The organism is Paraburkholderia sp. SOS3 (genome assembly GCF_001922345.1).
GTDB lineage: Bacteria > Pseudomonadota > Gammaproteobacteria > Burkholderiales > Burkholderiaceae > Paraburkholderia.
Window position 1 is genome coordinate 4,422,253 of the sequence record NZ_CP018811.1, and the last position, 56,751, is coordinate 4,479,003.

Annotated in this window: 54 protein-coding genes, 1 pseudogene and 1 riboswitch (2 of these 56 cut by a window edge); of the genes and pseudogenes, 22 read left to right on the forward strand and 33 right to left on the reverse strand. The window is 65.6% G+C overall.

Annotation, left to right across the window (positions count from 1 at the left end; genetic code table 11):
* The 6 genes from BTO02_RS19740 to BTO02_RS19765 form a co-directional block, all read right to left on the reverse strand.
* On the reverse strand, positions 1-546 hold the start of the coding sequence (locus BTO02_RS19740; protein ID WP_075158442.1) for an ABC transporter substrate-binding protein. Its footprint begins 1,086 nt before the window's first position; 546 of the gene's 1,632 nt are visible here — the first part of the coding sequence; it begins with the start codon at positions 544-546; its stop codon lies off the left edge, out of view.
* Positions 547-837: 291 nt separating this feature from the next.
* The gene (gene metF, locus BTO02_RS19745; protein ID WP_075159027.1) at positions 838-1,668 is read right to left on the reverse strand and encodes a methylenetetrahydrofolate reductase [NAD(P)H]; all 831 of its coding nucleotides are present in this window, start codon (positions 1,666-1,668) and stop codon (positions 838-840) included.
* 75 nt (positions 1,669-1,743) lie between these two features.
* Positions 1,744-2,097, reverse strand: a complete 354-nt coding sequence (locus BTO02_RS19750; RefSeq protein ID WP_075158443.1) for a phage holin family protein — start codon at positions 2,095-2,097, stop codon at positions 1,744-1,746.
* A gap of 103 nt (positions 2,098-2,200) precedes the next feature.
* On the reverse strand, positions 2,201-3,622 hold the full coding sequence (ahcY, locus tag BTO02_RS19755; RefSeq protein WP_075158444.1) for an adenosylhomocysteinase: 1,422 nt from the start codon (positions 3,620-3,622) through the stop codon (positions 2,201-2,203).
* A 30-nt stretch (positions 3,623-3,652) separates the two neighbouring features.
* Positions 3,653-3,763: riboswitch (S-adenosyl-L-homocysteine riboswitch) on the reverse strand.
* A 229-nt stretch (positions 3,764-3,992) separates the two neighbouring features.
* On the reverse strand, positions 3,993-4,745 hold the full coding sequence (locus tag BTO02_RS19760) for an LrgB family protein (RefSeq protein WP_075158445.1): 753 nt from the start codon (positions 4,743-4,745) through the stop codon (positions 3,993-3,995).
* 46 nt (positions 4,746-4,791) lie between these two features.
* Positions 4,792-5,268, reverse strand: a complete 477-nt coding sequence (locus BTO02_RS19765) for a CidA/LrgA family protein (RefSeq protein WP_075158446.1) — start codon at positions 5,266-5,268, stop codon at positions 4,792-4,794.
* Positions 5,269-5,471: 203 nt separating this feature from the next.
* Here BTO02_RS19765 and BTO02_RS19770 point away from each other — a divergent pair, with 203 nt between their 5' ends.
* The 5 genes from BTO02_RS19770 (at position 5,472) to BTO02_RS19790 (ending at position 10,774) form a co-directional block, all read left to right on the forward strand.
* Entirely contained in the window at positions 5,472-6,464 is a 993-nt protein-coding gene (locus BTO02_RS19770) for a LysR family transcriptional regulator (protein WP_075158447.1), read from the forward strand.
* Between the two features lie 269 nt (positions 6,465-6,733).
* Entirely contained in the window at positions 6,734-7,777 is a 1,044-nt protein-coding gene (locus BTO02_RS19775; RefSeq protein ID WP_232243550.1) for a TRAP transporter substrate-binding protein, read from the forward strand.
* Positions 7,778-7,810: 33 nt separating this feature from the next.
* On the forward strand, positions 7,811-8,446 hold the full coding sequence (locus BTO02_RS19780) for a TRAP transporter small permease subunit (RefSeq protein WP_075158449.1): 636 nt from the start codon (positions 7,811-7,813) through the stop codon (positions 8,444-8,446).
* Complete coding sequence (locus BTO02_RS19785; protein ID WP_075158450.1) at positions 8,443-10,362, forward strand: TRAP transporter large permease; 1,920 nt, start codon at positions 8,443-8,445, stop codon at positions 10,360-10,362. Before BTO02_RS19780 ends, BTO02_RS19785 begins: the two co-directional genes overlap by 4 nt.
* A 79-nt stretch (positions 10,363-10,441) precedes the next feature.
* Positions 10,442-10,774, forward strand: coding sequence for a hypothetical protein (locus BTO02_RS19790; RefSeq protein WP_075158451.1), 333 nt, complete (start codon positions 10,442-10,444; stop codon positions 10,772-10,774).
* A 54-nt stretch (positions 10,775-10,828) separates the two neighbouring features.
* On the opposite strand, the gene BTO02_RS19795 is transcribed toward BTO02_RS19790, so the two are convergent.
* Positions 10,829-12,667, reverse strand: a complete 1,839-nt coding sequence (locus BTO02_RS19795; protein WP_083615272.1) for an ABC transporter ATP-binding protein — start codon at positions 12,665-12,667, stop codon at positions 10,829-10,831.
* A gap of 225 nt (positions 12,668-12,892) precedes the next feature.
* Between BTO02_RS19795 and BTO02_RS19800 the strand changes: the two genes are divergently transcribed.
* Positions 12,893-14,587, forward strand: a complete 1,695-nt coding sequence (locus BTO02_RS19800; RefSeq protein ID WP_075158452.1) for an isovaleryl-CoA dehydrogenase — start codon at positions 12,893-12,895, stop codon at positions 14,585-14,587.
* A 13-nt stretch (positions 14,588-14,600) separates the two neighbouring features.
* Here BTO02_RS19800 and BTO02_RS19805 read toward each other — a convergent pair whose 3' ends face one another.
* The 5 genes from BTO02_RS19805 to fliE form a co-directional block, all read right to left on the reverse strand.
* Positions 14,601-15,026: an EscU/YscU/HrcU family type III secretion system export apparatus switch protein gene (locus BTO02_RS19805; protein WP_075158453.1), complete on the reverse strand. Its 426-nt coding sequence runs from the start codon at positions 15,024-15,026 to the stop codon at positions 14,601-14,603.
* Complete coding sequence (gene fliK / locus BTO02_RS19810) at positions 15,023-16,555, reverse strand: flagellar hook-length control protein FliK (protein ID WP_075158454.1); 1,533 nt, start codon at positions 16,553-16,555, stop codon at positions 15,023-15,025. The genes BTO02_RS19805 and fliK overlap by 4 nt, the downstream gene beginning before the upstream one ends.
* 200 nt (positions 16,556-16,755) lie before the next feature.
* Positions 16,756-17,082, reverse strand: coding sequence for a flagellar protein FliT (locus BTO02_RS19815; RefSeq protein WP_075158455.1), 327 nt, complete (start codon positions 17,080-17,082; stop codon positions 16,756-16,758).
* Entirely contained in the window at positions 17,079-17,513 is a 435-nt protein-coding gene (gene fliS, locus BTO02_RS19820; RefSeq protein WP_075158456.1) for a flagellar export chaperone FliS, read from the reverse strand. The genes BTO02_RS19815 and fliS overlap by 4 nt, the downstream gene beginning before the upstream one ends.
* A gap of 175 nt (positions 17,514-17,688) precedes the next feature.
* The gene (fliE, locus tag BTO02_RS19825; RefSeq protein WP_075159029.1) at positions 17,689-18,021 is read right to left on the reverse strand and encodes a flagellar hook-basal body complex protein FliE; all 333 of its coding nucleotides are present in this window, start codon (positions 18,019-18,021) and stop codon (positions 17,689-17,691) included.
* Positions 18,022-18,272: 251 nt separating this feature from the next.
* On the opposite strand from fliE, the gene fliF reads away from it, so the two are divergent.
* The 6 genes from fliF to BTO02_RS19855 all read left to right on the forward strand — a co-directional run bounded on the left by fliF (position 18,273) and on the right by BTO02_RS19855 (position 25,401).
* Complete coding sequence (gene fliF / locus BTO02_RS19830) at positions 18,273-20,075, forward strand: flagellar basal-body MS-ring/collar protein FliF (protein ID WP_075158457.1); 1,803 nt, start codon at positions 18,273-18,275, stop codon at positions 20,073-20,075.
* A complete protein-coding gene (gene fliG / locus BTO02_RS19835; protein WP_075158458.1) occupies positions 20,065-21,060 on the forward strand; it encodes a flagellar motor switch protein FliG in 996 nt (331 codons plus the stop codon). Before fliF ends, fliG begins: the two co-directional genes overlap by 11 nt.
* Entirely contained in the window at positions 21,053-21,724 is a 672-nt protein-coding gene (fliH, locus tag BTO02_RS19840; protein WP_075158459.1) for a flagellar assembly protein FliH, read from the forward strand. The genes fliG and fliH overlap by 8 nt, the downstream gene beginning before the upstream one ends.
* Complete coding sequence (fliI, locus tag BTO02_RS19845) at positions 21,718-23,217, forward strand: flagellar protein export ATPase FliI (RefSeq protein WP_075158460.1); 1,500 nt, start codon at positions 21,718-21,720, stop codon at positions 23,215-23,217. The genes fliH and fliI overlap by 7 nt, the downstream gene beginning before the upstream one ends.
* Before the next feature lie 2 nt (positions 23,218-23,219).
* Entirely contained in the window at positions 23,220-23,669 is a 450-nt protein-coding gene (gene fliJ, locus BTO02_RS19850; RefSeq protein WP_075158461.1) for a flagellar export protein FliJ, read from the forward strand.
* A 127-nt stretch (positions 23,670-23,796) separates the two neighbouring features.
* Positions 23,797-25,401 (forward strand): flagellar hook-length control protein FliK, encoded by a 1,605-nt coding sequence (locus tag BTO02_RS19855; RefSeq protein ID WP_075158462.1) that lies wholly within the window; start codon positions 23,797-23,799, stop codon positions 25,399-25,401.
* A 54-nt stretch (positions 25,402-25,455) separates the two neighbouring features.
* Here BTO02_RS19855 and BTO02_RS19860 read toward each other — a convergent pair whose 3' ends face one another.
* Entirely contained in the window at positions 25,456-26,481 is a 1,026-nt protein-coding gene (locus BTO02_RS19860; protein ID WP_083615185.1) for a fimbrial protein, read from the reverse strand.
* A 279-nt stretch (positions 26,482-26,760) separates the two neighbouring features.
* Between BTO02_RS19860 and fliL the strand changes: the two genes are divergently transcribed.
* The 7 genes from fliL (at position 26,761) to fliR (ending at position 31,503) form a co-directional block, all read left to right on the forward strand.
* Positions 26,761-27,273 carry a flagellar basal body-associated protein FliL gene (gene fliL / locus BTO02_RS19865; RefSeq protein ID WP_075158464.1) on the forward strand — a complete coding sequence of 171 codons (513 nt, stop codon included), beginning with the start codon at positions 26,761-26,763 and terminating at the stop codon, positions 27,271-27,273.
* 60 nt (positions 27,274-27,333) lie between these two features.
* A complete protein-coding gene (gene fliM / locus BTO02_RS19870) occupies positions 27,334-28,332 on the forward strand; it encodes a flagellar motor switch protein FliM (protein WP_075158465.1) in 999 nt (332 codons plus the stop codon).
* On the forward strand, positions 28,325-28,819 hold the full coding sequence (fliN, locus tag BTO02_RS19875; protein WP_075158466.1) for a flagellar motor switch protein FliN: 495 nt from the start codon (positions 28,325-28,327) through the stop codon (positions 28,817-28,819). Before fliM ends, fliN begins: the two co-directional genes overlap by 8 nt.
* A gap of 17 nt (positions 28,820-28,836) precedes the next feature.
* Entirely contained in the window at positions 28,837-29,436 is a 600-nt protein-coding gene (fliO, locus tag BTO02_RS19880) for a flagellar biosynthetic protein FliO (protein WP_075159030.1), read from the forward strand.
* A complete protein-coding gene (fliP, locus tag BTO02_RS19885) occupies positions 29,437-30,267 on the forward strand; it encodes a flagellar type III secretion system pore protein FliP (protein ID WP_075158467.1) in 831 nt (276 codons plus the stop codon). It begins immediately after the preceding gene.
* Between the two features lie 115 nt (positions 30,268-30,382).
* Complete coding sequence (gene fliQ / locus BTO02_RS19890) at positions 30,383-30,652, forward strand: flagellar biosynthesis protein FliQ (RefSeq protein WP_075158468.1); 270 nt, start codon at positions 30,383-30,385, stop codon at positions 30,650-30,652.
* 59 nt (positions 30,653-30,711) lie between these two features.
* Positions 30,712-31,503 (forward strand): flagellar biosynthetic protein FliR, encoded by a 792-nt coding sequence (gene fliR, locus BTO02_RS19895; protein WP_075158469.1) that lies wholly within the window; start codon positions 30,712-30,714, stop codon positions 31,501-31,503.
* A gap of 19 nt (positions 31,504-31,522) precedes the next feature.
* Here fliR and flgL read toward each other — a convergent pair whose 3' ends face one another.
* The 12 genes from flgL to flgB all read right to left on the reverse strand — a co-directional run bounded on the left by flgL (position 31,523) and on the right by flgB (position 43,941).
* A complete protein-coding gene (gene flgL / locus BTO02_RS19900; RefSeq protein ID WP_075158470.1) occupies positions 31,523-32,767 on the reverse strand; it encodes a flagellar hook-associated protein FlgL in 1,245 nt (414 codons plus the stop codon).
* Between the two features lie 12 nt (positions 32,768-32,779).
* On the reverse strand, positions 32,780-34,774 hold the full coding sequence (gene flgK, locus BTO02_RS19905) for a flagellar hook-associated protein FlgK (RefSeq protein ID WP_075158471.1): 1,995 nt from the start codon (positions 34,772-34,774) through the stop codon (positions 32,780-32,782).
* A gap of 375 nt (positions 34,775-35,149) precedes the next feature.
* Entirely contained in the window at positions 35,150-35,905 is a 756-nt protein-coding gene (locus BTO02_RS19910; RefSeq protein ID WP_075158472.1) for a flagellar brake protein, read from the reverse strand.
* Positions 35,906-36,159: 254 nt separating this feature from the next.
* Positions 36,160-37,164, reverse strand: coding sequence for a flagellar assembly peptidoglycan hydrolase FlgJ (gene flgJ / locus BTO02_RS19915; protein WP_075158473.1), 1,005 nt, complete (start codon positions 37,162-37,164; stop codon positions 36,160-36,162).
* 16 nt (positions 37,165-37,180) lie between these two features.
* The gene (locus tag BTO02_RS19920) at positions 37,181-38,431 is read right to left on the reverse strand and encodes a flagellar basal body P-ring protein FlgI (RefSeq protein ID WP_083615274.1); all 1,251 of its coding nucleotides are present in this window, start codon (positions 38,429-38,431) and stop codon (positions 37,181-37,183) included.
* Between the two features lie 5 nt (positions 38,432-38,436).
* Positions 38,437-39,126: a flagellar basal body L-ring protein FlgH gene (gene flgH, locus BTO02_RS19925; protein ID WP_075159031.1), complete on the reverse strand. Its 690-nt coding sequence runs from the start codon at positions 39,124-39,126 to the stop codon at positions 38,437-38,439.
* 71 nt (positions 39,127-39,197) lie between these two features.
* Complete coding sequence (flgG, locus tag BTO02_RS19930; RefSeq protein ID WP_075158474.1) at positions 39,198-39,986, reverse strand: flagellar basal-body rod protein FlgG; 789 nt, start codon at positions 39,984-39,986, stop codon at positions 39,198-39,200.
* Between the two features lie 66 nt (positions 39,987-40,052).
* Positions 40,053-40,811 carry a flagellar basal-body rod protein FlgF gene (gene flgF, locus BTO02_RS19935; RefSeq protein ID WP_075158475.1) on the reverse strand — a complete coding sequence of 253 codons (759 nt, stop codon included), beginning with the start codon at positions 40,809-40,811 and terminating at the stop codon, positions 40,053-40,055.
* Positions 40,812-40,891: 80 nt separating this feature from the next.
* On the reverse strand, positions 40,892-42,154 hold the full coding sequence (gene flgE / locus BTO02_RS19940; RefSeq protein ID WP_075158476.1) for a flagellar hook protein FlgE: 1,263 nt from the start codon (positions 42,152-42,154) through the stop codon (positions 40,892-40,894).
* 24 nt (positions 42,155-42,178) lie between these two features.
* Entirely contained in the window at positions 42,179-42,904 is a 726-nt protein-coding gene (locus BTO02_RS19945; RefSeq protein WP_075155279.1) for a flagellar hook assembly protein FlgD, read from the reverse strand.
* A gap of 22 nt (positions 42,905-42,926) precedes the next feature.
* Entirely contained in the window at positions 42,927-43,349 is a 423-nt protein-coding gene (gene flgC / locus BTO02_RS19950; RefSeq protein WP_232243400.1) for a flagellar basal body rod protein FlgC, read from the reverse strand.
* Positions 43,350-43,455: 106 nt separating this feature from the next.
* Positions 43,456-43,941, reverse strand: a complete 486-nt coding sequence (gene flgB, locus BTO02_RS19955; RefSeq protein WP_075158477.1) for a flagellar basal body rod protein FlgB — start codon at positions 43,939-43,941, stop codon at positions 43,456-43,458.
* Positions 43,942-44,224: 283 nt separating this feature from the next.
* On the opposite strand from flgB, the gene flgA reads away from it, so the two are divergent.
* From flgA to BTO02_RS19970, 3 genes are all read left to right on the forward strand, one after another.
* Positions 44,225-45,865, forward strand: coding sequence for a flagellar basal body P-ring formation chaperone FlgA (flgA, locus tag BTO02_RS19960; RefSeq protein ID WP_232243401.1), 1,641 nt, complete (start codon positions 44,225-44,227; stop codon positions 45,863-45,865).
* 135 nt (positions 45,866-46,000) lie between these two features.
* Positions 46,001-46,345 (forward strand): flagellar biosynthesis anti-sigma factor FlgM, encoded by a 345-nt coding sequence (gene flgM, locus BTO02_RS19965; RefSeq protein WP_075158478.1) that lies wholly within the window; start codon positions 46,001-46,003, stop codon positions 46,343-46,345.
* A gap of 98 nt (positions 46,346-46,443) precedes the next feature.
* A complete protein-coding gene (locus tag BTO02_RS19970; RefSeq protein WP_075158479.1) occupies positions 46,444-46,890 on the forward strand; it encodes a flagella synthesis protein FlgN in 447 nt (148 codons plus the stop codon).
* Between the two features lie 19 nt (positions 46,891-46,909).
* Here the strand turns inward: BTO02_RS19970 and BTO02_RS19975 are convergent, their stop codons facing one another.
* The 8 genes and pseudogenes from BTO02_RS19975 to BTO02_RS20010 all read right to left on the reverse strand — a co-directional run.
* A complete protein-coding gene (locus BTO02_RS19975; RefSeq protein WP_075158480.1) occupies positions 46,910-47,947 on the reverse strand; it encodes a GSU2403 family nucleotidyltransferase fold protein in 1,038 nt (345 codons plus the stop codon).
* 128 nt (positions 47,948-48,075) lie between these two features.
* Positions 48,076-48,807: an RNA polymerase sigma factor FliA gene (locus BTO02_RS19980; RefSeq protein WP_075155282.1), complete on the reverse strand. Its 732-nt coding sequence runs from the start codon at positions 48,805-48,807 to the stop codon at positions 48,076-48,078.
* Positions 48,808-48,831: 24 nt separating this feature from the next.
* A complete protein-coding gene (locus BTO02_RS19985; protein ID WP_075155283.1) occupies positions 48,832-49,701 on the reverse strand; it encodes a nucleotide-binding protein in 870 nt (289 codons plus the stop codon).
* Positions 49,694-51,550 (reverse strand): flagellar biosynthesis protein FlhF, encoded by a 1,857-nt coding sequence (gene flhF, locus BTO02_RS19990; protein ID WP_075155284.1) that lies wholly within the window; start codon positions 51,548-51,550, stop codon positions 49,694-49,696. Before flhF ends, BTO02_RS19985 begins: the two co-directional genes overlap by 8 nt.
* Positions 51,547-53,655: a flagellar biosynthesis protein FlhA gene (gene flhA / locus BTO02_RS19995; RefSeq protein ID WP_075155285.1), complete on the reverse strand. Its 2,109-nt coding sequence runs from the start codon at positions 53,653-53,655 to the stop codon at positions 51,547-51,549. The genes flhF and flhA overlap by 4 nt, the downstream gene beginning before the upstream one ends.
* A pseudogene (flhB, locus tag BTO02_RS20000) lies at positions 53,652-54,913 on the reverse strand (flagellar biosynthesis protein FlhB). The gene flhA and the pseudogene flhB overlap by 4 nt, the downstream one beginning before the upstream one ends.
* A 194-nt stretch (positions 54,914-55,107) precedes the next feature.
* A complete protein-coding gene (locus tag BTO02_RS20005) occupies positions 55,108-56,322 on the reverse strand; it encodes a DUF3443 family protein (RefSeq protein WP_232243402.1) in 1,215 nt (404 codons plus the stop codon).
* Between the two features lie 79 nt (positions 56,323-56,401).
* Positions 56,402-56,751, reverse strand: the 3' portion of a protein-coding gene (locus tag BTO02_RS20010) for a DUF2844 domain-containing protein (protein WP_075158481.1). Its footprint extends 262 nt past the window's final position; the window shows 350 of its 612 coding nt (coding positions 263-612); its start codon lies off the right edge, out of view; it ends in the stop codon at positions 56,402-56,404.

Genomic DNA, 56,751 nt, shown 5'->3' on the forward strand with positions numbered 1-56,751 from the left:
GAACGGCGCGTTCACTTCGGCGAGCGTGAATTTCACCGTGTATGGGTCGACCTTTTCGACCTTCGTGATCAGCTTGTCGAGGCCCATGTCGCTGAAGTACGGGAACTGCACCGGGTAGGCCTTGCGGAACGGCTGATTCGGATCGAGCATGCGCTCGAACGTGAAGATCACGTCGTCCGCGTTGAACTCGCGCGTCGGCTTGAAAAACGAAGTGGTCTGGAATTTGACGCCGTGACGCAGATGGAACGTATACGTTTTGCCGTCCGGCGACACGTCCCACTTTTCGGCGAGGCCCGGTTCGACCTTCGTGCCGCCGCGTTCGAATTCGACAAGACGGTTATAAACCGTGAACGTATTCGCGGTGAAGTCCACGCCCGTCGTGTATTGCGCTGGATCGAAACCCGCGGGGCTGCCTTCTGAGCAGTAGACGAGGGTTTTATTCGGGATGTCGGCGGCATTCGCCAGTTGCGTGCCCGCCATCGTCACCGCTGCGGCCGCGCTCAGCATCGTGAGCCGGAGCGCGCGCAACAGTCTGTTTTGGTTCATGTTTCCTCCAGATTTGTAACCGGTCAAAACCAGCGTAGCGCGATATTACTGAGCTTTACCGGCCCTCACAAGCGGACAAAATCCGGTGGCGCAAACGTTCAAACATGTATATGGGAATCGGGCGCGGGCGCCCTCGATTGGCCTGATCAACCGCTTTGTGCCGCAAAACGTCTTGCGCAAGATCGCGCAAGACGTTTCGATCGCAGTATGAGCTATGCGCGGCGGGTTATAACCGGCGTGCAGGTCGTGACCGTGCGTCCCGACCGTGTGCGTGCGGGCCGTGTGTCCGGCCTACAGACCGAGCCGCTCGCAGATCGTTCTGGTCGACGCAGCGGCGTTGAGCGTATAGAAATGCAGGCCCGGCACACCCGCATCGACGAGCCGCTGGCACAGCCCGGTCACCACATCGAGTCCGAACGCGCGAATCGCGTCGCGGTCGTCGCCGAAACTCTCGAGCCGCCGCGCGATCCAGCGCGGCACTTCGGCGCCGCACATTTCGGAAAAGCGCATCAGCTGCGAGTAGTTCGTGATCGGCATGATGCCAGGCACGATCGGCACATCGACACCGAGCTTGCGCGCATCGTCGACGAACTGGAAGTACGCGTCCGCATTGAAGAAGTACTGCGTGATCGCGGAGTTCGCGCCGGCCTTCACCTTGCGCGCGAAATTCTCGAGATCGTGCCGCGGCGTGCGCGACTGCGGATGGTATTCCGGATACGCGGCGACTTCGATATGAAACCAGTCGCCGGACTCGGCGCGGATAAAGCTGACGAGTTCCGACGCATAGCGCAGTTCGCCGACCGCGCCCATGCCCGACGGCAGATCGCCGCGCAACGCGACGATATGGCGAATGCCATGCGAGCGGTACTCGCCGAGAATGCGCCGCAGGTCGTCTTTCGACGAGCCGATGCACGACAGATGCGGCGCCGCTTCGAGGCCGCCCTTCGACATGTCGAGGACGGTATCGAGCGTGCCTTGCTGCGTCGAGCCGCCCGCGCCGAATGTGACCGACACAAACTTCGGCTTGAGCGCAAGCAGCTGCTCGCGTGTCGCGCGCAGCTTCTCGACGCCTTCCGGCGTTTTAGGCGGGAAGAATTCGAATGAAAGTTCGATAGGGTTCATGGTCCGGATCAGAATCCGATAGGCCATCGCAGAATGCCCGCCGCGCGCCGCAAATTGCGCCTCGCGTGGCGACAGCTAGCCGAAACTGCGATTGCCGAAAATAAGCGCGGACAGCAGCCACGAAACGATGCTGTACAGAATCGAGCCGAAGAACGCCGACCAGAAACCCGACACTTCGAAGCCCTTCAGCAGCGACGCGCACAGCCAGAAACACAGTGCGTTGACGACGAGAATGAAGAGTCCGAGCGTGAGTATCGTGACCGGCAACGTCAGCAGGATCAGCACGGGCCGCAACACCGTGTTGATGAGCCCGAGCACGAGCGCGACGATCAGCGCCGTACCGAAGCTGCGGATGTGGATCGACGGCACGAGGTACGTGATGATCAACAATGCGAGCGCATTGATCAGCCAGGTCAACAGCACGGTCATCGAAGGCTCCTTATGTTCACATTGTGCTCACGGTCCGCATTGAACACGAATGCGCGCGGTGCGTGCCATGCATCTGGCGCATCACGCGCAATCGGCAACGTGCCTAGTAGCGGTAGTGGTTCGGCTTGAACGGACCGTTCCTGTCGACGCCGATATAGCTCGCCTGATCCGTCGACAGCACGGTCAGGTTCGCACCGATGCGCGCGAGGTGCAGGCGCGCGACCTTCTCGTCGAGCTGCTTCGGCAGTACATAGACCTTGTTCTCGTACTGGTTGCCTTGCGTGAACAGTTCGATCTGCGCGAGCGTCTGGTTCGTGAACGAGTTCGACATCACGAACGACGGGTGGCCCGTGGCGCAGCCGAGGTTCACGAGGCGGCCTTCGGCCAGCAGGATCACGCGCTTGCCGTCCGGGAAAATGATGTGGTCGACTTGCGGCTTGATGTTTTCCCACTGGTACTGGCGCGTCGAAGCGACGTCGATTTCCGAATCGAAGTGGCCGATGTTGCAGACGATCGCGTTGTGGCGCATCGCCTTCATGTGATCGTGGTTGATCACATGGTAGTTGCCGGTGGCCGTCACGAAAATGTCGGCCTTGTCGGCCGCGTATTCCATCGTCACGACGCGGTAGCCTTCCATCGCCGCCTGCAGCGCGCAGATCGGATCGATTTCGGTCACCCACACGGTCGCGCCGAGGCCGCGCAGCGATTGCGCGCAACCCTTGCCCACGTCGCCGTAACCGGCCACCACGGCGATCTTGCCGGCGATCATCACGTCGGTGGCGCGCTTGATGCCGTCGACGAGCGACTCGCGGCAGCCGTACAGGTTGTCGAATTTCGACTTCGTCACCGAGTCGTTCACGTTGATCGCGGGGAACGGCAGACGGCCTTCCTTTTCCATCTGGTACAGACGGTGCACGCCGGTCGTGGTTTCTTCGGTCACGCCCTTGATGTGCGCGAGGCGCTTCGAATACCAGGTCGCGTCCACGTCGAGATGCTGTGCGATCGACTTGAACAGCGCGGTTTCTTCTTCGTTGGTCGGCTTGGCGATCACCGAGCGGTCCTTCTCGGCCTTCGAGCCGAGAATGAGCAGCAGCGTTGCATCGCCGCCGTCATCGAGGATCATGTTCGCGAACTGACCGTTCGGCCATTCGAAGATGCGGTGCGTGAATTGCCAGTATTCGTCGAGCGATTCGCCCTTGAATGCGAACACCGGCGTGCCGCCTTCGGCGATCGCGGCAGCGGCGTGGTCCTGCGTCGAGAAGATGTTGCACGATGCCCAGCGCACGTCGGCGCCGAGCGCCTTCAGCGTCTCGATCAGCACGCCGGTCTGGATCGTCATGTGCAGCGAGCCCGCGATGCGCGCGCCTTTCAACGGCTGCTGCGTCTTGTACTCGTCGCGGATCTGCACGAGGCCCGGCATCTCCGTTTCGGCGATGTTCAGTTCCTTGCGGCCCCAGCCTGCGAGCGCGAGGTCTGCGACGACGAAATCTTTCGAGTCTTTGGAATCGTAAACTGCGGCGTTCATCACGCCCTCCTTTCTAAGAAAATTAGAAGATTGACGTGAGCGCCGTTCGATACGAAGAGCAAACGCTTGATGCACTGACTCTTCGAATTGACCACCTTCGAGCCTGGCGGGCGGGAACCCGTCGCAACGCTCCTCGAAGGCGAGCGCAGATTGTAGCAAATCAGGATGGCGCGTGCGACCCGCATTTACCGTGATAGGGCCCGATGAACGCGCGCTGCAACGCGCCTCGCGGCCGCATGTTCGAAGCGTTCGCGCCGCGCGCTGTGTCACGCGCTGTGTCACGCGTTACCGCTCACGCATCGCCCGCACGCATCGCCCTCACGCATCGCCCTCACGCATCGCCCGCACGCATCGCCCTCACGCATCGCTCTTAGACGGGCAGCATGCCGAGCAACGGCGCAAGCAGCACCATCACGACGCCGGCGATCATCATCGTGAGACTCGCGACGACACCTTCCTCGCTGCCGAGCTCGCGCGCCTTCGCAGTGCCGACGCCGTGCGCGGCCGCACCGAACAGCGCGCCGCGCGCGAGGCGCGAGCGCAGCGGCAGCAGCGCAAGCACGAGTTCGCCGAAGATCATGCCGCACACGCCCGTTGCGATCACGAACAGCGCGGTCAGGTCTTTCGGCGCGTGAATCCTGTCGCTGACGGCAAGCGCGAACGGCGTCGAGATGGAACGCGTCATCAGACTGCGCTGCAATTCGGGCGACAGGTGCAGCAGTTTCGCGAGCGCAAGCGAGCCGCCCACCGCGACGACGATGCCGACCACCACCCCCACTGCGAGCGAAATCCAGTGCCGCTTCATCAGGTCGCGATACTCGTAGATCGGCACGGCGAACGCGACGGTCGCGGGGCCGAGCAGCCACATGAGCCAGCGCGTGTCCTGGAAGTAAACGCGATACGGAATATGCGCGAACGCGACGATCGCCACGAGCACGATCGGCACCGCGACAAGCGGCGTGAACCACATCGTCTTCACGCGCGCGTAGAGCATCTTCGACGCGAAGTAGAGCGCGACTGTCAGCACGAGACACGCGGCGGCAATCGCGCGCGACGCGTCGTCGGCGCGAAGGAACGTGAAAAACGGGGACGCTAAAAGCGTGGACGCGGACAGTGCGGTCATGGCGAGGCCGTAGCGTTAGCGTTTGACTCGACGCGCGAAGCGGCCTTCAGCCGCGACCGGCGCGGCCCGATCCAGCCGCTTCGACCGGCACGCGACGCAGCGCGAGCCGGCGCTCGAAACGCGATGCCTGCTCGACCGCAAAGGCCACCGCAACCATCACCATCAGCGTGCCGCCCGCGACCACGAGCGCGAGCCGCCAACCGTCCTCGCGGAACAGCCCGCCGTACTGAACCGCCGCCACGGCGGCCGGAATAAAGAACAGCAGCAGTTCCGACAGCAACCAGTCCGCGCCCGCTTTCACCCAGCGCGGCGCGATGCCGCCGCACAGCAACGCGACGAGCAGCGCGAGCAGGCCGACCACGCCGCCCGGCACCGGCAGCCCGATGCGCTTCACCGCAACGTCGGCGACGAACCAGACGCCCGCGAGCGCGAGACACTGCGCGACGATCCGTGCAGCACGCATAACCGGCTCGAGCGCGCCCGATCGCGCGCTGGCGGCAAACCTCGTAACGGACACGCTCATCTGGCCACTCCCTGAAATTGCTTATGGTCAGCCGAGTATAGGGTTATCCCTGATATAAATATAATGACTTACACTCATTCAAATCATTCCATAATGGAATCTTGCGGCACTGAACGAAACTGAACGGAAGTGAACTGGCACGACGCTGCGTCAGCGCCGGACCCGCGCCAGGTCGGGGCGGCATCTACAACGGGAGCCTTATCGTGGAACTGCGCGCGCTTCGCTATTTCATCGAGGTCGTCCGGCAACAAAGCTTCACCGTCGCTGCCGGGCAGATGTACGTGACGCAGCCCACCATCAGCAAGATGGTGAAGGCGCTCGAAGACGAAATCGGCTCGCCGCTGCTGTTGCGCGACGGCCGCCAGATGGTGCTGACCGATGCCGGCCGGATCGTCTATCAACGCGGCCAGGACGTGCTCGCCGCGCAGGCGCAGCTACAGAAAGAACTCGACGACCTCGGCACACTCGGCCGCGGCACACTGACCATCGGCATTCCGCCGATGGGCGGTGCGCTGTTCACGCCGGCCATCGCCGCATTCCGCCAGCGCTATCCGAAGGTCGAACTGAAGCTGATCGAGGAAGGCTCGCGCGCCGTCGAAGCGGCGCTGATCGACGGCGAACTCGAACTCGGCGGCGTGCTGCTGCCGGTCGATCCCGAGAGGATCGACGCGCTGCCGATGACGCGTCAGCGCCTGTGGCTCGTCGCGCGCAAAGGCTCGCGCTGGGACGCGCTGAAACAGGTGCCGCTCGCCGATCTCGCCGCCGAGCCGTTCGTGTTCTACGGCGAAAGTCTCGCGCTCAACGATGTCGTGCTGCACGCGTGCCGCGCCGCCGGCTTTGCACCGGGCATCGTGAGCCGCAGCGAGCATTGGGACTTCATGGTTGCGCTGGTGCTGGCGGGCGTCGGCATCGCGCTGCTGCCGGCGCCGTACTGCCGCCGGCTCGATGCGGCGGAATTCACTTGCCGGCCCGTCGTCGAGCCGGAAATTCTGTGGGAAATCGCGATCGGCTGGCGGCGCAACGGCTACCTCTCGCACGCCGCGCGCGCATGGCTCGATGTTGCACGCGAGACGCTGCGCGGGCAGTCCGGCGACGACTTCATGCATGCGCCGGCGCTCGGGATCGTGATGAGCGGCGCGGCGGCGATGCCGGTCGGAACCGCAACCCACGAGGACGACGGCAGCGTCAGGAAATGACGCCGACACCCGTCATGTGCGCCGGGTATCGTAATGGTTAACCTTTCATTGGCGTTACAAAGCAGCCTACCTAGAATGCAGTGGCAGCTGAACGGCCGATCGGGTGGCGGGCGATAGCTCGCTGGCCGGCGGCGTCGTGCGGCGAAACAGGTTCTGGGGAGACAGCCGTGGCCACGTCCGACAGGAAAAGAAAGAGTGAACCGGCGCGCCGAAAATTTCTTCGACGCGCGTCCGCTGGGGCGGCGGCCGGCGCCACAGCGGCGGTATCGCTGGGCTTTCCGGCAATCGTGAAAGCACAAGGCCCGACCGTAATGCGCTGGCAGAGCACGTGGCCGCAAAAAGACATCTTCCACGAGTACGCCGTCGACTTCGCCGGCAAGGTCAATACGATGACCGGCGGCGACCTGAAGATCGAGGTGTTGCCGGCCGGTGCCGTCGTCAAGGCGTTCGATCTGATCGATGCGGTCAGCAAGGGCACGCTCGACGGCGGCCATGGCGTGTGCGCTTACTGGTACGGCAAGAACTCGGCGCTGGCGTTGTGGGGCTCGGGCCCGGCGTGGGGCATGGACGCGAACATGCTGCTCGCCTGGCACAAGTACGGCGGCGGCAAGGAGTTGCTCGCGGAGATCTACCGCAACCTGAATCTGAACGTCGTGTCCTATCTGTACGGACCGATGCCGACACAGCCGCTCGGCTGGTTCAAGAAGCCCATCACGAAGCCGGACGATCTCGCAGGCACAAAGTTTCGTACCGTCGGACTGTCGATCGACATCTTCACGGCGATGGGCGCGGCGGTCAACGCGCTGCCCGGCAGCGAAATCGTTCCGGCGATGGACCGCGGCCTGATCGACGCCGCCGAGTTCAACAATGCGAGTTCGGATCGCCAGCTCGGTTTTCCCGATGTATCGAAGATCTGCATGTTGCGCAGTTTTCACCAGTGCTCCGAAACGTTCGAGATTCTTTTCAACAAACCGAAATACGACGCGCTGCCGCCGCATCTGAAGGCGATCATCGGCAATGCGGTCGAAGCGGCGTCGCAGGATATGTCGTGGAAGGCGATCGACCGCTATTCGAAGGACTACATCGCGCTGCAGCAACAGGGCGTGAAGTTTTACGCGACGCCGAATGCGGTGCTGCAGGCACAGCTCAAGGTCTGGGACGAGATCGTCGCCAGAAAGGAGAAAGAGAATCCCGCGTTCAAGAAAGTCAACGATTCGATGCGCGCATTCGCCGAGCGCACGACGCGCTGGCAAAGCGACACGAACGTCGACTACCGGATGGCAGCCGCGCACTACTTCGGCAAAAAAGCATGAGGGATGTTCGCGGGCGACCGGTGTGAGCGATCCATGCAAAAGCTACTGCTGCGTGTCGACGCGATCAGCACATGGGTAGGTCAGGCGTTCGCATGGCTGATCGTCGCGCTCACGCTGATGATTTCGTACGAGGTCTTCTCGCGTTACGCATTGGGCACGCCGCACGCATGGGCGTTCGATGCGGCGAACATGCTGTACGGCACGCTGTTCATGATGGCCGGCGCCTATACGCTGTCGCGCAACGGCCATGTACGCGGCGACGTGCTGTACGGCTTCTTTCCGCCGCGCGCGCAAGCGCTCGTCGATCTCGTGCTGTACCTCGTTTTCTTCATTCCCGGCACCGTCGCGCTCGTCTGGGCCGGCATTGCATTTTTCGGCGATTCGCTTGCGCAGAACGAACACTCGTCGATTGCCGCCGACGGCCCGCCGATCTACCCGTTCAAAGCCGTGATACCGATAGCGGGCGCGTTTTTGCTGCTGCAGGGCGCCGCCGAAATCGTGCGCTGCGCGATCTGCCTGCGGCGCGGCAACTGGCCACGACGCGCGGGCGATGTCGAGGAAGTCGACGTCGAGAAGCTCAGGCAGTCGATCGACGTGCCGGAGCGGGAAGTCGCGGTATCGGCGCCACACGCGAGTGACAGCACGACCGGCACACGGAGCGCACCATGAGAAAAGAAGCGTGGTTCGGACTCTGTCTGATGGCGCTCGTGCTCGCCGCGATTGTCTCCCTGATGCCGGCGCCGTCCGCGATGACCAACGAGCATCTCGGCCTCCTGATGCTCGCGCTGATCGTGATCTGCATCATGCTCGGTTTTCCGACCGCGTTCACCTTGATGGGCATGGGCGTGCTGTTCGCGTGGCTCGCCTATCGAAGTGCGAGCCCCGAGCTGGCGGTCCGGCAGACGCTCGACCTGATGGTGCAGCGCGCCTACGGCGTGATGACCAACGACGTGCTGATCTCTATTCCGCTGTTCGTCTTTATGGGCTATCTGATCGAACGCGCCAACCTCGTCGCCCGTCTGTTCAGGAGCCTGCATCTCTCGCTCGCGCGCATTCCCGGTTCGCTCGCGGTCGCCACGCTCGCCACGTGCGCGATTTTCGCCACTGCAACCGGCATCGTCGGCGCGGTCGTGACGCTGATGGGGCTGCTCGCTTTTCCGGCGATGCTGAAGGCCGGCTACGGCACGCGGCTGTCGGCCGGCGTGATTACCGCCGGCGGCTGCCTCGGCATCCTGATCCCGCCGTCGGTTCTTCTGATCGTGTATGGCGCGACCGCGGGCGTGTCGGTCGTGCAGTTGTATGCGGGCGCGTTTTTCCCAGGACTTATGCTCGCCGGACTTTACATCGTCTACACGATCGTCATCGCGAAGCTGCGGCCGGACCTCGCGCCGCCGCTGTCCGGGGACGAGCGTCGCGTGCCGTTGCCCGACTATGCGCAACACGCCACCGGTACGCGCCGCGCCGGTGCGCTGATCGCGCTGCTGCGCCTGTGGCTCGACGGGCGCAATACCACCGCGCCGCGACGGGTGCTCAACAGGCAAATCGCAATCGCGCTGATTCCCGCGATCACCGTGGTCGGTGCCGCGCTGCTCGGCTACCGCGCGTCGGTTGCGCCACCGCCGGCTCTGACCGCGGCCGCGCCGGTGGACCTCAACGAACGACGCTTTCTCGACGAGTCATCGCCGTCGGGCCTCGACAGCCTGCAGGCGCCGCCGGGCGAGCCCGCAGCGGCCGATGCGGCCGCGCCGCGCCAGGCGGACGAAGCGGCACTCGCGGCGCCGCGCATGGAGAGTCCGGGCGCAGCGGACACCTCGAAACAACATGCGGCCGATCAACCGTCGAAGTGGTTCTGGATCAGCGTCGGGATCGCTGCGCTGCTGACGGTCGCTTTCTATCTATGGTTCGATTTTGCGCGCCTCGAAGTTTTCAAGATGCTGCTCGGCTCGTTTTTCCCGCTTGCCGCGCTGATCGTGGCCGTGCTCGGCTCGATCGTGTTCGGGTTCGCGACGCCGACCGAGGCCGCCGCCGTCGGCGCATTGGGAGGCACGGTACTCGCAGCGCTGTATCGGCAGCTGAATTTCACCGTCCTGAAGGAATCGGTGTTTCTGACCGCGAGGACCAGTGCGATGGTGTGCTGGCTTTTCGTCGGTGCGTCGATCTTTTCGGCGGCGTTCGCGCTGCTCGGCGGACAGGCGCTGATCGAGCGGTGGGTCCTGTCGATGCAATTGTCGGCGTTCGAATTCATGGTGCTGTCGCAGGTCATTATTTTTCTGCTCGGCTGGCCGCTCGAATGGACGGAGATCATCGTCATCTTCATGCCGATCTTTATCCCGCTGCTCGCGCACTTCAATATCGATCCGCTTTTCTTCGGCCTGCTGGTCGCGCTCAATCTGCAAACCGCATTCCTGTCGCCGCCGGTCGCGATGGCCGCCTTCTATCTGAAGGGCGTCGCGCCGCGGCATGTGACGTTGAATCAGATCTTCGCCGGCATGCTGCCGTTCATGGCGATTCAGATCGTCGCCGTCGTGCTGCTTTATCTGTTTCCCGCCATTGGACTGTGGCTGCCGTCGGTGCTGTATGACTGACACGCGCCGCGCCCCGGCGGCCATGCCCGCCCGGCGAGGAGCGGTCTGAGGCGCGGCCAATGGTGGAGAGGTCGATTCGATGCCTGAACAGATCACGAAGTACCCGGATATCACCCTGCGGGTGCTGAAAGGGGCGGGAGCCGTGTGCGCAGAAGGCGCGCCGCAAAAAATTCTGACGCAATGCCCTGCCACGCGGTTCTGTGCGCTTCCGACCGGCGAGCTATGTATCTATGGCATCGACGAGATCAAGTCGATGACGCAAATCAGTGCGAGCGAGATCGCCGCTGCGGTTGCGCCGGAAAGTCAATCCGATGCGTCGCCGCTGTTCGCGACATGGTGGGTAGCGGGCGCCGTTCTTGGCGCCGGCCTGATCACGGGCTTCGTGTTCGGCAACTACCGGAAAAAGCGCTAGGACACGCACGCGGGTTGCCGGTCGGCGCCTGCTTCGCTCGAGCTCGCAACACGGTCACTCCAACGCTGCGGCCCCCGCGCGCCGCTCCTGCCGCAGCAGCACATCGCGGTAGATCCCCGCGCGTTTCGCCAGCTCGCCGGGCGCGCCGTCGTCGACGAGCCGCCCATGCTGGATCACCACGATGCGATCGAAGTTGCGCAGCGTCGACAACCGGTGTGCGATCGCCACCACGGTGCGCCCCTTCATCAGCCGGTCGAGCGCCAGCTGGACGGCCGCCTCCGATTCGCTATCGAGCGCGGACGTCGCTTCGTCGAGCAGCAGGATAGGCGCATCCTTCAGGAACGCGCGCGCGATCGCAATGCGCTGCCGCTGCCCGCCGGAAAGCCGCGCGCCGCGCTCGCCGACCACCGTCTCGAGGCCATCGGGCAGCGAGCGGATCAGCTCGAGGCAGTTCGCGCGCTCGCAGGCCCGCAGCACTTCTTCTTCGCTCGCGTCGGGCTTGCCGTAGCGGATGTTTTCGAGCAGCGTCCGGTTGAACAGCGAGATGTCCTGCGGCACGACCGAGATCGCGTCGCGCACGCTTGCCAGACTCACATCGGAAAGGCGCTGGCCCGAAATCGCGACCGCGCCCGACGCCCTCGGCGGATCGAACGAACGTTGCAGCAGCGCGAGTATCGTCGTCTTTCCGGCGCCGGACGGCCCGACGAGGCCGACGCGCTGCCCCGCGTCGATATGCAGGCTGAAGTGATCGAGCACCGGCCGGCGGCCCGGATACGCGAACGTGACGTTTTCGAAGTCGATATTCGCGTCGCGGATCTGCAGCGCGGGCGCGCCGATCGCCTCCTCCATCTCGCGCGGCACGAGCAGCGTTTGGGCCGCTTCGGCAAGCCGTGCCACATGCTGGGTCAGGTCGACGAGCGCCACCGCGAGGTCGCGCGTGCCATGCAGGATCGAAAACCCGAGCGAGCTGACGAGCACGACGTCGCCGGTCGTCGCACGCCCTTGCGTCCACAGCCACAATACCCAGCCGAGCAGCCCCGCCGACAGCACCGCCGTCGCGAGCGCATGCAGCAGACGCAGCTTCTCGAGGTAGCGCAGGCTCGTTTGTCGCGACGCCATCTCGCCGGCCAGAATCGAGTCGAGCCGCGCACTTTCGCGTTCGGTGGCGACGAACATCCTCACCGTCGCCATATTGCCGATCACATCGACGAGTTCGCCATCGACCGACGCCGCATCGGACGCGAAGCGCATATGCTTGCTGTTTCCCTTGCTGGCAAGCCAGAACAGGAATGCGGCCATGCACACCGAGATCAGCAGCAGCGCAAACGCCATCCACAGATTGACCCAGCCGAGCATGGCGATGGCGCCAAGCACCGATAGCAGCGGCGGCAACGCGACCCATGCCACCGTGTTTTCGATCGAAAACACGGCGTTCGCCGTCGCCGATACGCGGCTTGCGAGCATGCCGGGCCGAACGTCGGAAAAATACGCCGAAGAATGGCCGGTCACGTAACCGAACAGCTGACGCCGCACATCGCCCGTCACCGCGACGAAGGTCCGCACGCTGATCCAGCCCGAGACGCGCCAGAACAGGTTGTCGGCGAACAGCAGCACGACGATTACGACAAACGCGGCAATCACGCCGGCCGGGTGGGCGCGCCCGTGAGGCAACGCATCGATCAGATTGCGGATCGCAAACTGCGACCCGAGCGAGCAGCCGACCGCGGCGACGATGCCGAGCAGAACGAGCGCATGCGCGACGGGGCGGCGGCCGATATATTGCAGCAGCAGCAAAACCGGCTTTCCCGCATACCGCGTAAGCGTTTTCGCGCGGCGGCCGCGCGTGCGCGACGCACGCAGGTCATCTGCCGCGTTCTGTTTCACACTGCCCATTCCGAGGCTTTCCATCATCGCTGGATGACTCCGCGTCTGGCGATTTCGCACGCGCTTGCGTACAGGTGGCGGCGCCGCCCTACCGTCCGCGTCCTCACCGTAGCAAGCCGCTCGCCTGACACCGCGCGTTCGCCATGCCGCCGCGCCGCTTCGAAAAATCACCACGGCAGCACGGGCCGCGCGACAATCGACGACGCTCGCCCACGTTGCAGACGGAGACCTCTGATGGAAACATTCGGACCCGGCAACACGCACGAAGTGACAAATCAGGTACCGCCACTCGCCGGATACAACCTGTTCGCGAGCGACGCGGCGCTCGTCGCCGCGCTCGAACGCGAGGGCGCCGGCTGGCATCGCGCCGCGCTCGAACGCGACGGCGCGGCGTTGAGTTCGCCCGACATGCTCGCACTTGCCGAGCTCGCGAACCGCCACACGCCCGAACTGATCACGCACAGCCCGCGTGGCGAACGCATCGACACGCTCGAATTCCATCCGGCATGGCACACGTTACTGGCGCAACTGCGCCGCGCAGGCGTGCACGCGCTGCCGTTCTCCGACCCGCAGCCCGGTGCGATGGTCGCGCGTTGCGCGGCCTATCTGCTGCATGCGCAGGTCGAAGCGGGCGCTTTATGCCCGATCACGATGACCTTCGCGAGCATTCCCGTGCTGCAACGCGAACCGCACCTGTTTGCCGCGCTGCGCGACAAGCTTTACACGCGCGAGCACGACGCGCGCGACGTGCCGCTCGCGCAGAAGAAATCGATGATGATCGGCATGGGCATGACCGAAAAACAGGGCGGCTCCGATGTGCGCAGCAACCGCACGCACGCGTTCGCGGCGCCGGAAGCGGGCGGCTCGGGACGCGGCGGCGAATATCGGCTCGTCGGTCACAAGTGGTTCTTTTCGGCGCCGCAGTGCGATGCGCATCTCGTGCTCGCGCGCACCGACGACCACGAAGGCGTCTCATGCTTCTTCGTGCCGCGTTTCACGCCCGACGGCGGCAAGAACGCGGTGCGCATCCAGCGTTTGAAGAACAAGCTCGGCAACCGCTCGAATGCGAGCAGCGAAGTCGAATTCTTCGACGCGTACGGCGTGATGATCGGCGACGAAGGCCGCGGCGTGCCGACAATCATCGAAATGGCGAATTACACGCGCCTCGATTGCGCGCTCGGCAGCACCGGACTGATGCGCGCGGCGCTCGTGCAGGCGATCCACCACGCGCGTCATCGCAGCGCGTTCGGCCGGCTGCTCGCCGCACAGCCGCTGATGCGCAACGTGCTCGCCGATCTGTCGCTCGAATCGGAAGCGGCGACCGTGCTCGTCATGCGCCTTGCACGCGCATTCGAAGACACGACCGGCACGCTCGAGGAACGCGCGTGGCGGCGCCTCGTCACGCCGGCGGCGAAATACTGGATCTGCAAGCGTGCACTCGAATTCACCGGCGAAGCGATGGAAGTCTGGGGCGGCAACGGCTACGTCGAAGAAGGGCCGATGGCACGCTTCTACCGCGAGGCGCCGGTCAATTCGATCTGGGAAGGATCGGGCAACGTGATGTGCCTCGACGTGCTGCGCGCGCTCGAAAAGGAACCGGAAGCAGCACAGGCGCTGCTGACCCAATGGCGCGGCGTCGCGCAACTGCACGCGGCGCGCGCGTCGGCACTGCCGGCCGCGCTCGACCGGCTGCTCGCGACGCTCGCCGCATCGCCCGACACGCGCGAAGCCGCTGCACGCCGTATCGCGCAGCAGCTGGTGCTGATCGCGCAGGCGGTGCTGCTCGTCCAGCATGCGCCGCCGCTCGTCGCCGATGCATTCATCGCGACGCGCATCGCGGACGGTTGCGGCGACAGTGGGCGTGTCTATGGGACGCTGCCGGCGTCGCTCGATCATGCGGCGATCGTCGGGCGCGCGTTTGCGGGGTAAGCGCGATCTCGCGCTACTTCAACCACCGCGTCGGCGGCACGTCGCCGCGCGGCAAACGCGCGGCCGCCGCATCGACGGCCGGGTCGGCCGCATTGGCCGCATGGGCCGGGTTAGCCGCGTCGACCGCGAGGTTGATCTCGTCGTCCTGCGCGGCCGTATCGACCGCATCGGCCGCGCCGCTTTCGAGCCGGTGCAGCCACGCGAGCAGTTCCGCGACCGCGGCGTAAAGCTGCGGCGGAATCCGCGAGTCGAGGTCGACCTGCATCAGCAGCGACACCATCTCTGGCGCCTCGTGCACATAGAGGCCCGCTTCTTTCGCGCGCTGCACGATCATGTCCGCGACGAGCCCGTAGCCCTTCGCGACCACGCGCGGCGCGGCGCCCGGCTGGTGGTCGTCGTAGGACAGCGCGGCGGCGCTTTTGCGGGTCGCGCGGCTCAAAGCGGTAAGTCTCCGTCGAAGAGATCGAACGGCGGCACGTCGCCATGGCTGCCGGCCTGCATTTCCCCCGCGGCGCCGGCGGCGTTTGCGGCGGCAGCCGCCGCGGCGCGCGCGTAGGCGGCCGCCGCAGCTTGCATCGACGGCGCGCCGGTCCAGCCCGCGGGCCGGCCAGCGACGCCTTCGTCAGGCCCGCTCGCGATCTCGCGAATCGCCAGCGCATTGAGCGCGATGCCGACCGCCGCGAGACGCTGCCGGAACGAGTGGCCCTGCGCCGCAAGACGCGCGGCGCCCGACGGGCTCGCCTGCACGCGCGCGGTCAGCTGCATGCCGACGAGCGTGAGATCCGCGTCGACCGTGCCGAGCAGCGGCAGCGACAACGTCAAGCGTGTGCGCCACGGGCGCAGCGCTTCGGAGTCGGGCGCGTCGGCATCGCCGCCGCGCGACCAGCGGTCGCCGCGCTCTTCGATCGTCCAGTCCAGACGCGCGCCCGGCCACGCCTCGCCGCTCCAGCGGAATTCGCCGGTCGCCAGCAGATCGAGCTGCTGACGCACAAGCGTAACCGTCGCCGGATGCACCGACGAAGCCATCATCTGCGTCGACAACTGACTCTGCGCCGCATTGGCCTGGACGTTCGCCTGGCCGCCGCTCATGCCGGCGTTCGCGTTGCCGCCCTGCGCGCCATCGCGTGCGGCTGGCGTCCCGACACCCAACGCGTCTTCGGCGAATCCCTGCACGGCCGCCGCGAAGCGCGCCGTCATCGGCATCGGAGCGCCTTGCGCCTCGCGCGCCGAGCCCGGGTTCGGCTGGGCCGCGCCGCCCTGCTGCGCGGAACCGCCGCGCCACCACGGCGCAACGCCGTCGGCGTCGACGCCGCCTTCGTCAGGGGACCAGTCAAGCGGCATTTGCGCGCTCTCGAGCACGAGGCGGTTCTGCGGCTCGTCGAACAGCGACGCCGGCGGGCGCTGTCCGCTTAGCCATTGCGCAAGATGCGATTCGTAGAACAGGCCGCTTTCGGTGACCGTCTGGCGCAGCGCCGCGGCAAGCGCGTCGACCGGCACGGTGACCGCCAGGGGCGTGACGCCCGCCGCGCCCTGCGCGGCACCCGCTTCGGCGTCGGTCTGCGCAGCCGCCGCAGCCGAAGAAGACGCGGCAGCGCCGCCTGCATTCGCTTGCGCCGCCGTGCCGCCCGCGGCTCCCGGTGGCGCGCCGCCGGCCGGCGCGGCGCCGCCGTCGTCGAGCGCCGGCACGACTGGCCAGATCGGCCACTGGCCGACCAGCGACGGCGTCGCATCGCCGCCCGAACGCATGATGGCGTCGAGCGTCAGCGCAATGCGCGACAGGATGGTTTGTGCGGAGGCTTGCGGCTGGTTACCGAGTAACGATACCGGCGCCCCGGCGGTCGGCGTATCGACGGCCAGTGCCGACGTACCCGTTTGCGCGGTCGACGCGTTCGCGCGTGAAGCGATCGACAACAGGCTGTCGACGCGGCTCGCGAGCAGCGCAGCTACGGCCGTGTCGATGTTGGTCATGCATCCTTCCTGTCGTCGCCGGGCAAAAAACAGAAATTAGAAACAAAAAACCGGAGTGGGATGGCGCGCAAACGAAGTGCGCCGAATCGGCGCGAAGAAACCGCGCGCGCGAACAAGGGTGCAAAACAAAGCAGAAACCAGGCAATGCACAAAAACAGGCAAACCGCCGCCGGCGTACGTGCGCCGGCGGCTGATCTGTCTCACCGCGCCCCGTAGATCTCTTTCAGTACCTTCGCCGTGCGGCCCGCGAACAGCGCGGACAGCTTCGCAAGACGCGGATTCGCGAGTTCGCGGATCGCGGCGTCGTTGGCGAGGATTTCACGAATCAGTTCGTATTTGCGGCCGCGCTCGTCGTCGTCGAGATGCACGCCCACTTCAGCTTCTCTAAGACTGTCGACCAGACTGCGATACTCGTTCTGCATGTGAGCCAGTTCGCCCCAAAGCGCATCGCGGGCGGCCGTCAACATCCGGCACGAGATTGCCGCGATCGCCTCATAGCGGGCGAAGTATTCCTGATTTGCAGTCATCTCACCGCTTCCGCGGATAACTGTGCAGCCATCCGCGCCACTTCCGGCCCAATACCCGTCCATGCTTCCTCGATCGTTGCGAGCAGTCCGTCGACTTCGATCAGCATCGCTTCGTTGCTTTTGATATTCGCTTCCAGCAGGCGCCTTGCCATATACCCGTACAGCGCGTCGAGCCGTGCGGCGATTTCGCCGCCCGCGTTGCGGTCGAGCGAGGCCTGAAGGCCGCTCTCGATGATCCGGATCGCCTTGCCGATCGTCTCGCCGCGCCGGCCGACTTCGCCTTGCCGCAGATGGAAACGCGCCTGCGCAATCGCCTGGCGCGCGCCCTGAATCAGCATCGCGATCAGTCGATGCGGACTCGCACCCATCACCCCTGTCTCGTTGCCCACGCGTGCGTAAGCGTTGGCTCCGGCATGCCCTGGGGAAAACATCGGCGCTCCTCCTGTGTGATGCGCGCTGCGCTTGGATCAGACGAACCCGCCCTGCCGCTCCCGTGGTCGCATGGCAGTGACTGTGTGTCCGTGTTATCGGACGGTCGGAACAAAGCTTTAGGGTGCCGAAGCGTGGACTGACTGACACGCGCGCAGGGAGCCGCACAGGCCGCGGTTACACCTGCATCTGCATGATGTCGTTGTAGGCGCTGACGAGCTTGTTGCGCACCTGCAGCGCGAACTGGAAGCCGATGCCGGCCTTCTGGCCGTCGATCATGACGTCGTTGAGCGACACGTTCGGCGCGCCGACTTCGAATGCCTTGGCCTCGCCTTCGGCCGCGACCTGGTCGTTGCTGACCTTGTCGAGCGAGGCCTTGAGCGCGGCGCCGAAGCTGCCGGCGTACGCGCCGCCGGCCTGTGCGGCCGAGGCGGCGGGATCGCCGGCCGCTTCCGACGCCATCGACTGGATCTGTTGCAGCGCGGAAGTGAGCGGATTCGCGACGGTCATGATGTCTCCATGAAGGAAGAAGAACCGGCTGTGCGAACCACGATCGGCCGCCATGCCAGATTGACGGGAAGCATATACGGCGGCGCCTTGCGGACAGTCCCGAAACTAGGGGGAAAACCCTCCTCTATTCGGCCAATCGCGTTGCATCCCGAGGGGGAAAATGCGCAACGTGAAAGTCTCTGTCCGCGCGCCCGCAGCCGCTGGTGCGGCCTGCGCCGACAGGACCCTGGCACCCCGGAGAACCCCGACGCATGGATTCGTCAGCCAATTCCTTGATCAACCCCGAAAGCCGCAGCATGGGCCTCGCCAATGCGCAGCCCGCCGCAGGCACGGCGGGCGCCGCTGCCGGCCAGTCGGCCGGCGCGGCCGACCTTGGCGGCCTCGGCGGCAACTTCGCGCAACGGCTGTCGTCGTTCCCGTCGTCGATTACGCAGATGCGCGGCAACCCGCGCGCGCCGCTGATCGTCGCCCTCGCGGTGCTGATCGCCGTCGTGGTCGGCCTCGTCATGTGGTCGCGCGCGCCCGACTACAAAGTGCTGTACAGCAACCTGTCGGACCGCGACGGCGGCGCGATCGTCGCTGCACTGCAGCAAGCCAATATTCCGTACAAGCTATCGGAAGGCGGCGGCGCGATCATGGTGCCGGCCGATCAGGTGCACGAAATGCGCATGCGCCTCGCCCAGCAAGGCTTGCCGAAGAGCGGTTCGGTCGGCTTCGAGCTGCTCGACAACCAGAAATTCGGCATCAGCCAGTTCGCCGAGCAGGTGAACTACCAGCGCGCGCTCGAAGGCGAGCTCGAACGCACGATCCAGTCGATTTCCACCGTGCAGTCGGCGCGCGTGCATCTGGCCATTCCGAAGCAATCGGTGTTCGTGCGCGATGCCGAGCCGCCGTCCGCGTCGGTGATGGTCGATCTGTACCCGGGCCGCGTGCTCGACGAAGGCCAGGTCAACGCGATTACGCATATGGTCGCGTCGGCGGTGCCGCAGCTGTCGCCGCGCAATGTGACGATCGTCGACCAGGACGGCAATCTGCTGACGCAGCCGAGCGCCGGCACCGGGCTCGACGCAACCCAGCTCAAATACGTGAAGCAGGTCGAGCGCGACACGCAGCAGCGCATCGACGCAATCCTCGCGCCGCTGTTCGGCGCCGGCAATGCACACTCGCAGGTCAGCGCCGACATCGATTTCTCGAAGGTCGAGCAGACCGCCGAAACCTACCAGCCGAACGGCAACCCGCAGCAGGCGGCAATCCGCAGCCAGCAGTCGAGCAGCGATGTCCAGACGCAGCAGGCCGGCGCCTCGGGCGTGCCGGGCGCGCTGTCGAACCAGCCGCCGCAGGCCACGCAGGCGCCGATCGACGCGCCGAACGGCGCGAGCGGCGCGACGCCGCCGACGCCGATCAGCGACCACAAGGATTCGACTACGAACTACGAGCTCGACAAGACCGTGCGCCATTTCCAGCAAGGCGGCGGCGGCATCAAGCGGCTGTCGGTCGCGGTGGTCGTGAACTACCTGCCGCACACCGATGCGAAGGGTCATACGACGCAACAGGCGCTGCCGGCCGACAAGCTCGCGCAAGTCGAGCAGCTCGTGAAGGACGCCATGGGCTTCGATGCGAAGCGCGGCGACTCGGTCAACGTGGTCAACAGCCCGTTCACGCTGCCGGTCGACCCGAATGCGAACCTGCCGTGGTGGCGCCAGCCGGACATGATCGCGCTCGGCAAGCAGATCGCGACGTATCTCGGCATCGCAGCGGTCGCGCTGTTCCTCTATTTCGTGATGGTGAAGCCGGCTCTGCGCCGCGCGTTCCCGCCGCCGGTCGAGGCGACGCCGGTCGCGGCGCTCGCGTCGGCATCGGACGAGCCGATTCTGCTCGACGGCGTGCCCGCTTCGGCGAAGGTCGAGGAAGGCGGCTCGGACGCGGCGCTGCTCGCATTCGAGAACGAGAAGCACCGGTTCGAGAAGAACCTCGAGTACGCGCGCCAGATCGCGCGCCAGGATCCGAAGATCGTCGCCACCGTCGTCAAGAACTGGGTATCCGATGAACGCTGAAGGCATAACCAAGAGCGCGCTGCTGCTGATGTCGATCGGCGAGGAAGAGGCCGCGCAGGTATTCAAATTCCTCGGCCCGCGCGAGGTGCAGAAGATCGGCGTGGCGATGGCCGCGCTGCGCAACGTCACGCGCGAGCAGGTCGACGAGGTGCTGCAGGAATTCGCGCGCGAAGCCGAGCAGCACACAGCCCTCTCGCTCGATTCGAGCGACTACATCCGCTCGGTGCTGACGAAGGCGCTCGGCGAAGACAAGGCCGGCGCGATCATCGACCGCATTTTGCAGGGCAGCGACACGAGCGGCATCGAGGGCCTCAAGTGGATGGACTCGGCCGCCGTCGCCGAACTGATCAAGAACGAGCACCCGCAGATCATCGCGACGATTCTCGTGCACCTCGACCGCGATCAGGCGTCCGAAATCGCCGCGTGCTTCACCGAGCGGCTGCGCAACGACGTGCTGCTGCGTATCGCGACGCTCGACGGCATCCAGCCGGCCGCGCTGCGCGAACTCGACGATGTGCTGACGGGCCTTCTTTCGGGCAGCGACAACCTCAAGCGCAGCCCGATGGGCGGCATCCGCACCGCGGCGGAAATCCTCAACTTCATGCCGAGCAACCACGAGGAATCGGTGCTCGAAAACGTGCGCCAGTACGATGCGGAGCTCGCGCAGAAGATCATCGACCAGATGTTCGTGTTCGAGAACCTGCTCGACCTCGAAGACCGCGCGATCCAGCTGCTGCTGAAGGAAGTCGAATCGGAGGCGCTGATCATCTCGCTGAAGGGCGCGCAGCCCGCGCTTCGGCAGAAGTTCCTGTCGAACATGTCGCAGCGCGCGGCCGAACTGCTCGCCGAAGACCTCGATGCGCGCGGTCCGGTGCGCGTGTCCGAAGTCGAGACGCAGCAGCGGCGCATCCTGCAGATCGTGCGCAATCTGGCCGAGAGCGGCCAGATCGTGATCGGCGGCAAGGCGGAAGACGCATATGTCTGAACGTGAGTCCGCGCGCAGCGACACATTGTCCGCGTATCAGCGGTGGGAGATGGCATCGTTCGATCCGGTGCCGGAACCCGATCCCGTTGAAGAAGAACGCGACATCGAAGCCGAGCTGCAACGGCTTCGCGACGCTGCGCATGCCGAGGGAGTCGCGTCGGGCCATGTGGCCGGACAGGCGCTCGGCTACCAGGCGGGCTACGAGCAGGGACATGCGAAGGGCGTCGAACAGGGACGCGCCGAAGCGCGCAAGGAAGCCGAACGCGTGATCGCAATCGCCGATTCGTTTATGGGCGCGCTCGGCGCCGCGCAAAGCGAAGTGGCCGAGACGCTCGTCGCGCTCGCGCTCGATATCGCCCAGCAGGTCGTGCGCCAGCATGTGCAGCACGACCCGACCGCGCTCGTCGCAGCGGCGCGCGAAGTGATCGCGGCCGAACCGGCTTTGACCGGCGCGCCGCATCTGATCGTGAGTCCGACCGATCTGCCGATCGTCGAGGCGTATCTAATGGACGAACTGCGTGCGCGCGGCTGGAACGTGCGCACCGATCCCGCGATCGAGCGCGGCGGCTGCCGCGCGCAGGCCGCCACCGGCGAAGTCGACGCGACCATCGGCTCGCGCTGGGAGCGCGTCGCGGCCGCGCTCGGCAAGGTGAGCACATGGTAAGCCCGCCGACCCTCGACGACATCCACACGAACGATCTCACGCCGCTCGAGCGCGAGATCGCGCTGGCGTCGGTCGGGTCGAATGCGCCGCATGCGCGGCCGGCCGTCGCCGCCGACAACCCCTATTTGCAGGCATGGCGCCAGCGGCTCGACGCGCTGCGCGAGCGCAACGCGATCGCGAAGCCGCTGCGCGCCTGCGGGCGGCTGACCCGCGCCGCCGGCCTCGTGCTCGAAGCGGTCGGGCTGCGGCTTTCGGTCGGTTCCGAAGTGATGATCGAATTGCCGCCCGGCAGCACGCTGCCGATGGCCGAAGCCGAAGTGGTCGGCTTCAACGGCGATCGTCTGTTTCTGATGCCGACCACCGAAGTGCACGGGCTGTTGCCCGGCGCCCGCGTCTATCCGCTCGAAACCGCGCCGGTCGAAGATCCGATGACGGGCGCGAAGCGCCTGCCGGTCGGCTGGGGGCTGCTCGGCCGCGTGCTCGACGCGTCAGGCAAGCCGCTCGACGATCTCGGCCCGCTCGCCGCCGTCGACGATGCGCCGCTGACCGCGCCGACCATCAACCCGCTGCACCGCGAGCCGATCCACAAGGTGCTCGATGTCGGCGTGCGCGCGATCAATGGACTGCTGACCGTCGGCCGCGGCCAGCGTATGGGCCTGTTCGCGGGTTCCGGCGTCGGCAAGTCGGTGCTGCTCGGCACGATGGCGCGCTACACGAGCGCCGAAGTGATCGTGATCGGCCTGATCGGCGAACGCGGCCGCGAAGTGAAGGAATTCATCGAGCAGATTCTCGGCAAGGACGGTCTCGCGCGTTCGGTCGTGGTCGCGGCGCCGGCCGACATCTCGCCGCTGCTGCGCATGCAGGCCGCCGCTTACACGACGTCGCTCGCCGAATATTTCCGCGACCAGGGCAAGCACGTGCTGATGCTGATGGATTCGCTGACGCGCTATGCGATGGCGCAGCGCGAGATCGCGCTCGCGATCGGCGAACCGCCGGCCACGAAAGGCTATCCGCCGTCGGTGTTCGCGAAGCTGCCCGCGCTCGTCGAGCGCACCGGCAATGGGCCCGAGGGCGGCGGCTCGATCACGGCGTTCTACACGGTGCTGACCGAAGGCGACGACCAGCAGGATCCGATCGCCGATTCGGCACGCGCGATTCTCGACGGCCATATCGTGCTGTCGCGCGCGCTCGCCGAAGCAGGACACTATCCGGCGATCGATATCGAAGCCTCGATCAGCCGTGCGATGACCGCGCTCATCGACGACAAGCATCTGGAAAAGACCCGCATGTTCAAGCAGATGCTGTCGCGCTACCAGCGCAACCGCGATCTGATCAACGTCGGCGCCTATTCGAGCGGGCGCGATGCGCTGCTCGACCGGGCGATCGCCCTGTATCCCCGCATCGAGGCGTTCCTGCAGCAAGGTTATCGAGAATGCGCGCCATTCGACGCGAGCCTGCAGGCGCTTGGCGCGCTGTTCAACGAAGGAGGCTGAAGATGGCGGACCCTACCCCGCTGCAGATGCTGATCGAGCTGGCTCAGGAAGAACTCGACGCCGCCGCGCAGCGCCTTGGCCGTGCGCAGCGCGAGCGCAACGATCTCGAATCGCAGCTGAACGCGCTGATCGAATACCGCAACGAGTACTACACGCGCTTTACGACATCCGCGCAGCTCGGCATGGCGGCGGGCAATATGCGCAACTTTCAGGCGTTCATCGACACGCTCGATGCGGCGATCGAACAGCAGCGCCGGCAGCTCGCTGCGGCGACGGCCCGCCTCGAGGCGGCGAAGCCCGAATGGCAGAAGCAGAAGCAGAAGCTCGGCTCGTACGAGGTGCTGCAGGCGCGCGGCGATGCCGCCGAAGCGCTCAAACTCGCGCGCCGCGAACAGAAGGATGCCGACGAGTTCGGCGCACGCGCGTTGAGGATGCGCGCCGGCAACGTGTAAAGGAAGCCGCGTGTGGAAAACGGCCGGATTGGCCGGATGATGGACTGGATTGACTGGACCTGGTTTGACTATCGCGCCCCGCTCGTTGCCGACGGCAGGATCGGGGCTTTGACCGACGGGAAACATCATGTCGAAAATTTCGATGATCGATTCGCTGCTGTCCTCGCAAGGCGCGGCCGTATCGCATTCCGCGAACGCGGGCAACTCGACGCTCTTCGCGCAGACGCTGCAGCAAAGCATCGCAGCGCAGACGAACGCAGCAAACGTGAGCGCGCCGACGCAACCGGCGCCGGGCACGCAGCCGTCTTCGTCCGCGTCGAGCGCATCGGGCTCGCAGCCGCAGCAGAACAACGGCGCGGACAACGACACCGCGTCGAGCGGTACCGGCACCGTGCATCCGGGCGACAGCACGCAGGCATCGCAACCGGCGCAGCCGGGTTCGTCGCAGGATGCGTCGACGACGAAGTCTTCGTCGTCGACGGACAACAGCGCGCAGCAGGCGGGCAACACGGGCAGCACAGGCAACGACAAGGCCGGCGACGCGAATTCGAAGTCGCAGGACACGCAGGCGTCCAATGGCGCGCAGGCGTCGGCGGCCGCAGCGGCAACCGCGGCGGCTGCGGCCGCCGCGCAGGCCCGCGCGAATGCGGCAGCCGATGCGGACAGCGACGCTGACGCAGCCGCCGACGCGGCCGCAGCGGACGCGGCCGCGGCGGCGCTCGCCGGCGACGCGAAGACCGGCGACGGCACCGGCGATCACAAAGGACTCGGCGGTGCGTCGACGGGCGGCAAGTCCATGCATCAGAAGGTCGACTCGGCGCTCGCGGCGCTGAACAGCGGGCGCACCGACCTGGTGGCCGCCTTGCCCGTGCAGAACTTCGCGGCAGGCGCAGCCAACGGCGCCAGCATCGACAAGACGAACGCCGACCTCGTGAGCGGCGGCCACGGCAATTCGAACGGCAAGGGCTTCGGCATCGGTCCGATGCTCGGCGATGCGAAGGCCGGCGCGAATGGCGCGGCGAACAGCGGCATGCAGACGGACAACGCGTCCGTCGCCGCCACGGCCGCGCAAGCGCAGCAGACCACGCAGGCGAGCGCGGGCGCCGCGGCGGCAGCATCGGCCGCGGCCAACGCCGACGCGAGCGCCGCGGCAAGCCTGCCCGCCGCGACCGGCGGTATCGATGCGCTCAACGCCGCGCTGGCCGCCTCGCAAGCGGGCGGTGCCGGCGCGAGCAGCGGCGCTGGCGCGTCGCAATCGGCGAAATCGGGCAGCGCGGCCTATGCCGACAATGCGCTCGCCCCCGAAGTGGGCAGCACGGACTGGGACGAAGCGCTGAGCCAGAAGGTCGTGTTCATGTCGAACCTGCATCAGCAAAGCGCCGAACTGACGCTGAACCCGGCCAATCTCGGGCCGCTGCAAGTCGTGCTGCAAGTCGCGGACAATCACGCGCATGCGCTGTTCGTCTCCCAGCACCAGGAAGTGCGCGCCGCGATCGAGGCCGCGCTGCCGAAGCTGCGCGAGGCGATGGAGCAGAACGGCATCGGCCTTGGCAGCACCAGCGTCAGCGACGGCTTTGCGCGGCAGAGCGGACAGCAGGCGCAGGACGGCGGCAGGAGCAGCGGCAGCCGCGGCGGCTATGACGGCGGCGCCGCAAACGACGTGGCAGCGACGACGGTGACGACGTCAGGCCCGACGCGCAGGACGGTGGGGCTCGTCGATACGTTTGCGTGAGCGCGTGAGCACGCTAGGCGCGGCTGCGCGGCTCATCGCGCCGACGGCGGCAGGCTACTGATAGAACATCGTATAGATCAGCGTCCCTTTGACCGTGCCCGGCACGACAGGACCGGTCCGGTAGTAACGGATCGCAAGGTTGACCGGCACGTCACCGCCCGTTTGCGGATCGTACGCAGGGACCATCTGCGGCGTTTGCAGTTTGATAGCGTCCTGCGCCGCATCGGTCACGGACAAGGCGACGCCCTTCGCGGTCGAATCGCGGCTCAGCGCAAACGTGCCGTTTGCCGCATCGATCGCGCCATCGGGCGGGTCGAGTTGATACTGGATCTGCTTGAGACCCTTCGGGCAGCCGGACAGCCTGATAGCGAACGGCGTCGATCCGGTCGTTGCGCCCACCGAAGGCAGCGCCGAACCCGAGACGTTCGGCAGCACGACGGTTTGCGTCGCGGCAGCCGTGCACGCGGCGGCCGTCACGGACGCCGTCGTGACGCGCAGATTGGCTACGGTCAGCGTCCCGAGACTCATGGTCGCGAACAACGTGCCGTTGATCGTTCCGGCCTCGGGCTTGCCGGTCACGACAACCTGCACGCCGAATTTCATGCTGTTGAAAGCCCAGTCGCCGTTGTAGATTTCCTGCGCGCCTGCGCCGTAGTACCGGAAGAAGCTGGCGCCGTCCGTATCGAAAAAGCGCACGCCGATGCCCGGGACATTCGTCGCATAGGTGTAAGGGTTTGTCGAAAACTGCGTGCCGCCCGTCACCGCCCGGACGACCGGCGTATTGCCGCTGCAGGTTGCGTAGGCGCCGCTGGAGGGAATAGCGGACTGGTACGGCGGCGTGTACAGAATCGTCCCGACTGCCGCATCCCGCGGAACCGTGAGCGACGGAATGTTGAACGTGTAGTCGCGTGTCGTCTGGCCGTTGCGCCATGAGCAGGCAGCCATTGCTTGCTGCGAGCCGGCGATCGAGACGAACGTCGCACACATGAGCGGCAAGCGGAAAGCCACGAAGCCCACGAAGCCCACGACGCGTAATCGGGGCCAACCGTTCGAGCGCCGGGGAAAACGTCCGTTGTCCATCGGCTTTCTCCATTGACGGGCGCCGCGAAGCAATGTTGCCCAACGTGACAGGCCTTGCAGGTCGCCCTATGAAAGCTGTTTGCCTCGAAGAGCAGCTTAGTCGCCGTTCGGCGCGCAGGCAAAAACGCGCCGCGCGCGACGTCCCCCCAAACCCCTGAGTTGGCCACGAATCTCCCCTCTTTTCGGCCCATCGCGCGGCTTGCATTTAACGAACAATGCACGCTATCAAACTGACTTCGAGCTGACCTCGGACAGCCGCCGCATTCACAGACACGACACATGGCCACCACGACCGCAAACCCGCAAGCCGCCGTACCGCCGCGCTCGCCCGGGCTGATCAAACGCTCGCTCATGATCGCGCTGATCGCACTTGTCGCGGCCGCGCTCGCGGGCGGCGGCACCTGGTTCTACATGAGCCGCCACGAAACCGCCGCGGCGGCCCAGCCGGCCGCGCAGGCGCCGAAGCCCTCGCCGGTGCCGGTGTTCTTCGCGCTCGAGCCGATGACCGTCAATCTGCAATCGGACGACGGCGAACAGCACTATCTGCGCATCGGCCTGACGCTGAAGCTCAACGACCAGCAGACGCAGGAACATCTGACCCAGCACATGCCGGAGATTCGCAGCCGCGTGCTGCTCGCGCTGTCGAACAAGCACCCCGACGAACTCGCGCCGCTCGACGGCAAACGCGCACTCGCAAAAGAACTCGCCGCGCTGATCGAACAGCCGACCGAAACCGGCGGCGCGCCGGTCCATGTCGACGACGTGCTGTTCACCGAGTTCGTCGTTCAGTGACGCTGCGTCGCGCACCCGCGCGTCTCTCTCAATAGGCGAACCGACGCACAAGGAATCGAGATGGGCCACGAAGAGTTCATGTCCCAGGAGGAGGTCGATGCCCTCCTGAAAGGCGTCACCGGAGAGCACGACGAGAAGTCCGAGCACGCCGAACGTGCCGGCGTGCGGCCGTACAACATCGCCACCCAGGAGCGGATCGTCCGCGGCCGGATGCCCGGCCTCGAGATCATCAACGAGCGCTTTGCGCGACTGATGCGTGTCGGCATCTTCAACTTCATGCGGCGCACGGCCGAAATTTCGGTCGGCCCGGTGAAAGTGCAGAAGTACAGCGAGTTCACGCGCAACCTGCCGATCCCGACGAACCTGAACCTCGTGCACGTGAAGCCGCTGCGCGGCACGTCGCTGTTCGTGTTCGATCCGAACCTCGTGTTCTTCGTGGTCGACAATCTGTTCGGCGGCGACGGGCGCTTCCATACGCGCGTCGAAGGCCGCGACTTCACGCAGACCGAGCAGCGCATCATCAGCAAGCTGCTGAGCCTCGTGTTCGAGCATTACACGACCGCGTGGAAAAGCGTGCGGCCGCTGCAGTTCGAATTCGTACGTTCGGAAATGCATACGCAGTTCGCGAACGTCGCGACGCCGAACGAAGTGGTCGTCGTCACGCAATTCTCGATCGAGTTCGGACCGACCGGCGGCACGCTGCATATCTGCATGCCGTACTCGATGATCGAGCCGATTCGCGACGTGCTGTCTTCGCCGATCCAGGGCGAGGCGCTCGAAGTGGACCGCCGCTGGGTGCGCGTGCTGTCGCAGCAGGTGCAGGCCGCCGAAGTCGAGCTGACCGCCGACCTCGCGCAGATCCCGATCACGTTCGAGAAGATCCTGAACATGAAGACGGGCGACGTGCTGCCGATCAACATCCCCGAATTCATCACCGCGAAGGTCGATGGCGTGCCGGTGATGGAATGCGGTTACGGAATTTTCAATGGTCAATACGCGCTGCGGGTCCTGAAGATGATCAGCGCCGCGGACACGATGAAGGAAGGCGGATATGAGTGATCTGAACGGGACCCCTACCCCGACCCCCAACGCTGCACCGGCAATGCCGTTGCCGGAGCTCGCGCCGGAAACGGAAGCCGCCGCGCAAGGCGCGGCCGAAGCGACCGACGACGCCGCGCTCGACGACTGGGCGTCCGCGCTCGCCGAACAGAACGGCAACGACGTGGCGCCCGCCGCGGCAGGCGTGTTCCAGCCGCTGTCGAAGGTGACGTCGAGCGCGACGCGCAACGATATCGACATGATCCTGGACATCCCTGTCCAGATGACGGTCGAGCTCGGCCGCACGAAGATCGCGATCCGCAACCTGCTGCAGCTCGCGCAGGGCTCGGTCGTCGAACTCGACGGTCTCGCCGGCGAACCGATGGACGTGCTCGTCAACGGATGTCTGATCGCGCAGGGCGAAGTCGTGGTCGTCAACGACAAGTTCGGTATCCGTTTGACCGACATCATCACGCCGTCCGAGCGGATCCGGAAGCTCAATCGATGAAACCCGCAGTGCTCGCGATGCGGCTCGTTCCGCTCGCAGCGTGTTCGTTAGCCTTTCTGCCGGCCTTTGTGCTTCTGGCTGCGTTGCCCGCACAGGCAGCGGACCTCAATGCAGTCAACCATGCCGCGCAGATCGCCTCGGGCGTCGGCGCGGGGTCCGCGGTGCCGGCGCTTGGCGTCGGCGCGCTCGTGCAGACCATCGTCGGGCTCGCCGTCGTCATCGGACTCGTGTTCGGCTGCGCGTGGCTCGCGCGCCGGCTCGGCCTGCAGCCCGGACAACGCGGCGGTCTCGTGAAAACGGTCGGCGGCACGTCGCTCGGCGGCAAGGAGCGCGTCACGGTCGTCGAGATCGGCGACCAGTGGCTCGTGCTCGGCGCGGCGCCCGGCAATGTGCGGTTGCTGTATGCGATGCCGGCCGGCTCGACTGGCGCGGCCGGCGCCGGCCGCCCAGGCCCGGGCGCCGCTCATGACGACTTCGCCGCCGCTTCCGCGGATGGCCACCACGCCGCTTCCTCGGCCGGCAGCGGTCTGCCCGGCACCTTCGGCCAACGCTTTCGCGACGCGCTGAAAAACGAAGCGGCGAAACGACTACAGCGACACAGCGGCGGAGATCGATAGATGGAAGTGCTTCGTTCCGCGATGCGCCGTGACGGCGCGGCCCGCTCATTGACCACGCTCGCGCACTTGCTTTCATCGGTGCGGCTACGCCGGCTGGCGGCATGGCTGCTGCCGGCGCTGATGCTCGCGCTGCCGTCGCTTTCCTTCGCCCAGGTCGCAGGCCTGCCCGCGCTGAACGCAACGCCTGGCCCGAACGGCAGCACGACGTATTCGCTGAGCGTGCAGACGATGCTCGTGCTCACGATGCTGTCGTTCCTGCCGGCGATGGTGCTGATGATGACGAGCTTCACGCGCATCATCATCGTGCTGTCGCTGCTGCGCCAGGCGCTGGGCACGACGACCACGCCGCCCAACCAGGTGATGGTCGGCCTCGCGCTGTTTCTGACGCTGTTCGTGATGTCGCCGGTGCTCGACAAGGCATACAACGACGGCTACAAGCCGTTTTCGGCAGGCACGATCTCGATGGACGACGCAGTCCAGCGCGGCGTCGCGCCGTTCAAGACCTTCATGCTGCGCCAGACGCGCGAAACCGATCTCGCGCTGTTCGCGAAGATCGCGCACACGCCGCCGATGCAGGGCCCCGAAGACGTACCGCTGTCGCTGCTCGTGCCGTCGTTCGTGACGAGCGAGCTCAAGACCGCGTTCCAGATCGGCTTCACGATCTACATTCCGTTCATCATCATCGACCTCGTGGTCGCGAGCGTGCTGATGTCGATGGGCATGATGATGGTCTCTCCGGTCACGATTTCGCTGCCGTTCAAGCTGATGCTGTTCGTGCTCGTCGACGGATGGCAGCTGCTGATCGGCTCGCTCGCACAAAGCTTCACCTAGCCGCGCGCGTTTTCGCGACGCTTTCGACGCGCTTTTTACCCGTTTTTTTACCCGCTGTTTTCCCGCTGTTTACCGATACCCGCCTGATTCTCAACCGACGCAGGAGCACCCCGCGATGACGCCGGAAACCGTAATGACCTTTTCGCACGACGCGATGCGCGTCGCGCTGCTGCTTGCCGCACCGCTGCTGCTCGTCGCCCTGATCGTCGGTCTGATCGTGAGCCTGTTCCAGGCCGCGACGCAGATCAACGAAAGCACGCTGACCTTCATTCCGAAGCTCGCCGCGGTCGGCGTCACGCTCGTGATCGCCGGCCCGTGGATGCTCGAGACGATGATCGACTATATGCGCCAGGTGCTGGTGAACATACCGAACGTCGCAAACTGAAAAAAGCGCGACGCGGCGCGGCGCATGTTCGCCCGTCGTCGCATCCGGATTCGCCCGTCATGTTTACCGTCACCTATGCGCAGCTGAACGCGTGGCTCACCGCGTTTCTCTGGCCGTTCGTGCGCATTCTCGCGCTCGTGGCAAGCGCGCCGGTGCTCGGTCACGCGTCGGTGCCGATCCGCGTGAAGGTTGGTCTTGCCGCATTCATGGCCGTGATCGTTGCGCCGACGCTCGGCGCGATGCCGCAGGTCACGGTGTTTTCGGCCGCGGGCACGTGGATTCTCGTCAATCAGCTGCTGATCGGACTCGCTCTCGGCTTCACCATGCAGATCGTGTTCGGTGCGATCGAGACGGCCGGCGCGATCGTGGGCCTCGGCATGGGTCTCGGTTTCGCGACGCTGATCGACCCGCAGTCGCATGGCTCGACCGACGTGCTGTCGATGCTGCTGAACATGATCGCCATGCTCGTGTTCGTCGCGCTCGACGGCCATCTGCAGGTGATCAGCGCGCTCGTCATGACGTTCCAGTCGGTGCCGGTGAGCGCGAACCTTCTCAGTGCGCCCGGCTGGCGCATGCTCGCCGAATGGGGCGCGACGCTGTTCGCAGGCGGCATGCTGATCGCGCTGCCGGTCGTGGCGGCGCTGCTGATCGCGAACCTGTGCCTCGGCATTCTGAACCGCGCGGCGCCGCAGATCGGTATCTTCCAGATCGGCTTTGCGGTCACGATGCTCGTCGGCCTGCTGCTGATCCAGCTGATGCTGCCGAACATGATTCCGCTCTTCGCGCGGATGATCGATAACGGGATCGAAGAAATGGGCCGCGTCGCGCTTGCGTTGCGGCCCGCTTCGTAGCGTGTAGCGGAGTTTGCGCTTACGGCGTGATCATCGAGAACAGCGACAGCTTCGAAACGGACGCAAACGTCGTTTCGGTCGCGCTCAACATCGACTCCTGCAGCGTGAGCTGGCTGAACACGGTAGACGGATCGGCCTGGGTGATGTCGGTCAGATCGGTGGTGGTCTGCAAGGACTGCTGCGAGTTGATCTTGCCGAGCGCCGTCACCTGCTGTTCGCGGCCCGCCACGGATGCATGCACCGTGGCTACGTTGGTCATCGTGTTGTCGATCTGCGTGTGCGCGGTGTTGATCGCGTTTTCGATGGTCGCCATTGCGGCCGTATCGTCCTGCGCCGGATTCTGCAGCGCGGCGATGACATCGTCGATCGTCTTGAACACGTCGGTGTTGCCCTGCGCGGCCGGCGTGACCGTGAACGAATCGCCTGCGACCGGCGTGCCGGAGATCGAGACACTCTCGCCGCCGCCGAGATCGATCGGCTGACCCGCCGTAAACGCTTGAGGCGTGCCGATCGCCGTGGGCGGCGTGGTCGACGTGTCGTTCACCTGGTAATCGAGGTCGCCCGTGGTCGGATCGGTCAGGAACGTGATCGAGTACGGCTTGTTGTTGCTCGCCGCGCCCTGTGTCGAAATCGACACCGGGCCGATCACGCCGGTACCGGCGTTCGTCGATGCGCCGGCCGGAACGGGGTCGGACAGACCGGGCAGCACGCTCAGGAATACGCTTGCGCCGTTGTCGGTGGTCGCAACCGATGTCGTGTTCGAGATTTGCAGCGTACGCGTGCCCGAATCGCCGTTGTAGGTCACGCCGCCGTTCGAGGCGTTCGAAAACGGCGCCGTGCCGCCCTGGAACCCTGAAAAGATGAAGTTGCCGGTGCCGTCGGTCGTATTGGCCAGCGTCATCAGCTGGTCGCGCAACCCCTGCAGCGCCTTTCCGGCCGCCTGCCGGTTACTGTCGTTGATGGTGCCCGAGCCCAGCGCATTCAATTGCGTAAGCACGTTTTGCAGCGCTGTCGAGACGTTGCTCAATGTCGTGTCTTCGGTTTGCAACAGGCTTGTCGCCGTGTTCTGGTTCGACGCGAACTGCGACAGAACGGACCCTGTGGCCGACAGCTGCACGGCTTGCGCAGCGCCGAGCGGATCGTCGGCAGCCGTTGCAACGCGAATGCCCGTCGATGCCTGTTGCTCGAGTCGCGCCAGCAACGACTGCTGGTTGTCCATATTCGAGATCGTGTTCGCGTAAATCTGTGTCGTAGCGATACGCATGGTCGAAAGCCCCTAGCCGAGTGCCTGCAGGATCGTCTGAAAAAGCGATTGCGCGGTCTGGATTACTTTGCTGCTCGCCTGGTACATCTGCTGGTACTCGAGCAGGTTCGTTGCTTCTTCGTCGAGGTTCACGCCCGATACAGACTGCTGCTGCGACTGGATCTGCGCAAGCGTGCTGCTCTTGGCGGTGGCCATCGACTCGAGATTGCTGGCGGTATTGCCGACGTTGTTCACGAACTCCGCGTAGCCGTTCGTCAGCGTGGTGCCGCCGAACGCGGTACTGGTGCTGACGTTGAAAATCGCAGTCGCATTGCTGCCGTCCTGCGTGCCGCCCGTGTTCGGACCGATCGTGAAGGTGTCGCCGTCGGCCGGCGTGCCCGACACGGTGAACGAAATCCCGTTCGGCGACGTCGCCGGCGGACCCGGGTTGGTGACCGTATAGGTGTCGCCGTTGGTCGGGTCGTACGGCACGCCGGGATTAGCCGCCGTGACCGTGAAGCTTTGCTGCGGATTGCCGAACGTGACCGTCGAGCCGATCGGAAGACCCGTGAGCGTGCCCGTGGCGGCATCGTAGGTGAGCGTTACCGGCGAATCGATCACGAAGCCCGAACTCGCCGCGCCGATCGCGATCTTGCCCGTGCCGGTGTTCGACTGATTGGCGCTCGCGATCGCCGGCGACGACGCGGCGATCGCGCTGCCGTCGGTGGTCGCGACCGCGAAGCTGTCGAGTGCGCCCGAGGTCGGCTGGATCGTGAACGAATCGCCGGCCGCCATCGTGCCGTTGATCGTGATCGCCACGCCGCCGATCGGGTTCGTTGCGCTCGGCGGCGTCGTCGACGTGCCGAGCACCTTGCCCGTGGTCGCGTCCGTGACCGTGTAGTTCGTGCCGTCGAAGGTCAGCTTGTAGTCGTCGGTGGGCGGCGAAGCCGGGTTCGTCAACGTGGCCGACACGGTCGCGCCGCCCGTGTTCTTCGTGTTCGCGATGACGTTCGGCGCCCCGACGTTGAAGAGCGGGCCGCCCGTGTTGCCGTTCTGATCGATGCCCAGTTCGTTCTGCGCATTGACCTGCGCGGCGAAGCTCGTGGCGAGCGCGCCGAGTTGCCGGGCGGCAGGATCGAGCGTCTGGCTGCGAAACTGCAGCACGCCGCCGAGCGACCCGCCGCTGATCGCCGAGTCGGGCAGAACCGTGGTGACGAACGAACCGGGTTTGGTCGAGTCCGGCTGCTGATACGTAACCGCCAGTTCGGACGGATTGCCCGGCGACGGCGTGGTACCCAACTGGTAGCTCTGAGTGCCCTGCACGAGCGTCATGCCGTTCGGCAGCGAAATCGTATCGGTGCCGTCGCTCGCCTGCTGGACATTGACGCCGACGAGCTGCGACAGCTGCGAAACCGCCTGGTCGCGCGTATCCAGCAGCTGGTTCGGCGGCTGTCCGTTAGGGCCGACCGCGGCGATCTGTGCATTCAGCTGCGCGATCTGTTTGGTCAGGTTGTTGATTTGCGTGACCGTGCTCGAGATCGTCGTATTGATGCCCTGACGCGTCTGATCGATCTGGCTTCCCATCGAGTTGATCGCGTCCGCGAGAACCGATGCGGCGTTGATCACCGTCTGACGGGTCGGACCATCGTTCGCGGAGCCCGCGAGCGTCTGCAGGCTGTTGAAGAAACCCGTGAAGTCGGCGCCGATTCCCGCGGTCGGGTCGCCGATCTGGTTGCTCAGATTCGTGATCAGCTGGGAATACGAGCTCAGCGACGAGCTTTCGGACTGCGTGCTGTAGAGCTGGCTCGTCAGGGTCTGGCTGAACTGGCGCTGGATCGTCTGCGTCGTCACACCGCCGCCGATGAAGCCCGAGCCTGTTTGCAGCCCGCCCGCTTCGACAAAAAGCGCAAGCTCGCGGTTGTAGCCAGGCGTCGCCGCGTTGCTGATGTTATTGCCCGTGGTCGACATCCCGAGCTGCGCTGAATTCAGTCCGGTCAAACCGAGGCTAAAAAGGTTTCCTCCTGACATGCATGCTCCTGAGAGGCGGGTCCGGCGACGGCCGCCGATTGCGTGAACAAGCGGTATATCGGCGCGGACGGCGCGAAATTTAGGGATCGCGCGTACGTCGGCGAAGATTCTGCGGAAGACCTCGGCGTTGCTGCCGGCTGCGCGCGGCGGAACTGGCCGAGGCTGCATTATCGGCAACACCGGCGCAAGTCAAAACGAGGATGAAGCGGGGAATTGGGCGCTATATCAGGCGCGGAGGGTATGCGGGCAGGCTTGCTGCAAGGTTCGCCGAAAGGCTCGTAACGGAAACTGTCCGCACGGGCCAGATGGCACAAGTCAAACGCGTGACATTCACTGCGCGGCATGCCGCCGCGCCGCTGTGCACCGCTAAAGAACTTACGCGCGCACGAGCGAGCGGCGCTTCATTTCGAGTTGAGTGATCAGGCGTTGCAGCGTATTTTCCGCGCTGCCCGGCAGCGACATGAAACGCAAACCGAGCAGATAGCGCGTGCCGTTGCCGTGCGGCAACGGTGTGGCGCGCAGCGAGACGATTTGCAGATCGAGCGAGAGCATGCCGCTGCCATTGAGGTTCACTTCGACGTCCGGCAACACGGTGCTCAACGGCAGCGTCGCGACACGGTCGTCGTTCGTGCGCAGCCCGATGCCGCCCAGCGACAGATCATGAATCTCGAAGCGGAACGAATCGCCCTCGGGCAGCTTGCCCGAGCAGTAGTACGGGTTCAGGATCGGCGTCTCGACGCGGAAGTACTCGCGCCGCTGGATGTAGTACAGCACCTCGGGAAACGCCGCTTCGAATGCCGGGCGGCCTTCGAACGAGGTTTCGCGCGGCGTGCCGGTGCCGAACTCGACGCGCACGCCTTCCGGCGCCGCAAGGAAGTGGCAATGCGGCGCCGCGAGCAGGCCGCGGTTCTGCTCGGGCAGCGCGCCCCAGTCGAACACGAAGGTCTGCGTACGCACGTCGACGTCGAGGATACGCGTCACGAGCTGGCCACCCTTGTACTGCACGGTCAGAAAGTCGCCGCGGTTGAAGAGGTTGCGCAGCTGCACGCCGATTTCCAGCGGATTGCGGCGGCCGAAATGCTCGGTCGGTTCGACTTCATCCGTCTGGGCGGTCGACAGATTGGGTTCCATGATGGTCGTAGTCTCGCGATGCGGGCCGCCGGCGGTGCCGGCGAAACGCGTATTCTATGACCGTCTTGCCGGTGTCCTCCGGCAATCGATCTTTACGCTATAGCGGCAATTATCCCGCGAAGTTTAGAGTTCGACCGCAAATAAATTTCACGCGCACGCACGCGCCGGTCGCAAATCGCGACCGGTGTCTTCGTCATTATGCGCAATGCGTGCAGGGATACGGCGTGAAAGAGCCGCTGAAGCGGCTCGCCGCGTCACTCGAGATTGAGCGACGCAACCGGCTGAGCCCCCGCCGGGCTCATCTGCTGCATGATCGACATCAGCTTGCGAGCGTAGTGCGGATCGGTCGCATAGCCCGCGCGCTGCATGCCGGCCGCAAAGCCCGCCGCGCTCTTTCCGCGCGAAGCGGTGAGCACCGCGGCATAACGCGGATTGCTCGTCAGCATGCTCGCGTAATCGTTCATCGCTTCCTGATACGAGCCGTACGAGCGGAATTTCTCGACCCTGCGCTGCGGCTGGCCGTTCACATACTCGGTCGTGACGGTCGACACCGTATCGCCGGTCCAGTCTTTGGTCGCCTTGATGCCGAACACATTGTGGCTCGTCGAGCCGTCCGCCTTTTTGATCTCGCTTCTGCCCCAGCCCGACTCGAGCGCGGCCTGTCCGATGATGAAACGCGCCGGGATGCCGGTCGCCGCGCTGGCCGCCTGCGCGGGCGCGGCGAGCTTGTCGACGAACGCATCGACTTTCGGCGACTGGCCATTGCCGCGCAATGGCGGCGTCAGCGCGTTATTGGCCGAGTAGCCGCGGCCCGTCGTCAGCGCGCCGTTCGAGGCCGGATTGGCATAGGCGCGCGCGAGCGAGTTCAGCGTCGAAATCGAGCCCATGCCGCCGCCCGCGACACCGCCCGTGTCCGCATCGCTGCCGTCGAGCGGAATATGAGCCTGACGCGCGAGCTGTTTGATCATCATGTCGGCGACGCCGACGCCCTTCGACGACATCTGCTGCGCCATCTGCTCGTCGAGCATCGACATGAACTGGTCGCCTTCGCGCGAATCGAGCGGGCCATCGTGCGGCGTCGCCTCGCGCATGCTTTTCAGCATCATTTGCAGGAACACTGCGTCGAACTGGCGCGCAGCGCTCTTCAATGCGGTTTGCGGGGAATTCTTCGCCTGCATGCGCAACGCATCGAAGCCCTGCACGTCGAGTGCGAAGCGCTGGTCGAGATCGGCTACCGGTTTTGAGGAATCCGCGTTCATCGGTCGTGCTTCCTGCCTAGATGATTTCGAGGTCGGCGCGCAACGCGCCTGCGGCCTTCATGGCCTGCAAGATCGACATGAGGTCGGCCGGCGTCGCGCCGAGCGCGTTCAACGCCTTCACGACGTCCGCGAGGTTGGCGCCGGCCGTCACGTATTTGAGCGACCCGTTGTCCTGCTTGAGCTGGATCTGCGACTGGCGCGCGGCGACCGTCTGCCCGTTCGAGAATGCATTGGGCTGGCTCACCACGGTCTGCGTATTGACGACGACCGACAGATTGCCGTGCGCGACCGCGCAGCTATCGAGCGTGACCATCTGGTTCATCACGATCGACCCGGTGCGCGCGTTCAGAATGACCTTCGCGGCAGCCTTCGCGGGCTTGATCTCGAGGTTCTGCAACTGCGCGAGGAACGACACCTGCGAGCCCGGATCGCTCGGTGCGTGCAGCTGGATCGTGCGGCCGTCGAGCGCGGTCGCGGTGCCGGGCCCGAACGCATTGTTGACGACTGCGACAATCTTCTGCGCGTTGTCGTAGTCCATGTCGTTGAGGTTCATTTCCATCATGCCGCCGGCCTGCGCGACGTTGACGGGCAACGAGCGCTCGACGATCGCGCCGGCCGCGACGCGCCCGGCCGCGAGCTGATTCACCTGGACGCGGCTGCCGTTCGCGCTGGCACCGGCGCCGCCGACCGCGAGGTTGCCCTGCGCGAGCGCGTAGACCGTGCCGTCCGCGCCTTTCATCGGCGTGAGCAGCAGCGTGCCGCCGCGCAGGCTCTTGGCATTGCCGAGCGACGACACGGTCACGTCGATCGCCTCGCCGGGCCGCGCAAACGGCGGCAGCGTCGCCGTCACCATCACGGCGGCGACGTTCTTCAGCTGCAGGTTCGAGAGCGGCGACACGCCGCCGTTGGTCGCGCCGGCCTGCTGGTTGTTGATGCCGATGCCGAGGTTCGCGAGCATGTTCGCGAGCGTTTGCGTCGTGAACGGCGTTTGCGTCGTCTGGTCGCCGGTGCCGTCGAGACCGACGACGAGGCCGTAGCCGATCAGCGGATTGTCGCGCACGCCCAGAATCGAGACGAGATCCTTGAGCCGCTCGGCATGCGCATCGGGCGCCGAAGCGGCGACGAGTGCGAACACCGCGACGGCGAACAGCGCGGCGCTGGCCGCGGCGCGCGCGGACTTGCCGGCGCGGCGCGCGGCAAGGCGCCCGAAGTGCGCGAAGTGCCGGAGCGTGCCGGTCAAAGCGTGACGAAGAGTCGAGGCGTTCATCGTCATCACCACGGCGAGATATTGAGGAAGAAGCGCTGCAACCAGCCCATCTGCTCGGCTTCGTCGATATAGCCCTTCGCCGAGTATTCGATCTTTGCGTCGGCCACTTCTGTCGAGAATACCGAGTTGTCGCCGGCCACCGTATTCGGATTCACGACGCCGGAAAAGCGCACCCACTCGTTGCCCTGATTGATCAGCATCTGCTTCTGGCCGCTCACGACGAGATTGCCGTTCGGCAGCACGTTCGTCACCGTGACGGTGATCACGCCGTTGAACGTATTCGATGCATTTGCGCCGCCTGCCGCCGTGAACTGGTTCTGTCCGTTCGCCGCGATATTGGCCTTGTTGAAGAGGCCGGACAGGAAGTTGGCCTGCGTAACCGCGACGTTCGTCGAGCCGTTGCGGTTCGCATTCGCGCCGGACTGCTTGGTCGCGTTGATGTTTTCGGCGATGACGATGGTCAGGATGTCGCCGACATTGCGCGGACGCTGGTCTTCGAACAGCGGATGCCCGGCCGTGCCCGGGTTGTAGATCGATCCGGGCGCCTGCAGTTGCGGCGGTACGGGCGGCACCGCGCTCATCGGCTGCTGCACGATCGGTTCTTTCGGCACGAGCGCGCAGCCGGCGAGCGCGGCGGCGAGCGCCCCCGCCGCCGCGAACCGCAGCGCCGCCTGCGCGGCGCTCGTGCGAACCATAAGACTGATGAGCTGCGACATCTTCGTAACCGCCTGCTGGATATCCACCTGTTCGATGCGACGACGTGCGTTCAAACCTGCATCTGACTGAGCGTCTGCAGCATCTGATCGGACGTGGTCACGGCCTTGCTGTTGATTTCGTATGCGCGCTGCGTCTGGATCATGTTCACCAGCTCCTGCACGACGTTGACGTTCGACGTTTCGACAAACCCCTGTTGCAGCGGACCGATGCCGTTCAGGCTCGGCTGACCGACGTTCGGCGCGCCCGACGATTGCGTCTCCTGGAACAGGTTCTGACCGATCGAGTCGAGGCCGGCCGGGTTGATGAACGTCGCGAGCTGGATCGAGCCGATGTTCACCGTGTTCGTCGAGTTGCCCTGCGTGATCGAGACCGTGCCGTCCTGGCCGATCGTCAGCTTGGTCGCGTTCTGCGGAAGCGTGATGGCCGGCTGCAGCGGAAACCCGTCCGATGTGACGAGCCGCCCCTGCTGGTCGGTCTGGAACGAGCCGTCGCGCGTGTAGGCGATCGTGCCGTCCGGCATCTGCACCTGGAAGAAGCCGGCGCCGTTGATCGCGATGTCCTTCGAATTGCCGGTCTGCGTCAGGTTGCCCTGCGTGTAGAGACGCTCGGTCGCGACCTGCTGCACGCCGGTGCCGACCTGGCTGCCCGACGGGATCTCGGTGTTCTGCGTCGAGTTGGCGCCCGGCTGGCGCAGCGTCTGGTAAATCAGATCCTCGAACACCGCGCGCGAACCCTTGAAGCCGTTCGTGCTCACGTTCGCGAGGTTGTTCGAAATCACATCCATCTGCGCCTGCTGCGCATTCATGCCGGTCGCGGCAATGTAGAGGGAACGGTTCACGGTCTCTATTCTCCTGGTGTTACACCACGTGTTTCAGATGGCTAGCCCGCTTGCGGCGGGCCCGCGTCAGCTGAAATTCAGCAACTGGTTGGCCGACTGCTCGTTCTGGTCGGCGGTCTGCAGCATCTTCGTCTGCATCTGGAACTGACGCGCATTCGTGATCATCGAGACCATCGCGTTGATCGGATTCACATTGCTGCCTTCGAGCGCGCCCGAGACGATCTGCACGTTCGGATCCTGGTCGGCCGGATTGCCGTCGGCCGTACGGAAAAGTCCGTCGGCGCCGCGCGCCATCGTGTTCGGATCCGGGTTCACGAGCTTGATCTGATCGACCAGCGCGATTGCGTTCGGCGGGTCGCCGGCCGCGATCACCGACACGCTGCCGTCCTTGCCGATCGACACCTGCGCCTCGGGCGGCACCGCGATCGGGCCGCCGTTGCCGATCACCGGCAGGTTGCTCGCGTTGACGAGCTGCCCGTTCTCGTCGACGTGCAGATTGCCGCCGCGCGTGTACGCTTCATTGCCGTCCGGCGTCTGCACGGCGATCCAGCCCTGCCCCTGAATCGCGATGTCGAGCGGGTTGCCGGTCTGCGAGATCGGGCCCGGCGTGTAGTCGGAGCCCGGCGTCGCGGACAGCACGAATGTACGCGTCGTGACGTCGTTGACCTGCGAGCCGTCGCCGAAACTCATCGGCACGGAACGGAAGTTCGCGAGCTGCGCGCGAAAACCCGTGGTCGACGCGTTGGCGAGATTGTTGGCGACGACGGCCTGCTGGTCGAGCGCCTGCGTGGCGCCCGTCATCGCGGTGTAGATCAGTCGGTCCATGACTAGCTCGTGTCCTTTTCTGGCATCCGGCTACCGGGTGGCTCGCGCATCGATCGCACAGCCGCCCGGGCTTGCCTGCGTTACAGATTGATCAGCGTCTGGTCGATCGTCTGCTGCGTCTTGATCGTCTGCGCGTTCGCCTGATAGTTGCGCTGCGCGGTGATCAGATCGACGAGCGAATTGGTCAGGTCCGCGTTCGACGCTTCGACCGCGCTGCCCTGAATCGAACCGAGCGTCGACGTGCCGGCCACGCCCACTTGCGGCTCGCCCGAATCGTTCGTCTGCGCGAACTGGTTGTTGCCGAGGTTCTGCAGGCCGTTCGGGTTCGTGAAGGTGGCGAGCAGCACCTGGCCGAGCACCGCGGTGCGGCCGTCCGTGTACGAGCCCGTGATCGTGCCGTCGGAGCCGATCGTGAAGTTCGACAGCTGCGAGGTGCCGAAGCCGTCCTGCGAGGGCGCCGAGGTCGCCGCGCTGTCGGTGCCGTCGCCGCCGAACTGCGTGGTGCCCGACAGGTCGACCGTGATGGTCTGCGCCGCTGCGCCGTCGGTATTGGGAATCGCAAGACTGAACGAGCCGGCCGGCGTGATCGGGGTGCTCGCCGGGGGCGGGCTCGCCGATGCGGTCAGCGCACCCGACGAATCGAACGTCATGCTGCCGAGATCGGTGGGCGTTGCGCCCGACGGGCCGCCGAATACTTCCCACTGGCCCGACGTGGCCGACTTCACGAAATACATGTTGACCGTGGTCTTGGCGCCGAGCGAATCGACGGTCTGGATCGAGGTCGAGAACGTAAAGCTGCTCGGGTCGCTCGGGTCGAACGTTGCGTCTTTCGGCTGCGCCGCAGCGGCATCGAGATTGACGTTGAACGTCGCCTTCGTCGTCGCGACCGGCGGCAGCAGGCTCGAATTCGGAATCTGGATCGGCACGACCTGGCCCGTCTGCAACTGGCCTTGTGCGTTCGCCTGGAAACCCATGATCTTGTTGCCCTCGGCGTCGACGATGAAGCCTGCCTTGTTCTCGACGAGCTGGCCGTTACGCGAGTAGGTGACCGAGCCGTTCGGATTCAGCATCTGAAAGAAGCCGTTTCCGTTGATCGCCATGTTGGTCGGCACGTCGGTCGTCGTCACTTCGCCCTGCGAGAAATCCTGCTGCACGCCGGCGAGCCGCGTACCGATACCGATCTGGTTGTTGACTGCGGTGGCGATCGAATTCGCATATAGATCGGCGAACACCGCCGTGCTCTGCTTGAAGCCGACCGTCTGCGCGTTCGCGATATTGTTGCCGACCACGTCGAGGTCGTTCGATGCGGCCGCGAGGCCGCTCAAAGCTGTCTGATAACCCATGTTGCGCTCCGTATCGAATGCTTGTTAAAGGATGGCCGATGCGCCGCCGTTGAGCGGGATGGTCTGGCCAGTCTGCAGGGTGAGTCCTGGTGTTCCGTCGGCCTGCGTGACGACGCCGATCACCGGGAAGCCGGTTAGCGCGACGGGAGCGTTGTCGCCGGTCGCGGCGCCGCCGGCGTCCACGACGTTGAACGTGTAGTTGCCCGTGGGCAGCGGCTTGCCACCTGCATCGACCGCCTTGAAACTCGGCACCGGAATCACGCCGGCCGGCTGCTGGCCGAGATCGATCGTGTTCACGACGTTGCCGTTCGAATCGACCACCTGCAGCTTCAGGTCCGACGTCGCGGCCGGCAGCTTGATACCGAACGGCGATGCGGCCACCTTGCTCGTGTCGGTCGTGCCGTCGGCGTTGAGCGGGTTCGCGACCGTGAACGTATTGCCCGGCACGAGCACCGTGCGGCCGACCAGCGACGCTGCCTGGCCCGCCTCGCTCGCCGACAGTTGCGCGGACAACGAGCCGAGCGACTGGTTGAGCTGCGCGATGCCGCTCACCGTGTCGATCTGCGCGAGCTGCGACGTCATCTGCGAGCTGTCCATCGGCGAGGTCGGATCCTGGTTCTGCAACTGCGTGACGAGCAGCTTCAGGAACGTCGACTGAAGGTCGGCAGCCGACGTGCCCGCGTTCGGGCCCATCGTGTCGGTCGGCGTGTTCGTCTGGCTGGTGCCGTTATTTCCAATTGGCGTGCTCAAAAAACTCTCCTTGGCTGCCGGGTCACGTACCGATCGTCAGCGTTTTCAGCATCAGATTCTTCGCGGTGTTCAGCGTCTCGATGTTCGCCTGATACGAGCGCGAGGCCGAGATCATGTTCACCATCTCCTGCACCGGGTCGACGTTCGGCGATTCCACATAGCCGTCCGCGTTCGCCGCGGGGTTGCTCGGGTCGTACGTCGTCTTCATCGGCGTCGGGTCGTCGACCACGCCAGTCACCTGCACGCCGCCGACCTGCTGGCCCGACGCGGAGCGCGCGCCGCCGAGCGGATCGACCGCGAACACCACCTGCTTCGCGCGATAGGGCTTGCCGTCCGGACCGGTCGTGCTGTCCGCGTTCGCCAGATTCGACGCGGTGACGTTCAGGCGCTGCGATTCCGCAGTCAGCGCCGATCCCGCCACCTTGAAGATGTTCATCAATGACATGGCCTGTCGAGCCTCCTTCGTTGATCCCGTAGCGTTAATTGAGTGCTTGCTGTTGCGCGGCTGGTTATGCCGTTATGTTCTGTTAGCTGCCGATTTAGCTTCCGAATCAGCTTCCTGAAGTGATCGCCGACAGCAATCCCTTGATCTGCGACGACACGAGCGTCATGCCCGATTCGAGATGCAGGGTGTTGTCGGCGAATTGCACGCGTTCCGAGTCGAGGTCGACCGTGTTGCCGTCGAGCGCGGGCTGCACCGGAATCCGGTACTTGAGCCGGCCGTAATCTTCAGCGGGGCCGCCCGTGGGGATCAGCTTCGCCTTGCCCGCCATATGGCCGGGCTCGGTCGTGGCGAGCGTCATGCCGGTCGTCACGCCGGCCGGCTGGGCCATCTGAAGCGGCGAAGCGCCGAAGCCCGATTCGCCATTGGCTTTGCGCAACGCACCCGCGAGCGACGAAGAGAAATTGATGTCGCGCGCCTTGTAGTTCGGCGTATCGGCGTTCGCAATGTTCGACGACAGCACTTCCTGCCGGTATGCGCGCACGTCGAGCGCTTCCTTGTTGAACGCAAAATTCTGATCGAGCCTGTCAAGCATCGGACACCTCTCCGTATGAACGGTCCGCGGTCATATTCGCCTGCCCGCCCTTGCGCATCCTCGCCGCGGCACAGGGCCGGCGGCGCAAGCAATCAGCAAGGGCTTTTTCGCATGGAGTGCATCTTAGGGGCGCGACGCAAGGGCCAATTGAACGAATAGCCGGGGAAGCGCCCCTCTATTCAACGTTTGCGATGGGAGGCCACTCCCTAGAATGCGTCCTGTACCGTGAGTACCCGTGGGCCGTTGCGGCTCGCGCGTTGGTCCCTGATTCCGGAGAGTTGCCATGACCCTGCCCGCTTTCGCTGCCCTGCCCGGCGTGGTTCGCGCCGCGCGGCTGCACGGCGCGATGCGGCGGGGCTGGCGTGCATGGCGCGTGTCGTCGGTCGCGGCGTTGCTCGGCATGGCGTTGCCTGGCGCGGGCTTGCCTCTCGCATCGATTGCAGCCGGCGCAGTGCCCGCGCTCGCGTATGCGCAGGACAATGGCGGGCCGATCGTGATCCCCGGACCCGGCGAAAAAAATCCCGCCGATGCGCAGGCGCTCGCCGCGCGCATGGGCCTCGCCGCTCATTCCACCCAGCCGGGCGCGGCGGCGCTCGCCGCACTGCGTCCGACGCCTGCGGCACAGCGTGCCCTCGACGCGGACAACGGCCAGATCGTCATTCCAGGAAACGGCGAGCCTCGCGGGCAGCTGGCGCCAGGTGCTTATGCCGCGAACGCGACGAGCGGAACCGTCACGAGCGGCCGCGTCATGACTGCCCGCGCGGTGCCGGCCGTACCGGTGACGCTGCAACGCGTCAGCGTGCAGCCGCCGGCGCAGGGTGTCGCGCCGGTCGTCGTCAGCAATGCGCAGGCGCGCTACAGCGTGCCCGCGTCCGACTTGCACGCGACCGATGCGGCGGCCGCGTCGGCGCCGATCCAGATCGATCCGCTTGCCGCGCGCGGCGAGCCGCCGCAACTCGGCGGCGCCAGCGGCAGCACGGCTGCGGTCAGGATGCAGCTGACGGGTGCACAGCCGACGAATGTGCAGCCGATGACTGCGGAGCAGGCGAACGCGGCCCAGATCAGGGCGGCGCAGCAGTGGGCCGCTCAATCGACAGCAAGAGCAGCAGTACAAACCGCCGCGCACGCCGCGGTGCCCGCGCCCCAGCGGTCCGCGCAAACGGCCCAACTGCAGCCTGTGCGTTACACGCCGCCGCGCGCCGCCCTGGCCAATGCCGCGGCTCAGACTGTGGCCACGGTCAACGCCGGCGGCGCCAACACGCTGGCCGCGAGTACCTCCGATGCCACCCCGGTGCCCGCCGGCCAGCAGGACGGCGAGACGATCCGCGCCACGGCGCTCGCGTTCCTGCAGCAGCAAACGGCCGGCTTGCCCGGCAAGATCACGATTGACGTCGCGCGCCCCTTTCCGCGCGGCCTTGCGGCCTGCACGGCGCTCGAGCCGTTCATGCCGGTCGGTGCGCGCCTGTGGGGACGCACGTCGGTCGGCGTGCGCTGCGCGGGCGCGCGCCCGTGGACGCTCTACTTGCGGGCGCGCATCTCGCTGCAGGCGACCTACTACACGGCGGCGCGCCAGATCGCGCCGGGCGAAATGCTGACCGCCGCCGATCTCGTCGCCCACGAAGGCGATCTCGCGACCCTGCCGCAAACGGTGATCACCGATCCGTCGCAAGCCGTCGGCGCGGTCGCGCTCGTGCGTATCGGCGCCGGGCTGCCGCTGCGCCAGGACACGATCCGCAGCGCGGCATCGGTGACGGCGGGACAAACAGTGCGCGTGGTCGCATCGGGCGAGGGTTTCTCGATTTCGGCGGAAGGTAGCGCGATGAACAACGCAACGCCTGGCCAGCAGGTGCGGGTCAGGACCACGAACGGCCAGATCGTGACCGGCGTGGTGAAGGACGGTTCGACCGTCGAGATCCAGATGTAAGGCAGATTCGGCCCGGGGAACGCGTTTCGGACAAGGAAAAGGTGACGGAAGACGAAAAAACAGTGGGCTCCGGTTGCGCTAAAGTTTCAGCCGGCGTTTGCCGATATCACGGTCAAATCGTTCAGGAAGCCCATCGTGAAAGTCGATTCCAGCACCAACCCGAATCTGACGCCGCTCAGCAACGGCGTGCAGCGCGGCCAGCAAGGCGAAGCCGCCGCGGCCGGCGCTACTGCCGCACGTACGCCAGCCCCGAGCTCGAGCGGCGGCGGCGCGGCCGCGGACGTCAGCCTGTCGGCGCTCGCGGGCCATCTGCAAGCACTCGGCGCATCGAGCCCGGCCGATATCGATACGGCCCACGTCGAATCGATCAAGCAGGCAATTCGCGACGGCTCGTTGAAAATCGATGCGTCGAAGATTGCCGATGGCGTGCTCGAAACCGCACGCAGCCTGCTGCAAGGCACCCAGCCGTCCGGCAGCTGAGCGTCCGAACGTTCTTTCTCGGGGCGCTCTCACTGGCGGACGCATGTAGAAACCTGCGTCGCCTGCGTCATGCGGGCGGTTTAACGTTTGAGTGAGAGATGAAAGACGCCCTGCTTGACACCATCATCGACGAATACGCGACCGTCGAAGCCTTTGCCTCCTTGCTCGCCGTCGAACAGAAAGCGCTGACCACGGCGTATCCGGGCGAAGTCCTGAAGCCGATCGTCGAGCAGAAAACCTCGATGGCCGACAAGCTCGCGATGCTCGAACGCGCGCGCGAAAGCCATCTGCGCGAACGCGGCCTGCCGGCAGGCAAGCGCGGCATGGATCTCGCCGCGGCCGAGGACGCGCGCCTGAACGAGCAGTGGGGCCTGCTGCAGAAATCGGCGGAACGCGCCCGCAAGCTCAACTTCAACAACGGCCTGATGATCCGCACGCGCATGGACTACAACCGCCGCATTCTGGCGGTGCTGCGCGGGACGCCCGAAAAGGCATCGACGTTCTACGGTCCGGACGGCAAGGTGCCGATGTATTCGGGGCTGTAGGCAACGCGCGCTTCAGGCTTCACGCGGCGCGGCTCAGGTCCGCGAGAAAATCGCGCGCACGCTCCGACACGTCCAGTTCGAAGTTCATCGCAAGCGCAGCGGCCGTCGACACACGCGGCCGCGCCTTCTTCTCGATCCTTTCCGCCGCCGCTTCCAGCGAGTCCGGGTAGCGCTCCATCAACGCATCGATGAGCACCACCGCCTGGCGCCGATCCTTGCCGGCCTTCGCGGCGAACCCTGGACCGCGCAGCGTGCTGACGACCAGTTTGTGAAGCGCAAACCTGGCGGGATCCGGCACGGTGACCGGAACCGCGTGTTCCTTGCCGAGCACGAAGCCCTTCGCGGGCTCGGTCAGCAAATATCTGAAGTACGGCAGTCCCGTTGCATGCGCGCGCAGATGCGGCAGCGGTTTCGTTTCGTACGCTTCGGTGCCCGGCACGAGCAGATCGACCTTCAATGGCTGGCCGCGCGCCTTGAACGATGTCGCGGGCCGGCGCGCGTCGAGTTCCGGCACTTCGAGAAAGGGCAGGCTGCTGTCGCGCAGAATGTCGAGGAAGCTGCGATTCTGCGGAATGGCGACCGAAATCGCGCCGGTGCTGCCGATATCGATGTCTTCGGTCCGATAGTTCGCCGACATGCGCACACCGAGCCCGTTCAGCAGCGCGCCGAATGCATGCGAACCGACGAGCACGCCGCCGTGACTGAAAATGCCCGCGTTGTAGAGCGTCGCAATGGTAAGGGCGGCGGAATTGTCGGCTGCGGCGAAACCGGCTTTGCGTAATATCTGAACGTCGGCGGCAAGCTCGCGCATCTCGAAGCTTTCCTGCAGTTTCGCGTCGAGCGTGGCGTTGGTTGCCGGCTCGCCCGCACGGCCGAGCGAGGTCTCGACCCGCTTGCCCGATGCAAGATAGACGCGCCAGTAAACGTAGCTTTTTCCGTCGACGGACTTGATCGACGCAGAGCCCGGAGAATGAAGCAGGATTTGCGTTTGCGCGGCGGCACGCTCCGCAACGGAGGCGTACAGCGTTTGCAGCGCATCGTTGTAGAAGGTCGGCATGGCGGCGGAAATTTATACCCTACGATTGCATTGTAGGGTATAAGACCAGCCGGCGCCGTTTTATACCCTATCGTTGCATCGTAGGGTATAAACTCGCGCCGGATCCTTATCAGGCGGGCATGCCCTTTTTAGCTCTCCTCGGCCGCCCACGCCATTTCGCGCAAGCGCGCACGCAGCCGCGCGACTGCCTGGCTATGCAGCTGGCACACGCGCGATTCGCTCACCTCGATCACGGCGCCGATCTCGCGCAGGTTCATCCCGCGCTCGTAATACAGCGACATCAGCAGCTTCTCGCGCTCGGGCAGCCGCTCGATCGCCTCGATCAGCGCGCCGCGCAGGCTCTCGTCGAGCAATGCCGAGAGCGGGTCCGAGTGATCGACGCAATAGCGGTCGAGGAACGGCTCGTCGTCGGCGGAGCGGTCGAAGTCTTCGTAATAGATGAGCTGGCTGCCGTGCAGGTCCTGCAGCATCGACTGATACTCGTCGAGCGGCATCTTCAGGTGCTGCGCGATTTCAGCTTCGCTGGCCGCGCGGCCGAGCTGCTGCTCGACCTGGTGCACCGCCATCTCGAGCTCGCGCGACGTGCGCCGCACGCTGCGCGGCAGCCAGTCGTTGCTGCGCAGCTCGTCGAGCATCGCGCCGCGAATGCGCTGGCTCGCGTAGGTTTCGAACTGCGCGCCCTGATCTTCCTTGTAGCGGCTCGCGGCGTCGAGCAGGCCGATCATGCCGGCCTGAATCAGATCGTCGAGGTCCACGCTCGCCGGCATTTTTGCCACCAGCTGCAGACCGAGCCGCCGGACCAGCGGCGTGTATTTCGTCAGAACGTCGGCCTGAGAAATCTTTCCTTGAGCGTTGTACATCGAGCTCCCCTTGTCCGCTGCCTGTCAGGCGTGCTGTGCGGACGGTTGTTCGGCGTGTGACGCCGGCGTGACTGCCGCGCTCGCCGCCCACGGCGCGCGCGATGACATCGCTGGCCGCATCGGCCAGTACTGCAATTCCGCGGCAAGGTGCCGGAAGTCGCGCGCGGCAGGTGCCGAAGGAAATGCTTCGACGATGCAGCGCGACAGTTCCGCGGAGCGCGTCGTGAGCGGGTCCGCCGCGACGCAGCCGGCGCCTTCGAGCGCCACGGTCAGATAACGCCCCGCGACGGCCGCGAGGTTGTCGAGCGCGAGTTGCGCATCGGAGACGCTGTGCACGTGATTGACGAGCATGCGGAATTGCGCGATCGCATACGCGTAGTGCAGGCGCTTCATGCAGGCGTACGTATCGGTGATCGCCTGCGCGGCAACGCGCGTGACCATCATGAGGTCGTGCGCCTGCAGCGCGAGGTCCGACAGCATGCCGTCGCGTTCGAACTGCACGTCGATCAGCACGACATCGGCCGTGCTGTCGAACACCGCGGCCAGCTGCGACGGTTTGCACATGTCGCGATGGCTGCGCGGCGCAGCGAGCACCGCGAAGCCTGCGCTATGGCGTTCGGTCGCTGCATCGAGCGCCAGCTCGCCGCGCGTAAATGCGACGAAGCGCTCGGCCGCGGCGCCGTTGGGCGTCGCGACGATCGCGTCGGGTTCGCCCGCATGCTCGTCGACGACGAGCACGTCCTTGCCCTGCGCCGCGAGCGCCGCCGCAAGATTGACGACGGTCGTCGAACAGCCGACGCCGGCCGTGCCGCCGGTCACCGCGATCGCGCGCGAACCGTGCCGCGCGAGCAGGCGCCGCAGTCCTTCTGCCTGATCGGACACGAACTTAGCCAAACCGGACCTCGTGCTGCTCGGCAGTCGAGCGTGCGGACAGCGCGGAGAGCAGACCCGGCACGTCGTCTTCCTGCGGAACGAACGGCGAATGATCGCGCGGGATGCAGAACGCGCTGCGAACGAGAAATTTCTTCGTCGCGACGTAAAGGTTTTCCGGCACCTTCTGGCCGGTCGAGACATAGTGCACGGGCAGGCGGTAGCGCAGCACCGCATCGAGCGTGCTGCCGAGATTCGTCGCTTCGTCGAGCTTGGTCAGGATGCAGCCGGCGAGCGGCTGCTTGTCCGGCGCGCTCTGATAGGCCTGTACGACTTCGTTGAGCGTGTCGCCGTGGCAGGTCGCGTTCAGCAGCAGCAGACGCTGCACCGGTTGGCCCGCGCGGCTCAACATCGCGATCTGGTCCGACACGAGGCGGTCGCGCTGGCTCATGCCGATCGTGTCGATCAGCACGATGTGCTTGTTGCGCAGCTCCGAGAGCGCGAGCTGCAGGTCGGCGCCGTCCTTCACCGCATGCACCGACACGCCGAGAATCTTGCCGAAGATGCGCAGTTGCTCGTGGCCGCCGATCCGGTAGCTGTCGGTGGTCAACAGCGCGACCTTGCTCGCGCCGTAGCGCATCACGCAGCGCGCGGCGAGCTTGGCGGTCGTCGTCGTCTTGCCGACGCCGGTCGGACCCATCAGCGCGAACACGCCGCCGCGCTCCATCAGCGCGTCTTCGCTTTCCATCACCGGCAGGTTCGACTCGAGCACCGAGTGCACCCATTCCATGCCCGCGTCGAAGCTCTCGACGGCCGGCAGGTTGTCGACCACCATCCGCACGAGCTGCGCGGAGAAGCCCGCTGCGAACAGGTGCCGCGTGAGCGCCGACTGGATCGGGCTGCGCCGCTGGCTATCGGCCCACAGCAGACCGGCGAAGTGCTCTTCCATCATGCCGCGCAGCGAGGCCAGCTCGTTCATGACCGTTTCGTTGACGATCTGCGACATGCGCGCATTGATCGCGTCGGTGACCGCGGCCGTCACGTTCTCGGGATAGCCGGACGCCGTCGTCGCGCGCTGCGTGGCGCGGCGCGCGGCGAGCTGCGCGGCCTCGCGCGCCCAGTCCGGCGCCTCGTTCGTGAGCGTCGGAATCGCGGCAAGCGAAACGCCGTGCGGATCGTCGCGGCGCGCGCCCGACGCCGGCACCGGCGCGGACATGGGTGCCGGTGCGGCGCCCGGCGCGCCGAGACCCTTCGCAGCGGCGGCCGCAGGCGTGAGCGGCGGCTGTTTGCTGCTGTAGTCGCCGGGCTGGCTATCGCGCTTCGCGGCGATCTGCTGCGCATGGTCGATCAGCCACGGATTCGTTTCGGCCATCGTGGGACGCGGCGCCGGCGCCGGATGCCGTTCCACCGGCTTCATGATCGATGCGGCCGGCACAGCGGGCTTCGCGGGCGCAGTTGCTTCGCTCTTCTCGACGCGCGGCCGCGCCGGTTCGATCTCGGGCCCGATCAGCGCGGCCACGGTTTTCGCTTCGGGCGCGCTCGCGCCGGGTTCGCCGTCGGCGCCCGCTTCGGGGCTCGCGCCGAATACCGACGAAAACACGTCAGGCAAACCGCTCGCATACGGATTGGCAAACCCGGAGACCGCGCCGGCACGCGCTGCGCCTTCCCCGGCCGCGCCTCCCAGCGCCGCCGCGGCGCGCTTGCCCGCAGCCGGCGCGATGGAGGCGAGTTCGCTGTCGGCGAGCGCGACGATCTCGACGCTGCCGTCGGCGAGCGACCGGTTCGACAGCACGACCGCATCGGCGCCGAGCGCTTCGCGAACGAGGCGCAACGCATCGCGACTCGTGGCGCCGGTGAATTTACGGATGTTCAAGCTTGACCCCCGATGAGGTTAACGACCTTGATGTTTCTTGTGTCGGGCACTTCCGCGTACGAAAGCACCTTCAGTTGCGGCAGGCTGCGGCGCAGGAAGCGCGCGAGCATGGCGCGCAGCGAGTGCTGCACGAGCAGCACCGGCGCGTAGCCGAAGCTTTGCTGGCGAGTCATCGCCCGTTGCGTTTCGGTAAGCAGCGTCTGCGCGAGGCCTGGTTCGAGACCGGGGTTCGGACCGGTCGTCAGCGCCTGCGCGAGCACGCGCTCGAGATTCGAATCGAGGCCCATCACCTGCATGTCGCCGCTGCCCGGGAACCATTGCTGCGTGATCGCGCGGCCCAGCGCGAGGCGCACGATGGCCGTGAGGTCGTGCGCGTCGGTGACCTTCGGCGTGTGCTCGGCGATCGATTCGAGAATCGTGCGCATGTCGCGGATCGGCACGCCTTCCTCGAGCAGGTTCTGCAACACCTTTTGCAGCGTCGTGATCGACACCTGCTTCGGGACCAGTTCTTCGACGAGCGACGGCGACGACTTCGTCGTCCGTTCGAGCAGCGCCTGCACTTCCTGGCGGCCCAGCAGCTCGGACGCGTGCATGACGACCAGATGGTTCAGGTGCGTGGCGACCACCGTGCTCGAGTCGACCACCGTGTAGCCGTACACCTGCGCCTGCTCGCGCAGGTTCGTGTCGATCCAGACGGCCGGCAGGCCGAACGCCGGGTCGGTGGTCGGCGCGCCCGGCAGCGCGGCGCTGACCTGCCCCGGATTGATCGCGAGCCACTGGCCCGGATACGCCTCGCCGACGCCGATCTCGACGCCCTTCAAGGTGATGCGGTAGCCGTTCGGACGCAGTTCGAGGTTGTCGCGGATATGGATGACGGGCGGCAGAAAGCCGATTTCCTGCGCGAACTTCTTGCGGATGCTCTTGATCCGCTTGAGCAGCTCGCCGTCCGAGTTGCGGTCGACGAGCGGAATCAGCCGGTAGCCGACTTCGAGGCCGAGCGTGTCGATCATCGTCACGTCGTCCCAGCTCGCCTCGGTGTTCTCGGGCGCGGTCAGCGTGGCCGGCGAAGCCTCGACGAGGGCCGACGCCGACTTGCGCCGCTCGGCGCGCTTCTTCAGCACGCGGCCGAGCTGGATCGCGCCGCCGCCGAGCGCCAGGAACGCGAGGTGCGGCATGTCGGGAATCAGGCCCATCAGCACGAGGATCGAGCCCGTGATCATGAGCACGCGCGGGTTCGAGAACAGCTGCGAGGTCAGCTGCGTGCCGATGTCCTCGTTGGTCGCCACGCGCGACACGATCACGCCGGCGGCCGTCGAAATGACGAGCGACGGGATCTGCGCGACAAGGCCGTCGCCGATCGTGAGCAGCGTGTAGTTCTTGCCCGCGTCCGCGAAGCTCATGCCGTGCTGCGCGACGCCGACGATAAACCCGCCGAGGATGTTGATCACCATGATCAGCAGGCCCGCGATCGCGTCGCCGCGCACGAACTTGCTCGCGCCGTCCATCGAGCCGTAGAACTCGGCTTCCTGGGCGATCTCGCTGCGCCGCTTGCGCGCCTGCTCTTCGTTGATCATGCCGGCGTTCAGATCGGCGTCGATCGCCATCTGCTTGCCCGGCATCGCGTCGAGCGTGAAGCGCGCGGACACTTCGGCAATGCGGCCCGCACCCTTCGTGATCACCATGAAGTTGATCACCATCAGGATGATGAACACCACGATGCCGACCGCGAAGTTGCCGCCGACGAGGAAGTGGCCGAACGCCTCGATCACCTTGCCGGCCGCATCGGGGCCCGTGTGCCCTTCGAGCAGCACGATGCGGGTCGACGCGACGTTCAGCGACAGGCGCAACAGCGTCGAGAACAGCAGCACGCTCGGGAACGCGGCGAAATCGAGCGGCTTGGTCGTGTACATGCTGACGAGCAGCACCATCACCGACAGCGCGATGTTGAACGTGAACAGCAGATCGAGCAGGAACGGCGGCAACGGCAGGATCATCATGCCGAGGATCATGCAGATCAGAATCGGCCCGGCGAGCGCGCGCAGGTTCGCGCTCTGCAGCATGTCAGGGCGGCGCGAGAGGAAACCGGCGCGGGGCGGCGTGCTCATGCGCGGCCTCCGTCGTTGCGCGGGTTGCGGTTGCCGCGCGTGTCGCCACGCTCGCTGGTACGGGCTTGCGGATCGATTGCTTCCACGTCTTCGATATCTTCGATGTCGTCGTCTTCGTCAGCGGCCGGGCCGCGCTTGTCGAGTTCGGCCGGCACGTCGAGGTCGCTCGGGCGTACCGGCTCCGCGCCGCCGTGCGTATTGAAGCGGCGCAGCTGATAGACCCATGCGAGCACTTCGGCGACCGCGCCGTACAGCACGCCCGGCACTTCGGCGTCGAGACGCACGTTGTAATAGAGCGCACGCGCAAGCGGCGGCGCTTCGAGCAGCGGCACGTTGTTCTCGGTCGCGAGTTCGCGAATGCGCGCCGCGACGAGGTTCACGCCTTTCGCGACGACCTTCGGCGCGCGCATCTTGCCGTCCGTGTATTGCAGCGCGACCGCGAAGTGCGTCGGGTTCGTCACCACCACGTCGGCCTTCGGCACGTGCTGCATCATGCGGCGCCGCGCGGCCGCGCGCTGTTGCGCGCGAATGCGGCCTTTCACATGCGGATCGCCTTCGTTTTCGCGGTGCTCGCGCTTGACCTCTTCCTTGGTCATGCGCAGCTTTTTCTCGTATTGCCAGATCTGGTACGGCACATCGAGCGCGGCGATCAGGAACATGCCCGCGACGGTCGTCGCGCAGCACACGGCGATCAGATGGGCGGTGTTCGCGAAGGCCACCGACATCGGCTGCGTGACGAGCGCGAGCACGTCGTCCTTGTGATTCCAGACCGCGAGCGTGCCGATCCCGCCGACCACGAGCGTCTTCGCGAGCGCCATGCCGAGCTGGATCACGCCGTTCGGCGAAAAAATGCGGCCGAGGCCCGACACCGGATTGAGCTTGTTCCACTTCGGCTCGAGCGACTTTGCCGACAGCAGCCAGCCGCCCAGCGCGATCGGCGCGACGAGCGCGGCGAGCCCGGTCAGAAACAGCAGCGGCGCGAGCGCCTGCAGGCCCTGCATGCTCGCGGCGCCCGCCCCGATCAGCATGCGGCGCGTTTCGAAGACGCTCGCGTGATCGAACGTGAACGAGCCGCGCAGCATGCCTTCCAGATGAGCGCCGATCTGACCGGACAGGCCCCACGCGCCGAAGAAGCCGGCCGACAGCAGCGCGAACGAGACTAGCTCGCGCGAGCGCGCGACCTGCCCTTCCTCCCGCGCCTTCTGACGGCGACGGGGGTGGCTGATTCGGTCTTTTCGAGGTCGCTGTCCTCTGCCACGGGGCTCTCCAGGCGGTCACGGCATCCATTGCCGGTTTTCCGGGTGAGAGCGATTATTCCCGTAGACGTAAAGGGACGATCGGCGGATAAAGGGCGTTAAACCGGGGTATTTCGCGGGATGGAGGAAGCAGCGGGCCGGCAACCCCGCAGCGGCCCCGGACGGGGCCGCTGTTTCGCCGTACGCGAACGCGCGGCTAGAACGCGATAAACGGCGCCCGGCCGCCGGACGCGCGCAGGTCGAGGCCGTGATACACGGTCTTGCCGAAGTAGAACGGCAAGCCGAGATCGAGCGTGCCGCTTGTCGCTCCGGCCGAACCCGTGAGATTGCCTAACGCGAAATTCCCAGTTTTGAGAAGATTATCTGCGTTGTCTGCTGCGAAATTTACAGTTGTCACGGTCGTGCCGACCCCTTGCAGCGTGGCGGTGAGGATCTGCTTGGCGGCTGGGCAGTAGAAACCCTGCGCGTTGCTGCCACACAATGGGAGAGACGCGATCATGAACACGCCGTTAGAACCCGTGTCGAGGAAAGCTTTCACGCCGCTCACGCCATTGAAAGTACTGTTTTGGAGGTCGCCCGCCAAGTCGGAAACGAGCATTGTCACTGTGCCCGGCATCGCGTTGTTCGACTGTGTGTTGATGCCAAAGGTGACAAGGCCCGTCGCGGTCTTCGAGCCTCCGTCTGGCACAGCCGGGAACTGGACGATTACGCCGTTGTTGTCGCTCGCGAAGCGCGCCACAGGGTTCGTGACCTGCTGCGTGACCGCGACCGGCACACGCGTACAATTGGCCGTCGTCGTATTGGGTGGGCAGGAGAAGTACGTGCTCGGATTGTTGACCGACATCGCTGCGGCACATGCGGTTCCGCAGTCCGTAATCGCCACACCGACGCCGAGAATGCCGTTTGCATTGAGCGCATTGGCTGTGTCCTGGGCATTTGACGCGGGCACGCTGTTCGTGCAATTTTCGCTCGGAATCGTTGCCTCCGGTAAATCACCCACCACTTGGATTGGAATACTAGCCGCCGTCTCCCCGCCGATATGTACGTCGGCCGTACGAATCGTCCCCCACGTGAAGCTTTGCGCGAAAAGCGCACATTGCGCAAGGATGCCGGATCCCGATGGCAACGCCGGCAGGCTGGCGCCCACCGAACCCAACGATGTGTTGAGCACACGCAGGCCGAAAGACCTGGTATCGAGCAACACATTGTTGATGGTTTGACACGCGGTCGCCGAACCAGGTGCGCAGACAGTCACGGTCACGGTCGGAATATTCACGTTGCCCGACACACCCTGGCTGATCACCGCGGCGACCTGATTCGCTCCCGAGGGCGTCGGAGTGCTCGGTGAATTCGAACCGGCGCTGTTGTCGCTGCCGCCGCCTCCGCCGCAACCGGCGACGATCAGCGACACGGCAAGCGCGGCGGCGCCTTTCAGCCAAGGCGTCATTCTGGTTGTTCGTTGCACGAGAATTTCTCCAGTCGTCGGTCGATTAGCGGAGTTGGTCGCCGGTTATGCCGGCCGGCATCAGCGCGGGCAGATACCCACAACCGACATAGCTCCCCATGTGGCCGCCCGCGCGAACCACGAGGCCGCCCTGTTCGACCGTCGCCGGGCCGCGTGCGGCACCGCGTGCCGCCCGAGCGGCGCGCGCGCCCTCCACATACTGCTGGTAGTAGTCGTTGCCGAAGATTTCGGTGAGATTCGGATACGCGGGTCCGTTCCAGCATGCGGCGAACACCTGGCCGTTGCCGTCTACGTATTCGCGCACGACGGTGCCGGTTGCGAGCGTGGTCGAGCGCACCGTATAGGCGGCGGGACCCGACGCTGCTGCAGAACCCG

Coding starts and splice junctions, on each gene's coding strand:
- fliG (WP_075158458.1), top strand. CDS start 20,065: ATGAACGCTGAAGGCATAACCAAGAGCGCGCTGCTGCTGATGTCGATC.
- BTO02_RS19920 (WP_083615274.1), bottom strand. CDS start 38,431: ATGAACGCCTCGACTCTTCGTCACGCTTTGACCGGCACGCTCCGGCAC.
- BTO02_RS19860 (WP_083615185.1), bottom strand. CDS start 26,481: ATGGACAACGGACGTTTTCCCCGGCGCTCGAACGGTTGGCCCCGATTA.
- fliQ (WP_075158468.1), top strand. CDS start 30,383: ATGACGCCGGAAACCGTAATGACCTTTTCGCACGACGCGATGCGCGTC.
- flgB (WP_075158477.1), bottom strand. CDS start 43,941: ATGCTTGACAGGCTCGATCAGAATTTTGCGTTCAACAAGGAAGCGCTC.
- BTO02_RS19910 (WP_075158472.1), bottom strand. CDS start 35,905: ATGGAACCCAATCTGTCGACCGCCCAGACGGATGAAGTCGAACCGACC.
- BTO02_RS19800 (WP_075158452.1), top strand. CDS start 12,893: ATGGAAACATTCGGACCCGGCAACACGCACGAAGTGACAAATCAGGTA.
- BTO02_RS19780 (WP_075158449.1), top strand. CDS start 7,811: ATGCAAAAGCTACTGCTGCGTGTCGACGCGATCAGCACATGGGTAGGT.
- fliI (WP_075158460.1), top strand. CDS start 21,718: ATGGTAAGCCCGCCGACCCTCGACGACATCCACACGAACGATCTCACG.
- fliM (WP_075158465.1), top strand. CDS start 27,334: ATGGGCCACGAAGAGTTCATGTCCCAGGAGGAGGTCGATGCCCTCCTG.
- flgE (WP_075158476.1), bottom strand. CDS start 42,154: ATGGGTTATCAGACAGCTTTGAGCGGCCTCGCGGCCGCATCGAACGAC.
- flgK (WP_075158471.1), bottom strand. CDS start 34,774: ATGTCAGGAGGAAACCTTTTTAGCCTCGGTTTGACCGGACTGAATTCA.
- BTO02_RS19970 (WP_075158479.1), top strand. CDS start 46,444: ATGAAAGACGCCCTGCTTGACACCATCATCGACGAATACGCGACCGTC.
- fliN (WP_075158466.1), top strand. CDS start 28,325: ATGAGTGATCTGAACGGGACCCCTACCCCGACCCCCAACGCTGCACCG.
- flgF (WP_075158475.1), bottom strand. CDS start 40,811: ATGGACCGACTGATCTACACCGCGATGACGGGCGCCACGCAGGCGCTC.
- fliL (WP_075158464.1), top strand. CDS start 26,761: ATGGCCACCACGACCGCAAACCCGCAAGCCGCCGTACCGCCGCGCTCG.
- BTO02_RS19785 (WP_075158450.1), top strand. CDS start 8,443: ATGAGAAAAGAAGCGTGGTTCGGACTCTGTCTGATGGCGCTCGTGCTC.
- flgA (WP_232243401.1), top strand. CDS start 44,225: ATGACCCTGCCCGCTTTCGCTGCCCTGCCCGGCGTGGTTCGCGCCGCG.
- fliR (WP_075158469.1), top strand. CDS start 30,712: ATGTTTACCGTCACCTATGCGCAGCTGAACGCGTGGCTCACCGCGTTT.
- ahcY (WP_075158444.1), bottom strand. CDS start 3,622: ATGAACGCCGCAGTTTACGATTCCAAAGACTCGAAAGATTTCGTCGTC.
- flgC (WP_232243400.1), bottom strand. CDS start 43,349: ATGTCATTGATGAACATCTTCAAGGTGGCGGGATCGGCGCTGACTGCG.
- BTO02_RS19750 (WP_075158443.1), bottom strand. CDS start 2,097: ATGACCGTGCTGTTGACCTGGCTGATCAATGCGCTCGCATTGTTGATC.
- BTO02_RS19975 (WP_075158480.1), bottom strand. CDS start 47,947: ATGCCGACCTTCTACAACGATGCGCTGCAAACGCTGTACGCCTCCGTT.
- BTO02_RS19795 (WP_083615272.1), bottom strand. CDS start 12,667: ATGGGCAGTGTGAAACAGAACGCGGCAGATGACCTGCGTGCGTCGCGC.
- fliH (WP_075158459.1), top strand. CDS start 21,053: ATGTCTGAACGTGAGTCCGCGCGCAGCGACACATTGTCCGCGTATCAG.
- metF (WP_075159027.1), bottom strand. CDS start 1,668: ATGAACCCTATCGAACTTTCATTCGAATTCTTCCCGCCTAAAACGCCG.
- flhA (WP_075155285.1), bottom strand. CDS start 53,655: ATGAGCACGCCGCCCCGCGCCGGTTTCCTCTCGCGCCGCCCTGACATG.
- fliF (WP_075158457.1), top strand. CDS start 18,273: ATGGATTCGTCAGCCAATTCCTTGATCAACCCCGAAAGCCGCAGCATG.
- BTO02_RS19760 (WP_075158445.1), bottom strand. CDS start 4,745: ATGACCGCACTGTCCGCGTCCACGCTTTTAGCGTCCCCGTTTTTCACG.
- flgJ (WP_075158473.1), bottom strand. CDS start 37,164: ATGAACGCGGATTCCTCAAAACCGGTAGCCGATCTCGACCAGCGCTTC.
- BTO02_RS19765 (WP_075158446.1), bottom strand. CDS start 5,268: ATGAGCGTGTCCGTTACGAGGTTTGCCGCCAGCGCGCGATCGGGCGCG.
- BTO02_RS19790 (WP_075158451.1), top strand. CDS start 10,442: ATGCCTGAACAGATCACGAAGTACCCGGATATCACCCTGCGGGTGCTG.
- fliO (WP_075159030.1), top strand. CDS start 28,837: ATGCGGCTCGTTCCGCTCGCAGCGTGTTCGTTAGCCTTTCTGCCGGCC.
- fliS (WP_075158456.1), bottom strand. CDS start 17,513: ATGTTTTCCCCAGGGCATGCCGGAGCCAACGCTTACGCACGCGTGGGC.
- BTO02_RS19815 (WP_075158455.1), bottom strand. CDS start 17,082: ATGACTGCAAATCAGGAATACTTCGCCCGCTATGAGGCGATCGCGGCA.
- fliE (WP_075159029.1), bottom strand. CDS start 18,021: ATGACCGTCGCGAATCCGCTCACTTCCGCGCTGCAACAGATCCAGTCG.
- BTO02_RS19855 (WP_075158462.1), top strand. CDS start 23,797: ATGTCGAAAATTTCGATGATCGATTCGCTGCTGTCCTCGCAAGGCGCG.
- flgL (WP_075158470.1), bottom strand. CDS start 32,767: ATGCGTATCGCTACGACACAGATTTACGCGAACACGATCTCGAATATG.
- flgH (WP_075159031.1), bottom strand. CDS start 39,126: ATGGTTCGCACGAGCGCCGCGCAGGCGGCGCTGCGGTTCGCGGCGGCG.
- fliP (WP_075158467.1), top strand. CDS start 29,437: ATGGAAGTGCTTCGTTCCGCGATGCGCCGTGACGGCGCGGCCCGCTCA.
- BTO02_RS19980 (WP_075155282.1), bottom strand. CDS start 48,807: ATGTACAACGCTCAAGGAAAGATTTCTCAGGCCGACGTTCTGACGAAA.
- fliK (WP_075158454.1), bottom strand. CDS start 16,555: ATGACCAACATCGACACGGCCGTAGCTGCGCTGCTCGCGAGCCGCGTC.
- fliJ (WP_075158461.1), top strand. CDS start 23,220: ATGGCGGACCCTACCCCGCTGCAGATGCTGATCGAGCTGGCTCAGGAA.